The sequence below is a fragment of the Flavonifractor sp. An9 genome, assembly GCF_002161245.1.
Taxonomy (GTDB): Bacteria; Bacillota; Clostridia; order Oscillospirales; family Oscillospiraceae; genus Flavonifractor; species Flavonifractor avicola.
Genome location: NZ_NFHC01000019.1, coordinates 1 through 56201, shown reverse-complemented (window position 1 = coordinate 56201; position 56201 = coordinate 1). Strand labels below are relative to the sequence as shown.

Genomic DNA, 56201 nt, shown 5'->3' with positions numbered 1-56201 from the left:
GCAGTAGCATCCCCACCAGCCAGATCCGCTTCATACCAAACCCTCCCCCAACAAAAAAGGGCCTTTGTCACTGCGCAATTCCACAGCGGTCTTCCGCTGCATCTGCATCTCGACAAAGGTCCCATCCATATACCAGTCTCCTTTGCAAAACGAAAGGTCCCGGAAATTAAACTCATTGTATCATTTCATTTTTTGTTTGTCAATGTTACCCTCTCCTCCCGTTTTCGGGAAGTCCCACGTGCACCGCCCCATTCTTTCCTCAACAGATGGGTACGGTTTCATCCACATTCCCGGAGACCTCCAAAGGCAATTTGACCGCTTTCACAGAAAAAATAAAAAAATAAGACACATGACCTTTTCTTTTGTAGGAATGTAACGATATAATACAACCAAGGAGGTGCAGTCTTGTGGATATTTTTAAGGAGCTCCCTCCACAGAAACGAAGCTACATGGAGTTTCTGTTCCGGAACTGTACCGAAGAAGTCAAATACTACATGACCCTGATCGATATAGAGGCAGACCGGACCTTTATTAAGGCCGGCACAGAGTGTACTCATATCTTTGTGATCCTCTCCGGCAAGGTGACCGGCGTGGAGTGGCCCATGCACGAGCGGCCCTATTCCTTCAAGGATTTCGGGCCGGGGGACTTCTTTGGCGAAATCGAGTGTTTCGCCGGACTGCCTCAGTACCGCATCAGCATTGTGGCATCCACCAAATGCCGGGTGCTCTCCATTCCGGCAGACGCCTATATGGACTGGATGCGGATGGACGTGGACGCCCTCTTTCTGCGGACCCAGGAGAATATGCGCCGTCTCATCACCCAGACCGCCGAAGCCCGGAAGTATCTCTTTATGGAGGGCAAGGATCGGCTGATGGTCCATCTGATCCGCAAATTCGAGCAGCGTATCCCTACACCCCAGCAACTGGAGCTGAAGCAGACCAGGGCTCAGATCTCGGACGAGATTGGCTTTTCCGTCAAGACCCTGGACCGCAGCATTCAAAAGTTGGAAGAGCTTGGCCTGATCCGGGTCCAGCGAGGCAAAATCATCATCACCGAGGACGGTTACCGACGCATGAAATCTCACATCGAGCATCACGTCAACGGCTGAATCCAGGCCCAGACAATCAACTGACAGACAGGAGGAACGCGCCATGTATGTAGGAAAGAAAGCCACCCGTGTGGACGCCTATGACAAAGTTATCGGGCGCACCCGATATACGGACGATCTGTGCGACAAGGGCGCCTATGTGGCCCAGGTCCTGCACGCCACCATTGCAAACGGCCGGGTGAAGTCCATCGACACTTCCGCGGCGGAGGCCATCCCCGGCGTGGTCAAAGTCTTTACCTGCTTTGACCTGAAGGAGAAGCACTACTTCCCCACCGCCGGACACCCCTGGTCCACCGACGAGAGTCACCAGGATGTAGCCGACCGGCTGGTACTGACCGAACGGGTCCGCTTCTACGGCGACGACATCGCCGCGGTGGTGGCGGAGGACGAGGTAGCCGCCGCCCAGGCGCTCCGGGCCATTAAGGTGGAGTATGAGGAGTACCCCTTCGTGCTGGATGTGCTGGAGGCCATGAAAGATGGCGCTCCCCAGCTCCACGAGGCCTACCCCAACAACATCCTCAAGCACACCACCATCCGCAAGGGCAACTACGAGGAGGCCATCAAGGAGCCCGGCCTCATCAAGGTGGAGGGCTGGTACGAGACCCCCACCGTCCAGCACTGCCACATTGAAAACTTCATCTGCTACGCCGAGATGAACGGCGACCGGATCAAGATCGTCACCTCCACCCAGATCCCCCACATCGTCCGCCGGGTGGTGGGTCAGGCTCTGGGCATCGAGTGGGGCAAGATCCAGGTCATCAAGCCCTACATCGGCGGCGGCTTCGGCAACAAGCAGGATGTGCTCTACGAGCCCCTGTGCGCCTGGCTGTGTATGCAGCTGGGGGGCCACCTGGTGAAGCTGGACGTGCCCCGTGAGGACACCTTCGTCTCTACCCGGGTGCGCCACGCCATCCGCAGCCACATCATCTCCTGGGTGCGGCCCGACGGCACCTACGCCGCCCGCAAGCTGGAGGCCTTCTCCGATCAGGGTGCCTACGCCTCCCACGGACACAGCATCTGCGCCAAGGGCGCCGGTGCCTTCCCCCAGCTCTACCCCTGCGACAACGTGGAGGTGGACGCCTACACCGTCTTTACCAACAAATCGGTGGCCGGCGCCATGCGGGGCTACGGCATTCCCCAGGCCATGTGGGCCGCCGAGTGCCACACCGAGGAGGTCGCCGCCAAGCTGGGAGTGGACCCCATCGCCTTCCGGCGGAAGAACCTGATGCCGGTGGGCTACACCGATCCCTTCTCCAAAAACGAGCTGTATGCCGATACCTTCAATCAGTGTATGGACAAGGGCATGGAGGTCACCGATTACCTGCGGAAATATAAGGCCTACCAGAACCAGACCGGCGACATCCGCCGGGGCATCGGCATGGCAGTGTTCTGGTACAACACCGCTGTGTGGCCCATCTCTCTGGAGACCTCCTCCTGCCGGATGGTTCTCAACCAGGACGGCTCCCTCCAGGTCCAGGTGGGCGAAACTGAGATCGGCCAGGGTGCCGATACCGCCTTCTCACAGATGACCGCCGACGTGGTGGGCGTTCCCCTGGAAAAGGTCCATGTGGTCTCCTGCCAGGATACCGACGTCACCCCCTTCGGCACCGGCGCTTACGCCTCCCGCCAGACCTATACCGCCGGCTTTGCCATCCGGCAGACCGGCTCTCTTCTGAAAGAGCGTATCCTCAATTATGCCCATGAGCTGACCCGGATGCCTCCCTACAACCTGGACATCATCGACGGCAATATCGTTCGTATCACCGACGGCCGGGTACTGATGACTCTGGGCGACCTGGCCACCGAGGCCCTGTACAGCCTGACCCACAGCCAGCACCTCACCGCCGAGAGCACCGCCCAGATCAAATCCAACGCCTACTCCTTCGGCTGTACCTTCGCCGAGGTGGAGGTGGATATCCCCATGTGCAAGGTGAAGCTGCTGGATCTGGTCAACGTCCATGACGCCGGCACCATCATCAACCCCGCCCTAGCGGAGGCTCAGGTCCACGGTGGCATGAGCATGGGCATCGGCTTCGGCCTGTCGGAGAAGCTGCTTTTCGATCCCAAGAGCGGCAAGGCTTTGAACAACAACCTGCTGGACTACAAGCTGTCCACCTTTATGGACCATCCCCGGCTGCGGGCCTTCTTCGTGGAGAATCCCGAGCCCACCAGCGCCTTCGGCACCAAGGCCCTGGGCGAGCCGCCCACCTGCTCGGTGGCTCCCGCCATCCGCAACGCCGTCTATCAGGCCACCGGCGTCTTTGTGAACGAGGCGCCCGTCAATCCCCACATCCTCTTCCGCCGCTTCAAGGAAGAGGGACTGATTTGAAAGGAGGCTCCCGGCCATGTATGATATCAAAGCCCTTTACGAGGCAGAGAGCGTAGTTCATGCCGTCCAGCTGCTGCTGGAACATCCCGAGGCCCAGATCATTGCCGGCGGCAGCGACGTGCTGGTCCAGATCCGGGAGGGCAAACGGGCCGGCAAGGAGCTGGTCAGCATCTATGGTCTGGACGAACTGCGGGGGGTGTCCTTTGAGGAGGACGGCGCCATCCGCATCGGCTCCCTCACCAGCTTCTCCCACATCACCAAGGACCCCATCATCCAGGCCCACATCAATGTGCTGGGTCAGGCGGTGGACCAGGTGGGCGGCCCCCAGATCCGCAACATCGGCACCATCGGCGGCAACACCTGTAACGGCGTCACCTCCGCCGACTCGGCCTCCACCCTGTTCGCCTGGGACGCCATCATCGAGATCACCGGGCCGGAGGGCGTGCGGCGCATCCCCATCCAGGACTTCTACATCAAGGCCGGTCAGGTAGACCTGCGCCCCGGCGAACTCCAGACCGCCATTGTCATCCCCAAGGCCGCCTATGAGGGCTACGAGGGCCATTACATCAAGTACGCCATGCGCAACGCCATGGACATTGCCACTACCGGCTGCTCGGTGAATGTGAAGCTGTCGGCGGACAAGAGCACCATGGAGGACGTCCGTATCGCCTACGGCGTGGCGGGACCGGTTCCCATGCGGGCTGTCACCGCCGAGGCATATGCCAAAGGCAAGCCCACCACCAAGGCAGAGATCAAGGCCTTTGCCCAAACCGTGCTGGAGGACATCAATCCCCGTGACAGCTGGCGAGCCGCCAAGGACTTCCGCCAGCACATTGCCGTGGCACTGGCCGAGCGGGCCCTGACCGAATCCATTCGTCTGGCAGGAGGTGTGATCCATGAGTAATCAGTATAAGCTGGTCCGCTGCACCATCAACGGCAAGCAGGTGGAGAAGATGATCGACGTGCGGGCCTCCCTCACCGATATGCTGCGGGACGACTACCGGCTCACCAGCGTCAAAAAGGGCTGCGAGGTTGGTGAGTGCGGCGCCTGCAACGTGCTGGTCAATGGGGAGTGCTTCAACTCCTGCATCTATCTTGCGGTGTGGGCCGACGGCAAGGAGATCCTCACCCTGGAGGGGCTGGCCGGTCCCAACGGTGAGATCTCCGACATCCAGCAGGCCTTCATCGACGAGGCTGCCGTCCAGTGCGGCTTCTGCACCCCCGGCTTCATCATGAGCGCCGCCGAGATCCTGGAGTCCGGCAGGGAGTACTCCGACGATGAGATCCGCAAGCTCATGTCGGGCCACCTGTGCCGGTGCACCGGATATGAGAATATCTTCCGGGCGGTGAAAAAGACCATGCTTCGCCGCCTGGGCAAAAATGCCGAGGCCGACGCCGTGTAATCCTATTGTCCCAAAGCCAGGTATCCCCTGATTCCTATGTTGCGCCCCTTCGGTCCTGTTGATTTGCCATAATGTTTCTGAAACAGTTCGGCCTCAGACCGAAGGGGTTTTTTACACCCTTTTGTGCAAAAAAATATGTATTTGAAATAATTATTTTTTATTTTGCAAGTGAGGTGTCAAGGATGGAAAACAAGGAAGCACAAGTCAAAACTGTCAGTGAAGACAACATCTACCGACTGAACGGGCGGGTTCCCCTGTCCAAGGCCATCCCCTTTGGCCTGCAGCACGTTCTGGCCATGTTTGTAGCCAACCTGGCGCCGGTGCTCATCGTGTGCAGCGCCGCCGTCGTGCGGGGAACGGATTCCCATCTCACTCCCGCGGAGATCACCCAACTGCTCCAGTGCGCTATGTTCGCCGCCGGCATCGGCACCTGTTTACAGCTCTATCCCATCTGGAAGATCGGCTCCAAGCTGCCCATCGTCATGGGTGTCAGCTTCACCTTCCTGGGCAGCCTGCTCATGATCTGCACCAATCCCGCTCTGGGCTATGAAGGTATGGTGGGTGCCGTCATCTTAGGCGGTATCTTCGAGGGTCTGGTGGGTTTAAGCGCAAAGTATTGGAAGCGCTTCCTCACCCCCGTGGTGTCTGCCTGCGTGGTCATCGCCATCGGTCTGTCTCTGTTGTCGGTGGGTATGGACTCCTGGGGCGGCGGCAATGGCGTGGCCGACTTTGGCGCCTGGTACCATCTGGCTATCGGTACCTTTACCCTAGTGGTGTGTCTGGTGTCCCGCTACTGCCTGAAGGGCGTCTACAAGAACCTGAACATCCTGGTGGGTCTGATCGTGGGCTATCTGGCCTCCGCTATTCTGACTGTGACGGGAGTGGCCCCTATGGTGGACTTTTCCGGCATCCAGAAGACCATCGGCGAGGTCGGTTTCTTCAGCCTGCCCAAGCTGGTGTTCTTCACCAGCCACACCCCTGTTTTTGACATCGGCGCTTTCTTTACCATCGCCATTGTGTTCCTGGTCTCCGCCGCGGAGACCACCGGCGCCACCGCTGCTGTGGCCCAGGGGGCGCTGGGACGTGAGCTGAAGATTGAGGAGCTCCAGGGCTCCCTGGCGGTAGACGGCTTCTCCAGCTCCATCTCCGGCTGCTTCGGCTGCCTGCCCCTCACCTCTTTCAGCCAGAATGTGGGCCTGGTGACCATGACCGGCGTCATCAACCGCTTCACCATTCTTATGGGCGCTCTGATCCTGATTCTGGCCTCCCTCTTCCCCCCGCTGGGCGCCTTCTTCAACTCCCTGCCCCAGTCGGTGCTGGGCGGCTGCACCGTCATGATGTTCGGCTCCATCATGTATGAGGGCATCAAGATGCTTAAGGAGTGCGTGTTCAACGACCGCACCATGATCATCGTCTCCCTCTCCTTCTGCATCGGCATCGGCCTGACCCAGACCTCCGGCAACTTCTTTGCCGCCTTCCCCTCCGCCGTGGGCGACATCTTCAACGGCAACGCCGTGGCCGGCGTGTTCGTGGTCTCCCTGCTGCTCAGCCTGATCCTCCCCAAGGACAAGACGGAAGAGACCTCTGCAAAAAAATAATTGCCTCCATACAAACGCGGGGCCCGCACATTCGTGTGCGGGCCCCGTTTGACCTTCTTGTCTTTTTTTCAAAAAGCCGGTATGATAGCGACAGGAAAATACCGCAGAGAAGAGGGACAACTATGACAGACCGGTACATTGCCTTTGACGTGGAAACCCCCAACTACGCCAATAACCGCATGAGCGCCATTGGTATCACCGTTATAGACAATGGCACTGTGGTGCAGGAGTATTACTCACTGGTAGACCCGGAAGCTCATTTTGACGCCTTCAATGTTTCACTGACGGGGATCACACCGGAGATGGTAGCAGGAAAGCCGGCCTTTCCGGCGCTGTGGCAGGAGATCAGGCCCATCATGGAAAGCGGCCTGCTCATCGCCCATAACGCACCCTTTGATCTGTCGGTGCTGGCCAAATGTCTGAGGGACTACGGCATCGTCTGGCAGCCCACGGTTCCCTACGCCTGCACCTGTCAGATGAGCCGCCGCCTGCTCCCTCAGCTGCCCAACCACAGGCTGAATACCCTGTGTGACTACCTGGCCCTGGAGCTGGACCACCATCACGCCGGCAGCGACAGCCGGGCCTGCGGAGAGGTGCTGCTCCGCTGCCTGAACAACGGCGGTAAAATAGAACCTTTTATCCGTACTTACGACCTTCTCCGCGTCCGCACCCTCTCTTCAAGATCCACTTAAAATTGCAACACCCCCGGAGATAACCTCCGGGGGTGTTGTTGTGGTTCAGGAGTTAGGTGGGGGACCAGGTCAGGGTATTGCTGCAGCTGATCATGGTAACGATGATGCCCAGGATGATACCGGGCAGATAGGGGTTGTTGGTTGCCCGGTAGATCTTGCGGGAGATGATGGCCGCCACAGGCAGGACCACCAGCATGGGGAAGAGCCAGACCACCTGCATATTGGCGCCTCGGAACATCAGGTCCCCGCCGGCAAAGAAGGGCAGGTACTGCATCAGCAGCAGGACCACCGCGGGAAGGACCGCGGCCACCGCCACGATGGTGGTGTTGATCCAGCGATGCTTGCCGCCGATATCATTGTAGTTGAAGCAGTTGAGCGCCACGGAGTTGCCCACATAGTAGACCAGGAAGAATACCGCATAGGGGAACACCGCCACAGCAACCTTGTCAACCGCAAAGGTCTTGACGGCCAGTACCCAGATGCGGAAGTCCGCCTTGAAGAAGTAGTCGGTGAAGAACACGCAGCCGAAGGCTACGCAGATCACGATGGCAGCCAGCAGGATGGTCTTGCCCAGCTGGGGCAGGGAGATCCTGACACCGACTTCTTTCAGGTTCAGGCCGTTCTTCTTTCCAAAGGCGAAATAGCTGACCACCATGCTCAGGATGGCAAACAGGCCGCAGGCCGCCGCCCACAGGCACACGCCCCAGGGGGAACTCTGAGGCCAGCCGTCATAGAATACGGTAAAGGTCTTGGCATTGAGCATAATGGGGATGTACACAGCAGACCCAAAGATGGCACCCAGGAGCAGGCTGCCCCAGAACCATGCCTTGCCCTTGCCGGAGACCGCTCTGGGCGCTACCGGCTCTTCTCTGCCCAGGCTGGCAAAGAAGGGAGTCTTCACCATCAGCAGAGTGAAGCAGGTAATGAACATACCGAAACCGATGAGACCCACCAGATTGAAGGCCTCTTTGACCTGCCAGATCTGATCGTCGGCAGGAAGCGGATTGGGCGCGCCCAGAGTCTCCTCAAAGAAGCTGATAACGGCGCTAGTAGCCCGCTGGCTGAAGTGGGCCCAGGGATGGGTGATGGCAGGGTTGTAGATCACGCGGACAGCTTCCCGTCCATCGATGGTCTCATAGTACACCGTATCAGCCTGCCGCAGCTCCTGGCCCGTGGGATCGGTACCAAAATACAGGAAGGACTGAGCATTGTTGTACTGCACGTAGTCCTTGGGCAGGGTGGTATTTCCATTTTCATCGGTATCCTGCATAAAGAACTCATCGTACTGGGCCGCCATGATACCCGCGTCACGGCTGCCATAGATATTGGTCCAGGCGCCGTCGGCATCCACATAAGTAGCATCGGCACAGTTGAGCAGCACGGCGGAAATCAGCTGTTCCTCTGCCTGATTATCCAGCTCGATAGCAGCGTTGCAGGACATACCGCCCATGGAGTGGCCGGTGATGCCGATACGGCTCTTGTCCACATAGGGCAGGTCGGCCAGCACCTTTACCGATTGATACAGGCCGGAGGTCACCAATCCCACGTTGTTTACGTTATCCGACTCACCGTGAGAAGGCATATCCTGCGCCAACACCACATAGCCCCGACGGGCCAGCTCCACGAAGTTGGCGTCCTGCATTCCCTTATTGTTGTACATACCATGGCTGGTCACGATGCCGGGAGCGGGATTTTCCGCTGTGGCCCCGTCAGGAATGAAGAGCCAGCCATCCATGGCGAATCCACTGTCCGTTTCCCAGTGGAGTTCCTTGATGGTAATGCTGCCTCCGCCGGTCTGGATCACCATGGTAGCTACCGCGCTCACCAGCATCAAAATAATAGAAATACATAGGATAATCGCAGTTTTCCTTGTCTTACTTTTGGACATTGAGACAACCTCCTTTTCCTACTCAAAGCATACCTCTGACGAACCCTCTTTTCCCGCACCCCCTCAGCACAAAAAAACACGACCGTCCTTCCGACAGTCGCGCTTCTCAATCACTCATGCGCATTATGAAATTGAATTACTGTACTAAAGCTGTTTTCAACATACCAGATGCACGAGTGACTGTCAAGTGGTCCAGATATTTTTTGTCAGTTTTGTATAAACTGGGCATATCAATTTTGGTTCTCTCTGCAAAATTTGATTTTTCCCGCCTCCTCTCTTGCATTTCTGGTTTCAGCCTGTTATTATGAAACTGTCCTCTGTGCAGAAGAGTGATAGAGTGCGCAAGGCAGCCAGCGGTTGCTTTGCGCATTTTTATGTCCTCCCGCTGTATGGGAGCCGAAACGAGGCGATGACCATGAATTGCACAAGCTTACTGGAGCTGCTGGCCGATGGGCCGGTTATCGCCGCGGTAAAGGACGACGCCGGACTGGAGCCCGCGCTGGAAAGTGATGTGGCCGTTCTTTTTCTGCTCTATGGTGATATCCTGACCATCGGCGAAAAGGTAGCCCGCATCCATCAGGCAGATAAGAAGGCCTTTGTCCATCTGGATCTCATCGACGGACTATCCGCCCGGGAGATCTCCGCCGACTTTATTGCCCGGTATACCGCCGCCGACGGTGTGATCTCCACCAAGGCCGCCCTTACCAAGCGGGCCAGAGAACTGGGGCTGGTGGCCATCCAGCGGGTCTTTTTGCTGGACTCCATGGCCCTGAAGAACGTGGAGCGCCACTTCTCCCAGGAATCCGCTGACTTAGTGGAGGTACTGCCCGGCCTGATGCCCAAGATCATCCGGCAGCTGTGCCAGACCACCGGAAAGCCCATCATCGCCGGCGGTCTGATCTCCGATAAGGAGGATGTAACAGGCGCCCTGGGCGCCGGAGCGGTGGCGGTTTCCTCTACCAACCCCGCCGTCTGGGCCATGTAAAATCAGATACCGTTGTTTCCGGAGTATGAGAGTGAAACAAAGCGGCCCCGCCGGGGCGGCTTTGTTTTGCTCTTTTTTGCTATGAAAAAGCATAGCAAAATTGGCCATGTGCCGCTTTCAGCGGCACGGCCATAAAATCAAAGCGCATGGGCCGGGACGGTCCATATGCGCATAAACTTCATGCGCCACAAGCCTTTGCCCGTTTTCGTGGTGCGCTCTTGGCGTATGAAGTTTCATGCCAGGAGGTTTTATTATGTATGACGTTCTCATCATTGGCTGCGGCATTACCGGCGCGGCGGCCGCCTTCCAGTTCTCCCGCTATCGTCTGAACGTAGCTGTTCTGGAGCGGGAAAATGACGTAGCCGACGGCACCACCAAGGCAAACTCCGCCATTCTCCATGCCGGATATGACCCCGAGCCTGGCACGCTTATGGCCAAACTCAACGTACGGGGTGCCGCCCTGGCAAAAGAACTGTGTGCCAAGCTGGACGTACCCTACCGGCAGTGCGGCTCCTTCGTGCTGGCCTTCTCCCCGGAGGAGGAGGCCACCCTCCGTGCTCTCCAGCAGCGTGGCCAGGACAACGGCGTGCCCGGCTTGGAAGTGCTCACTGGCGACCAGGCCAGGGCCATGGACCCCAACCTTTCCTCCCAGGTAACCGCCGCGCTCTGGGCCCCTACCGCCGCCATCTGTTCCCCCTGGGAATACTGCCTGGCTCTGGCAGAGACCGCCGTACGCAACGGCGCCGACCTCCGGCTGGACACCACCGTCACCGGTCTGGAACGGCTGGAGGACGGCTGGCTGGTCCACACCAGTCAGGGTGATTTCCGCAGCCGATATGTGATCAACGCCGCTGGTGTGTCCGCCCAGACCATCCATGAGATGGTGGCTCCCGCCAGCTTTACCATCCACCCCTCCCGGGGTCAGTATTTCCTGCTGGACAAGAGCGAGGGGGACCGGGTGGGCCATGTGATCTTCCAGTGCCCCGGTCCCAGCGGCAAGGGCGTGCTGGTGGCCCCCACCGTCCACGGCAACCTGATCGTGGGTCCCAACGCCGACCCAGTCCCCGATGACGACGTGGGCACCACCGCCGACGGGCTGGCTTTTGTACGGAATACCGCTCTCAAGTCGGTGCCCTCGGTGAACTTCCGGGAGTCTATCCGTAACTTTGCCGGCGTGCGAGCCTCCACCGACCGGGGAGATTTTATCATCGAACTGGCTGCCCCCGGCTTTCTGGATCTGGCGGGCATCTGCTCCCCCGGTCTCACCGCCGCCCCCGCCATCGCGGAATACGCCGTCCAGCTGCTGAAGCGGGACGGGCTGGTGCTGGAAGAAAAGCAGACCTACTGCTGTCAGCGCCGCCGTGTCCGCTTTCACGACCTGTCCCCGGCGGAAAAGGCACGGCTGGTGGAGGAAAATCCCGCCTATGGCCGGGTGATCTGCCGGTGTGAGACCATTACCGAAGGGGAGATTCTGGACGCCCTCCGCAGCCCCATCCCACCCCGTTCGGTGGACGGGGTGAAGCGCCGGGTGGGCGCAGGCATGGGCCGGTGCCAGGGCGGCTTCTGCGGGCCCCGGGTGGTGGAGATCCTGGCCCGGGAGCAGCAGGTCAGTCCCGGCACCATTGTACAGGATAAAGCGGGCAGCTGGCTGCTGGCAAGCCAGACGAAGGGAGGCAATGACCATGTATGATCTGATCGTAATCGGCGGCGGCCCGGCTGGGCTGGCAGCCGCCTGTGCCGCCTGGGAGAAGGGCCTGAAGCATATCCTCATTGTGGAGCGAGACAAGGAACTGGGCGGCATCCTGAACCAGTGCATCCACAACGGCTTTGGCTTGCATTATTTTAAAGAGGAACTCACCGGACCGGAATACGCCGGACGGTTTATCAAGATGCTGGAGGACACCGGCGTGGAGGTGCGGCTGGACACCATGGTGCTCACCGTCACAGAGAACCGGCAGGTCCATATGGTGGGCAAGGATACCGGCTATCGCATTGAAGAGGCCAAGGCCATCATCCTGGCCATGGGCTGCCGGGAGCGTACCCGGGGAGCCATCGCCATCCCCGGTCAGCGGCCTGCCGGCGTCTTTACCGCCGGAGCGGCCCAGCGATACGTCAACATGGAGGGCTGGCTGCCGGGACGACGGGTGGTCATCTTGGGCAGCGGCGACATCGGCCTCATCATGGCCCGCCGCATGACTCTGGAGGGTGCCAAAGTGCTGGCCTGTGTGGAGGTTATGCCCTACTCCGGCGGCCTGAACCGGAACATCGTCCAGTGCCTCCATGACTACGACATCCCCCTCTACCTCTCCCACACCGTCACCGACATCCGCGGCCGGGACCGGGTGGAGCAGGTGGTGGTTTCCAAGGTGGATGAACGCCGCCAGCCCATTCCCGGCACCGAGATGGTATTCGACTGCGATACCCTGCTGCTGTCGGTGGGCCTGATCCCGGAAAATGAGCTGACCCGCCAGGCGGGCATCGCCATCGATCCCCGCACCAATGGGGCGGTGGTCTATGAGAATATGGAGACCTCCCTCCCCGGCGTGTTTGCCTGTGGCAACGTGGCCCACGTCCATGATCTGGTGGACTTTGTTACCGCCGAGAGCCAGCGAGCAGGCGCGGCTGCGGCAGACTACGTCCTGGGCTCAGCCCCCTCCGATCCCGCCGCGCTGGAGGTACACACCGGTGACGGCGTGACCTACACCGTACCCCAGCACATCCGGCCCAACCGGGTGGCAAAAAATTGTGACCTTTTCTTCCGGGTCAACCGAATCTGTGGGGACAGTCAGATCCTTGTCAAGTCGGGGGATACTCTCATTGCCCGATTCCCCCGGGAGCATCTGGCCCCCGGTGAGATGGAGCACATCGTTCTGCCTAAGGTCCTGCTGGAGCGGACCTCGGAAGCCATTACCGTATCCATTCAGGAGGTGGAGTCCAAATGAAAGAACTGATCTGCATTGTCTGCCCCAAGGGCTGCCACCTGAAGGTCGACGAGGAACAGGATTACCGGGTAACCGGAAATGGCTGTCCACGGGGCGAAGAATATGGTAAAATGGAGCTGACTCATCCCACACGGGTGGTCACCTCCACCGTCCGCTGCACCGGCGGGGCCCATCCCCGCTGCCCGGTCAAGACAGACGCGCCCATTCCTAAGGCGCTGATCATGCAGGCGGTCCGTTGTCTGGACGGGGTGGAGCTGACCGCACCGATTCATACCGGCGACATCGTGGTGCCCAACGTCTGCGGCACCGGCGTTTCCTTTGTAGCCACACGCGATCTGTGACCGCAGCGCTGCGGAATATCGGGAGGCATTGTTATGGAAAAGTATATCCTGTCCCTGGATCAGGGTACCACCAGTTCCCGGGCCATTCTCTTTGACGGGGAGCAGAACATCATCGGCATCAGCCAGAAGGAATTTACCCAGATCTATCCCCAGGAGGGCTGGGTGGAGCACGACGCCATGGAGATCTGGTCCTCCCAGTACGCGGTGATGATGGAGGTCATCGCCCAGTCCGGCGTAGACCCCGCCCACATCGCCGCCATCGGCATCACCAACCAGCGGGAGACCACCATTTTGTGGGACAAGGCCACCGGCCGCCCCATCTGCAACGCCATCGTGTGGCAGTGCCGCCGCACCGCCGGCATTGTGGATCAGCTGATGGCTGACGGGCTGGGGGACCACATCCGCAAAACCACCGGTCTGATCCCCGATGCCTACTTCTCCGCCACCAAGATCAAATGGATGCTGGATCATGTGGAGGGAGCCCGGGAGAAGGCCCGCCGGGGCGAGATTCTCTTCGGTACGGTGGACACCTGGCTGCTGTGGAAGCTCACCGGCGGGGCAGTCCACGTCACCGACGTGACCAACGCCTCCCGCACCATGCTCTACGATATCCATAAGCTGTGCTGGGACGACACCCTGCTCCACGCCCTGGATATTCCCAAGGCCATGCTGCCCGAAGTGCGCTCCTCCAGCGAGATCTACGGCTATACCGAAATCCAGGGCGTCAAGGTGCCCATCGCCGGTATTGCAGGCGACCAGCAGGCCGCTCTGTTCGGTCAGACCTGCTTTGAGCCCGGCGACGCCAAAAACACCTACGGCACCGGCTGTTTCCTGCTGATGAACACCGGCTCGGTCCCCTGTGAGAGCCGCAACGGCCTTATCACCACCATTGCCGTGGGCCGGGACGGCGGCGTCCAATACGCTCTGGAGGGCTCCGTCTTTGTGGGCGGAGCGGTGATCCAGTGGCTGCGGGACGAGATGCGTTTCTTCACCGAGAGCCGAGACGCGGAGTATTACGCCCAGAAGGTCGCCGACAACGGCGGGGTGTACCTGGTGCCCGCCTTCACCGGCCTGGGTGCCCCCTACTGGGATATGTACGCCCGGGGCACTCTGGTGGGCTTGACCCGCGGCACCCGCCGGGAGCACATCATCCGGGCCGCCCAGGAATCCATTGCCTACCAGGTAGCCGATCTGGTTCACGCCATGGAGTCAGACACCGGCGTACCTCTCACCCAGCTGAAGGCCGATGGCGGCGCCAGCCGAGACCAGTTCCTGATGCAGTTCCAAGCCGATATCATTGATCGTGAGGTGCGCCGTCCCGCCATCCGGGAGACCACCGCCCTGGGCGCGGCCTACCTGGCCGGTCTGGCTGCCCATGTGTGGCAGGACACCGACGAGATTCGCCACCTGTGGATGTGCGATACCGCCTTTGAACCCCGTATGACCGCCCCGGAGCGGGAGCGGCTGCTGGCCGGCTGGCACAAGGCAGTGGGCCGCAGCCGGGACTGGAGCCGCTGAAACCTTCTATTTTAAAAAGAAAAATGTCCGGCCATGCTGTTGATTTACAGCATGGCCGGACGTTTTTTGCACTTAAGCTTGAGACAACTGACGGCTCCTCAGCAATGCCTGCACCGGCGCTCCGATCAGGCGGCCAAACAGCCTTGCAATGGTCCCCACCAGCAGGGCAGAAATGAAGGTACCCTCCCGAACTCCGGTCAGGGTGTGGAACAGCAGCAGCCCCAGCACCGCCGCCGTGGCCGCCATAGTCACATCCACCACCACCTTGGTCTTTCCAAAGTTGGTGTTCCAGCGAGTGGAGATGGCCTTTACTGTACACTCGCCCGGCAGCATGACCACATTGGCCGCCACCTCAATGAACACACCAAAACCCAGCACCAGGCAGCCCAGCAGCAGCGAGCAGACTTTAGCGGGATAGGTCTGGGGGTCCACAAACCAGAACAGCGCCATGGACAGGTCGATAAATACAGAAAAGATAGGGATCACCGGCAGCTGAAGCAAAAACTGCTTGGGAAAACGCTTCCCCAGGATAATCAGCTGAATGGCAATCAACAGCAGGCTGAAAAACAGGGTAAACATCCCCAGTGACAGGGGAAACCGAATGCTCAGCACATAGGGGACGCTGGTAATGGGCGACGTGCCCAGGTTGGCTCTGGTGGTCAGGGCGATCCCCAGAGAATTGACGAACAGTCCGAATAAAAACAACACATATCTCCGGACCAGCTCTGCTTTGCTCACTGCAAACCCTCCATATCGGTCATATTCGCGCACACCTTGTAGAGGCAGTCCAGCAGTTGAGCCCGCTGTTCCTCGCTCAGTCCAGCCTGTACTACCTCCGACTGCCGCTCCATGGTCTGGCGCACCTCTCTCTGTTTGGCCCATCCCTGCTCTGTCAGATAGACGTGGAGGGACCGCCGGTTGCCATCCTCATTGCAGCGCCGGATCAGGCCCTTTTCCTCCATGCGGTTGAGCAGCCCGGTCAGCGTGGCCGGGTCGATCTGGCATCCGGCCGCAATCGCTTTCTGTACGCTGCCGTCGTGGCGGCCCAGGTAGTCCAGCACTTTGGGCTGGCCGGCCGTCAGGCCAGACCCGTTCAGTTCCGCCATCACGCTGCGCTGAAACAGCGATTGCGTCGCCATCAACAGATAGTGGAAGCTGCGGTCCATATGGCTCCTCCCTCAAACAGTTTTGTTTCAAACAATTTGTATACAAATATATTAGCGTGATTTCCTTTTGCTGTCAACCATGCACCTTGGACAAAAGGAGCGCTCACGTTGAGACATTTTTGTGTGCTCTGCCTGCAAAAAAACGCTTACGAAAGCCTTTTAAAAATGCTAAAATGAACCTATAATAGGCAGTCGCAGTGAAGGAAAGTAACGAGACGGGCGTTTCGTTGCTTTCCTTTTTTGTTGCTGTCCAAACTGTTTGGAGAGGAGACCCCAAATGCCTAAAACAAAACTGCAAAATGTGATCTTTACCATTATCATGGCCGTTATCATGGTATACGGTATGATCGTCTACAACGTAGCTCTCAATACCGGCGGCGTTACCAATCAGACCTTCCTGCTGGCCCTTCATGAGCTGCCCATCATGGCGCCCATCGCCTTCCTGCTGGAGTTCTTTGTGGTAGAAAAGTTGGCCACCAGACTGGCCTTTTCCTTCATGCGGCCCACCGACCGCCCCCAGTTCATTACCTACGCCATCTCCACCATGATCGTGTGCATCATGTGCCCCACCATGAGCCTGATTGCCACCCTGCTATTCAAAGAGCCCAGCTTCGGCACCTGGGTCCACACCTTCGGCTGCAATATGCCCATGGCACTGATTTGGCAGCTGCTCTACTGCGGTCCTCTGGTCCGGTTGATCTTCCGCACCCTGTTCCGCCGTCAGCTGGCCAAGGCCTGACCCTTTATCCACACTAAATGCCCTGTGGGCGCCGTTCTCACGGCGCCCACAGGGCATTTTTATCCGGTATTCAATTCTCCAGGTTGTCCCCCGCCTGATCCACCTTGGCTCCCAGGGACGCAATCATTTTGGTGAGCCAAGCCGGTATCGGAGTTCCCAGGGCACCGGCGTTCTCAATGATACTGCCCGCCTCGGTGAGGATATACCAGATCACCACCAGGGGGCAGAGCAGCACCGTGTAAGTAAAGGGCAACTCCATCCCCGGCACATTGTCCAGCAGGCGGCCGATGACCATGTCCAAAATGGCCGCCACAATGACTGCCACCACGCTGCCCAGCTTGTGCCAGATCCCGTCCCGGGCGGTCTTGCTGGACCACTCCCCCGCCCGCAGGGCGGCGGCGGAGCCGGTGGCGTAGTCGATGAGCATACAGCCCACCCATGCCACCACCACCCAGCCGAACCACCCCCACAGGGCGGTAAGGGCGGCGCATACGGCGGCCACCGCCGCCTTGAAGGAATTGATGTGCTCCATGTCAGGCTCCTTTCCCGGGCAGCAGCCCCAGCCGGTCCAGCACCACGGCGGCCTCCTGCCGGGTGAGCTGGTCCCTGGGCCGGGTGCCGTCGAAGATGCCGGCGGCAGCCGCCTTGCTCCATGCCTCCCTGGCCCAGCCGTCGGGCTGGTTGGGCTGTCCGCTCTCCCCCTCCGGCTCCTTGACCTCCAGCCCCAGATAGTCGCAGACCCCGGCGCAGGTGGCCTGGGCCAGCTTGTCCCGGTAGGCGGTGTCCTTCAGCAGGGCCAGGTCCTGGTCGTTGGTGTGGAACCCGTACTCCAGCAGGACCGCCGGAGCGGTGGTGGAGGCCAGCACCGTGTACAGCTCATGGGCCAGCCCGCTGCCCCACAGCACCACACCGGCGGCGTGGATGCGGTTGATGACAGCCGCTGCCAGCTTGTTCCGGGCCGCCGTCTCCGGGGGCGCGGAGGTGAAGGCCACAAACCCCCGGGCGGCGCTCCCGGCGGCATTGGAGTGGAGAGAGACGAACAGGTCCGCCCCCGCCCGGTTGCTCACCGAGGCCCGGGCGCTGAGGCTGGGATAGTCACTCTCCTGCTCACGGGTGCCTACCACGGTAATACCCTGTGCCTCCAGCAGAGGTCGCAGGCGGGTATACAAGTCCCAGGTAAATTCACATTCCTTGTAGCTCCCGTCCGGGGCGCCGTTGACACACCCCGGCCCGTGGCCCGGATCCAGGCATACAATGGATTTGCTCATAGATTTATCCTCCTTATCTGACGGAGTCTCCACCGTCTTTTTTATCCATGCACATATCAAATCACCTGTAGCAACAGCTCATAGGTCCAGCCAGCATTGCACCGTCAACGGGAATACACCGGTTATCAAACGGAATCATAGTATCACCTCCTACCCATAGGCGCACAGGGCCGGATGATGTACGTTCTCATACACCGATGCAAAGAATTTCTTTGTATACCACAAACTATCTGTCAAAAGATCCTCTTTTTTACATTTCATAGAAAAAAATCCTCGAGCCGTAACGGCTCGAGGATTTTACTAATCCATATATGACTAAAAAAAGAAGGACACGCTTAAGCGTGTCCTTCTTCTTGGAACATCGCAACACTATAGATGCCACGGCCTTCACCCATTCGCAAGCGTCCAGTATATTATTTTTTTTACTCCATGGGAGATGGTTCTCCGCTATGAGCCTCCAGAGCTTCGATGCGGTGATCCTGCGTCAAGATCTCCATCTGGCTGATGGCGATGGCGTTGAGTTTTGTCAGCCGCTCGGCCTGAGACATCCCCTCGTTTATGAACACCGCATTCAGGTTTTCCAGATTGGACAGGCAGACCAGCTGAGAGACATTGGCGTAGTCACGGATATTCCCTTTCAGATCGGGATGGCTGTCCCGCCACTGCTTTGCGGTCATACCAAACAGGGCCATGTTCAGAACATCAGCTTCACTGGCATACACCATGGAGACCTGCTTTGCGGAAAGCTCGGGCGGAATCAGATTTTCCTTGATGGCGTCCGTATGGATGCGGTAGTTGATCTTTGCCAGGTTTCGCTTGATGTCCCAGCCAAGTTGTTTCATCTCCTCGGTCTTGAGCCGCTCAAACTCCTTGACCAGATACAGCTTGAATTCAACAGAAATCCAGGAGGCAAACTCAAAGGCAATCTCTTTGTGTGCATAAGTGCCGCCGTATCGACCAGCTTTTGAAACGATGCCGATAGCGCCGGTTGCCTCTACCCACTTTTGGGGAGTCATCACAAAACTGTTCAGACCGGCCTGACTCCTAAACGCATCGAATTCGACACGGTTAAAAGACGGGTTGTATAGAGATTCCCAAACACCCAGGAACTCAATCGTGTTCCGGTTCCGCAGCCAGTTTTGGATAATGTAGCGAGGATTGTCGCTGTCCTTCAGCTTGGCGATGTCAGTCAAGCTGATAAAATCATCTCGCTCGGAATTCCATTGTACACTAATTTCCGCTCCCTTGACAACCAGCTTGTCCACTTGTCCGCACCTCCTTGCTGATTATTTTTTGTAGCAATCCCCGGCAACCTTCCTCCACATCCCGCCAGGTCGTGTCGAAATCGTCGGTGTACCACAGATCGGCTACCTCGCCGGGGCGGTCGGTAAAGTCCATCAGCAGGTGCATCTTGTCGGCAAAATCGCCGCCGCAGATCCGGTACATACTCCGCAGGTTGGCCCGATCCATGCCAATCAGAAGGTCGTACTTCTCGTAATCGCTGTTCAGATGTATTACCAGCAAAAGAATCTATTGGGTCAAAAATCTGGTTTCCTACAAAATTTCGTAAAATCGTAGTGACGTTGGAAAGCATAAACATAGACCTAGCAGAGCGAAGTTTCTCTCCTGTGGTGCGCGTTTTATAATCTTTTGCAATACTGTCAATTTGAGCAAGAGCAACATCGCGAAGATGATCGTAGCTGTCCTGCTCTAAAGCTGCGTTAAGTGCTTTGCTAGTTTTGTTTCGGAAAAAAGACCCAGTACGGCGAATAGCAGAGTTTTGCTTGATAAGGTCAATAAGAGCTTTGGTATCACCATCCTGTATGTCATCAAAAGCTGCTATCTGCTCCTGGACGTTGCTTAGTACTTCAGCTTTTTTCTGATCATTGAGTTTGCTGTTTTCCAAAGTTCGTACTGCGTCCACCATGACACCCTGTGGAGTCCTGCTATATTTTGCAAATGCTTGAATCATCTGACCAGCTTTTGTGCCTTTGGATTGAATGAGTTTTGCCCATTTATTTACTTTGCCATAATCTCCGCTTTCAATAGCTTCCGCCATATACCGGTCAAGGATCCCCATAGCGGTATCAAGATCTTCTCCGCCCCACTCTTCGCGGTTCGGAAGATCGTTGATCTCACCTTCCAGATCAGTGAAAAGACGATGCTGTGCGTTATCCATGCTCTCGCCGGGAACCGGAGCCAGCTCCATTTCCATGGCGGAGGTGATTTGTCGGATCAGCGTACTCTTTTGACTCATGACGGAGTTGATTGCGGCGAGGATTGCCTTCTGGAGCGGTTCCTCGTCCAGCGTTGGTGAGTTGTGGCAGTACTTGGTGCCGTAGTCCAACCGGCTGACACAGCGCCACACGATGCGCTTCCTGCCTTGCTTGGACCAGGTGCAGCGGCGGTACAGGGTGCCGCATTCGCCGCAGACAAGGCGCTCCGACAAGGCGTATTTGCTGGCATAGGATGTCATCCCCGTGGGGGCATTCTTTTTGGAAGGGCTTTTCCCGGCACTGCGCCGCGCCATCTCTGCCTGTACCGCATCGAAGGTTTTACGCTCCACGATGCCCTCATGATGATTCTGGACCAGATACATGGGGAGCTGCCCCGTGTTGCGGATAACCTTGCGGCTGATGCAGTCGCTGATGTAGGTCTTCTGGAGGAGGACATCTCCGCAATACTTCTCATTGGTCAGGATGCTTCGGATCGCCGTGATCGTCCATTTGGAGCCGCCGGTCACATTGGGGATCTGCTCCGCTTCCAGCCTGTCTTTGATCATCCGAAGGCTGGCTCCGCTCAAATACTGGTCATAGATCGAACGAACCACATCTGCTTGCTCCTGGATGATTTTCGGCTTGCCGTCCTCGCCTTTTTCATAGGCGTACAGCCGGTTATACTGTATGATTGTCTTTCCCTCGCGCATGGCCTGCCGCTTGCCCCAGCGGACATTGGCGCTGATGCTCTACCACAACACCTTTGAAATAGCTATTGAAAAGAATGCGATTTCAGAAAGAAAGGATAATGTCCGCACCGGTCTGTGCGGCAATTCTGGCCAAAATTTTGCGGGCCTCTCTTTCTGTGGTTTTCTTCTGCTCTATCAGCGTGCGGAGCAGTTGGGCAATGCCGCACAAATCGATATTTGTCATCTCGTTTCCTCGCTTTCGTGGATTTGTTTTTGATAACAGAAATATGGGACCCGATCAGGGAGTTTGAGGAGAAAAGGAAGAGGAGTGTAGAGGGGGAAAGATGAAGAACTCAGAGAAACGGAGGTTGAGGAGAAGAAGAGGATGTACTGTGATCAGATCCCATATTTCTGCTATCAAAAGAAAAACAGAGGGCCGCTCCCAAAGGTCAGGTGAGCGAGTGTAGGCTCCGAGTCTGGAGCGGCCCTTTGTTTCTTGATGCTGCTTAGTCGCCTGTATTCGACACTACTTCCCCAGGCAGGGCGGCAACTTGAACTGTGCTGGCGCACATCATGGGACTCTCACCCCTCCGAGGATCTCTCCGAGCTGCGTAAACAGAAGTATCATTGTAGGCTGATGGGGTCATGGCGGGGACAGCTTGCCAAGGCTGTCTTGGCCTGAGTGGGTATCGCTCTGCACCTTATTTGGCCGTCCTTTGATGCGGATCTGCTCCGCACAGGTGGTCTTCGCGCACTCGGTCTGACGCTCTCCCGATCAGCTAAGGTATTCAAGTTGCCGGATATGACCGCCTGGGGCGGTGTTTTTCAAGGTTCGCTGAGATGTTTTGATCTCACGAAGATTGTAACTCTGCGCGTATTCTTCCAACAGAAACAGAATGGAAAGTTTACCAACCCAAAATGGAAAGTTTTTAGAGGGATGCCTCCAATTCGGACAGCAGAGAGATGGCCATCCGCAGTCCGCGCTTCTGTTCCTCTGCAAAATCTCCTTTTCCCACCAGGAGATAATCCAGAGAAACATCAAAGAATGCTGCAAACTCTACGGCCAGCTCGACTGGGCCAGTCTGCTTTCCAGTTTCGATTTTTGCGATGTATGGAGTGCTGACATTCATCTTCTCTGCCAACTGCTCCTGTGTGAGCCCACGCTTTTTTCGCAAGCTCCTGATCCTTGAACCATAGTCCTCTCTATTAAAGTACATGGTGATTTACTCCGTCTTCTGAAATTTGGATGCGAACCAAATTTCGGAGCGGTGGGTCGCGGCAATGGAGCGACCGGACATACCGGACGCTGAGCAGAGGCCGCCATTTTTCGACAAACAAAAAATGCACCCACCGTGCGGCGAGTGCATACGAAGAGAAATATTTGCCGAGCTTTAGCGGTATATAGTGAGTAAGGACAAATGGTGTCGAATAAAAAAGAACCGCAACCCCTTGGAGGATTGCGGTATGTAACGTTGTTCTTTTTTCCCTGACCCCCGGCGGGTGTTCATTGCTCCCTATACGATTTCCTGCCATATTCTCCCCTTGCGGGGATAACAGACAAAAAGTGCGTTTCCCCTCACCGTTTCGATGGGGGTATTATAATAGGGAATTTTTAGGGGTTTCTTAGAAATCGCTTAGGTTTTAGGCAGTTATGCTGAAATTTGAAGATTATCCGCTTTTTGTATTATTATATATTCATATTGGCTAAAAAGCACAAGCCAAAACTATGCATTATATATGTGCAATTAGTCTGACAAGACTTTCTATATCTTATTTTTCTATTCTACCAAGGGTACACTAAACTTGTCAACATATTTCTTGTGGTTGGAGGGTTGGCAAGTGGAATATGGAACGATTCGCATTAAGCTGGACGAGCTGTTGAAGGCATCCGGTCTTAGCAAGAACATGTTGAGCCATCGAGCTGAGATGCAGCGGACGCAGATCAACAATTATTGTAAAAACCAAATTACTCGTTTAGATATAGATGTCCTCGCAAGGCTTTGTACGGCGTTGAATTGTGGGATTGGCGATCTATTAGAATTTATACCACCAGAAAAGATAGAAAAATGAGGCTCGCAGGAGGAATTTCCTTTCCCCCTACGAGTCTCATTATGTATTTATTCCTTCAAAAGAGTTCTGCACTCTACATTTTCGGAAGTGCCAGCCGGCCCATGCTCCGCAGGCTGACGCCCAGGGTGGAGAGATTGTGCAGCGTGGCAGAGGTGGCGGGCGGCAGAACACCGGCCACACCAAGGGCAATCAGGGTGCCGTTGAAGCCGATAACGAAGCGGTAGTTGGAGTGGATGCGCGCCATCAGCGCCATGGCGATCCGGCGCAGCTCTACCAGTTCCCAGAGACTATCGGCAGCGATGGTGATGTCCGCGATCTCCCGGGCGATGGCGGCGCCGTCGCTGATGGCGATGCCCGCGTCCGCCTCGGACAAGGCCGGCGAGTCGTTGATGCCGTCGCCTACCATCAACACGGTGTGTCCCTCCCGGCGGAGCCGTGCCACATACTCCGCCTTGTCCGCCGGAAGGACTCCGGCGCGGAAGTCATCCACTCCCACCTGGGCGGCAATGGCTGCGGCGGTGCGGTAACTGTCTCCGGTGAGCATAACGGTGCTGGTAATCCCCAAAGTGCGGAGGGCAGAGAGGACTTCCTCCGCCTCCTCCCGCAGCGGGTCGGCGATGCAGATCACGGCGGCCAGCTGTCCGCCTACGGCCAGGTACAGGTGAGAATACTCCGGCGGCAGGGCGTCAAAGCGATCCTGTTCGCCCTCCGGAATGACGCAGCCCTCATCCTCAAAGACGAAGTGGGCGCTGCCGATGAGGACCCGCTCCTCATCGACGGTGCTTGCGATGCCGTGAGCCACCAGATACTCCACCTAAAGAATGGTACTCCTCATGTTGCAAACTACGAAGCTTGGCTTCCTCCGCAATAGTTCTGGCACAAACAACGCCGCCTGCGCTTGGAGGCTGGGATGGACTCTCCGGTGAGGGGACGCCAAATTGACGGTGCCCTCACCTTTTAGTACCACTCAGTCCACGGGGATAATGCCGCTTCCCCGGACCACCATGGCATCTACCGGCTGGATTGGGGCATGGGGAGCAGCACCCATCCTGAGCTGTGCTCCACCAGACACAATCCATATTCAGGGACATACATCGGGTCAAATCAACAACAGGTTTTTTCCTTCACCACTCCTCCGGTGCTTTTTCTACAGCCTCGGTCGATAAAAACAAAAGAGGCTTCTATAAACTGCCTGCACGGACAAAGGGTATGATTCTGGGGTTTATTTCAGGTAATAGAGGAAGGAGTTTAGGCGGGACCAGGCGCTCTCGTCCCAATCACTGTCCATGGCAAGATGTAAGTGGGGGATTCCACCCATTTCACCAGTCATATCCAACAGTGTTGCTGTGTTTTCATACCGGGGAGCCAGCGTCAGCACACCAGCCGATGTTCGGCCAAGTTCCCGTGCCTTGGCCAAACGGTACCGACCGTTGGCTCCGGCAAATCTCGGCAGCAGCTGATCCGCTGCAGTACGCATCCCCTCCGGATCTTTGGAGAAGCTGCTTCTCGCCCCCAATAGGCGCCCCAGTTCTGTCATTTGATCCGTCCAGGAAGCGGCTATGACACTTCCGGAATCTCGCCAGAGAAACCAGAGGTACTCGCTCAGGGGGGCACGATACAGAGGCCGGCCCTGCCTTTCCAGCGTTCCCAGCACCCCGTCGTTTAGAGCAAACAGCGTAAGGGGTTCTCCCACCGCGGCAAGAGGCTGGCTTTTGACAGGGATGCTTCCGATTTGCGCCGCCAACGTGCTCAGGCTGTCCCAATTTGGAATGTCGTCTGGACTTAGTGCGCTGCGCTGCTCAGGCGGGGCGCACAGTATGAGATCTCCTGCCAACACGGCTCGGAACAACAGGTCTGGATCTGGGATGTTCTCCGGCAAAGTTTCCAGTTCCGGGGAAACCAGTGTTACCCGCTCCAGTCCCCGGTTGGCAAGCACTGCCTCCACCGCCCACGGGTACTGGCCGTCGGCCTCCGCGCCTTGGGTGGAGGGAATCAGCATCTGAAAGGAATCGGATTCCTTCTCCGCTGCGTTCAGAATACCACCCAGTAATGCGGGGAAGGGAAGGTACTCTTTGGAACTGGTCTCCCCCCGGCCCAAAACCAGGGAAGTGCCGCCCAGAGGCATGGGATGGGTTTCCACATTCCATACCATTTCAGCATATTTCCTAAGATATGTGGTAAACGGCGGCAGATCCAAAACATATAAAGGGCCGTGGTTTGATTCTGGGATATCAACGACTTTGGTAGAGCAGTGTTCCACAGCTGTGAGCTTAAAGTGATCCGGCAGTGGCTGAGAGGAACGGCTTTCCAGACTCTGGAGAAATGCCTCGATGCGAGTAATAACGCCTACTGGTGAGAAGTGCTCATCCACTTCGATGTGCAGATAGGGTTTTTCGCCCATCTCCTTCCGGAACAGATAGGAGAGCATCGTATCCGGTCCGCAGCCGTGATTGGTGAGATAGACGGCGTACAGATTGGGGTGATGGGCCACGAGTTTCGCCCCGGAGAGGATGTGTTGTCCGAAGGGCCAGTACAGATTGGGGTAGTCCGCTGACAGATCCAGGTCGTGAGCAGGCAAATGGGAGAGAGTAATTACCTTGTGCCCCCGTTCCAGCAGCAGACGAGGGATTCCCATATTCAGCACCGGATCGGAAAGACCGTAGTTCCGGGTGATCAGTACAAGTACTCTGTCCTCAGGATTCAGAGAGGAAAGCAGTTCACGACCCTGCCGCTCTACTGCTGCTGTATGCCGGCGTACCGCTTGGGCTCCGGCCATCAGGGCAGGCAGACACCGCAGTTTGGGGATGCCAAGCTGTTTTCCAAGGCCCAGCATAGCTGATGCCATCGCTTCCTGCCCAAAGTCCAGATCGAACACAGGGTTGAGCAACTCAATGCCCCGCTCCTCCAGACGAAGGGCACGGGCGGCCAACTGAGGTGCGGTCTGCATATAGACACAGCCGTAGTTGTGCTCAACCTTGGAGGTCTCATGCCTCATGGTATGGATGGAGGGGAGAAAGATATAGTCAACACCGCGCTCTGCCAACCAGGCCATATGACCATGGATCAGCTTTACCGGGTAACAGGTCTCCGCCTGGGCTGTCTGTTGGGAGAGGCGTATGATCTCCTCGTTGGTAGACGGCGAGAGCAGTACATTGAATCCCAACTGCCGGAAGAAGGCATTTGCCATAGGAAAGAACTTGTGGATCATCAGGGCAAAAGGTACACCCACCGTTTTCCTTCCGGGGACAGGTGTTGGATCATAACCTTCCAACAGCAACCGTGGGCCACGCTGGTAAAAGGCGATGTTGCGTTGAATCTCCGCGGACAGGGCGACCTCCGCTTCCGGCTGCCTGTCGAACCCATGGAAGCGGGTAGGGCCTTTCTTGGATTCCAGTGCCAGCAGGGCGGCGCCGTGTGCTCCACTGATGGAGAAGCAGGGAGAGACTGTGAGCCGATCTCCAAATTCCTGGCGGAAAGCGGCCACGATGCCGGGGTTATAGGCCACACCGCCCTGGAGCACAATATGGTGTCCTACTGGCTTGCTCCCAACTACTTTGTGGAGATAATTTCGGACAATGGACTGGCACAAACCGGCTGCGACCTCTGCCTGGGTGGCTCCCTGTGCCTGGGCAGATTGGATAGCGGTCTCGATAAACACGGTGCATCGCTCTCCCAATTCCACAGGGGCCTTTGCAGTAAGTGCCAGGCGGCCGAAGTCCTTCAAAGGGATGTTCATGCGTGCGGCCTGCTCCTCCACAAAGGAGCCGGTTCCGGCAGCACAGATTTTGTTCATTTGAAAGTCTGCAACCTGCCCATTCTGAAGGGAGATGTATTTAGAATCTTGACCGCCGATCTCAAAGACGGTATCTGCTTTGGGCATACATTGGATGGCAGCTCTTGCCTGGGCTGTAATCTCATCTCGCACGGCATCCGCACCGATGAGCCGGCCGATCCGCTCTCGTCCGGAGCCAGTGACGCCAACTGCCAGAAGGGGAATCCGCCCAAAACGGGAGCGGATATTCTCCAGGCCCTTTCGCACCGCAGCCTCCGGGTCTCCGGCGGTGCGAAGATACTGGAAGTCCACCAGTTCTCCGAATTGATCCGTGAGAACCAGGTCTGTGCTGGTAGAACCTACATCAATGCCCAAAGCGCAGCCCTGTGGTGGGATATGGCCGGAAACAGGCGGATCAGATACAAAAACCTTGGGATCAGGCCCCAGTGGCTGACGACGGTGCAGCCGGTCTTCCGTGTTTGAATCCTGCCCACACAGAGAGGCCAGTAGTTCTCCCATGGAACAGGTGCCTGCCTCCTGAGCAGCCAGCGCAGCCCCGGCGGCGCCGGCGTAGAGGAAATTCTTCGGTAAAATCAATTCTTCTTCCGTGAGACCAAAAACATCCCGAATAGCCCGAAGAACCCCCGCATTGTAGCCAACTCCGCCGCATAAAGCCACAGGCTTCTCCACAGAAAGTCCCCGCACAATGACTGCTTTATAGTTGCGGACCATTGCGTAGCAGAGCCCCAGCAGAATGTCAGGAGTAGGCACTCCCTCCTGCTGTCGGTGAATGATATCCGTTTTGGCAAAGACAGCACATCGGCCAGAGAGGCGGGGAATGGAGCGAGCCTTTGCTACCAGTTCGGAATAGTCTTCGATCCGCAGGCCCAGCCGGGACATTTGGTCTTCAAAAAAGGAACCAGTGCCCCCGGCACAGTGTTCATTCACTGCAAATCTGGGGGGAGTGCCACAATCCAGAGCGGTGAGGAAACGGGCGCTCTGACTTCCAATTTCAATGACAGATTTCGCTTCCGGCGCCAGCAGATGGATGCCGCGATGGATGGCGGGAATATCGCCCAGAGTTAAAAGTCCGGGACAGACATCTAAAAGTCGATTTCCTATGCTTCCGGTAAGCATTACTGGATAGCCGCAAGCATTGCTATCCGCCTGCAGTAGTTCGCCGAGAAGTGCCCGAACTGTTTGAACTGCGGCACCATGATGCGCGGAGGATTTGAACCACAAAAGCTCCCTCTCCTGTGAGAGCATAGCCAGTTTGACAGTAGCAGTTCCGCAATCTAAACCGATCCCATTCATAGACAGCCTCCTTACATTGACATTTCATTGTCTAAGCAGTATAATAATGGTTAGTTATCGCTAACTATAAAGAAGCTTTTTGTTTTTGTCGGTTGCCACAGCAACACGGAGGGATCTCATGGGTTCGATTTTTGCGGCGATGCGCCGTTGCCAGCTGTTCGACGGTATTCCGGAAGAAAAGTATCAGAATGTTCTTAACTGCCTGCATGGAGAAGTGCGGGCAATTCCAAAGGACACAATTCTGCTGCGGATCGGTGATTGCCAAAAGCGCCCCGGTGTTGTTATGTCTGGCACCTTAAGGATCTCACTTTACAGCGAGGACGGAAATCTACTAACCATTGATCGCCTGAGTAGGGGGCGCGTGTTTGGGGAGACATTGGTCTGCTCCATGTCCCAAGACAGCCCCATTCAAATTGATGCCCTTAACGATACAGAGGTGCTCTATCTGGACTTTGACCCTTTGTTGCTGCAGCAAGAGAACGGGTGTCCATACCGGATGCGGGTAACCGCCAATTTGTTGCAGGAAATGGGAAGAGGAGCTTTATTCCTCAACCAGAAAATGCGTATTTTGGCACAGAACCGGCTTCGCAATCGGATTAAGGTCTATCTTCAAGGTTTGCCAGTTGCCTTCAATGGTGAGATACGCTTGGAGATGGGACGTGGAGAGATGGCGGACTATCTGTGTGTAGATCGCAGCGCCCTTTCCCGAGAACTGGGCCGAATGCAGAAAGAGGGTATTCTTACTTATCAGGGACAGGTTATTCAAATTTTGGACAGTAAGTTTTTAACCGCATAGACAGAAAAATCAGGGCTATCCGTTGCCATAGCAACGGACGGTCCTGTTGTTTTATGTAATAATCCTGCTTGTGGTTAGCTATGTCTAACCATAAGCAGGATTATATTGATTCAGATTGGAGGATCTCAAATGAAACGCACTCTTGCTTCCATCCTGGCTTCTGCTATGATGCTCTTTGCCCTGGCCGGTTGTGCCGGGGGCAATGCGCCTGCGGACAGCACCAACCAAAACGACACAGCAGAGGAATCCAGCCAGGCCGCCGAACCGATTACCATCTCTGTAGGCGTGCCCACTGCCCCGCCTGCTCTGCCGGTTCTTCACATGATGGAGGAGCAGCTGCTGGGGGAGAATGTGACAATTGACCTGAATGTGTGGAATGCCCCGGAAGAACTTCTGGCTATGGTCCAGGGCGGAGAACATGACCTGTACGCATTTCCCCTGACCGTGATATCCACCCTCTATAATAAGGGACTTGATGTACGTCTGATGAACGTGAACACCTGGGGCGTTACGTACTTTATGACCACCGATCCGAATTTCACAACCTGGAGCGACCTGGAGGGCAAGACGGTATATATTCCGCTTCAGTCCTCTCCTCCAGATGCGCTCACCCAGTATTTTATGAGTGAGGCCGGCCTGACGGTGGGTGAAAATGTCCAGGTGGTCTACGCCAGTACTGCAGAAGTAGCCGCCCTTTTGGCCTCCGGGGAAGCGGAATACGCCACCTTGATCGAGCCCCAGGTTACTTCCGCCATGGTACAGAATGAGAATGTGCGCCGGGCACTCAGCTTTGAAACCGAGTGGCAGCGATCCACCGGCACCGATACCATGATCCCCAACGCGGGCTTCGGCACCACGCAGACATTCCTGGACGAGAACCCTGAGCTGGCCGCCCAGTTCCAGGCCGCCTATGAGGAGAGCGTGCAGTGGGTGTTGGATCACCCGGCTGAGGCTGCTGCGCTGGCTGAGGAGTATCTGGGCATGAAAGCCGCAATTGTGGAGGCAGCGATTCCCAATATGGGCTTGACTTTTAAGAGTGCCCAGGACGCCAAAGAGGAACTGGATACCTTTTATAACCTTCTTTACAACTTTGAGCCCTCTATGATCGGTGGAAAGCTGCCCGATGAGGGGCTGTTCTATGCAGGGTAAGGCGGGACTGTGGTTCCGCCGTGCCTCGGGAGTGTGCCTGCTGCTGGGAGCCTGGCAGCTGGCATCTCTCTTTTTCCCGCCGCTGGTGGTGCCCCCCATTGCCCAAGTTCTTTCTACATTGTTTCGGTTGATGACGCAGTCGGATTTCGGAGCCACCATAGGAACAACGATCCTGAGGCTGATTGCCGGCCTGGCCATCGGTGTGGGCGTTGGCGCTGTTCTGGGGCTGTTGTTTGGCCTGTGTCCCAAGATAGAGGATGTGGGAACCCCACTGATCCATGTGCTCCAGGCCATTCCGCCCGTATGCTGGGTGGTTCTGGCACTGGTGTGGTTTGGATTTAACGGAAAGCCTTGCGTCTTCATCGTGGCCACAGCCACAGTTCCAACTGTGGTGATCAACCTCAGTCACGGCGTCCGCAGCGTAGATCCACAGCTGTTGGAGATGGCGCGCCTTTACCAATTTTCCCGCTGGAAGATGCTGCGCCATGTAACCCTTCCTTCTATCCGCCCTTATTTCCGCTCAGCGCTGGAAATCGTGATCGGAGGCGGATGGAAGCTGGCAGTTATGGGAGAGGTTCTTACTACAAACAGCGGAATCGGAGGAGCCATCACCACGGCCCGGCTCAACATCGAGCCCGATGCCATCATTGCCTGGTCGCTGCTGCTGGTATTGGGATGCTATCTCACACAAAGATTGCTGAGGATGGCTTTTTGTGGGAAAGAAGGTGTGACATGCTGAAACTGAGCGGAATCACCAAGTCCTATGACGGATTACCTGTCCTGTCTGACTTGTCTTTGACCCTTTCTCCGGGGGAGATCGTGGCTCTGATCGGTCCCTCCGGCTGCGGAAAGACCACGCTTCTTAACCTGATTTCAGGCCTGGCAACACCTGACACGGGTACCATCAAGGCAACCGATACTCGGCTGAGCTATATGTTTCAAAGTCCCCGCCTTCTGCCGTGGCGAACGGTGGAAGAAAACATCCGTCTGGTTCGTGAGGATGCTGAGCCGGAGGCTGTGCGTACCCTCATTTCGGATGTAGGGCTGAAAGGCTTTGAGGGATACTATCCTACGCAGCTCTCCGGGGGCATGGCCCGTCGATGTGCGCTGGCACGGGCCTTCCATTTCGGCGGAGAGTTCTTCCTGATGGATGAGCCCTTTCAGGGACTGGACTACGGCATTCGCATGGAGATGGTGAATATGCTTCTGGAGATCTGGAAGATCAAAAAGCCGGGCGTTCTGTTTGTCACCCACGAAATTGATGAGGCGTTGACCGTGGCCACCCGAATTGCTGTCCTGACACCCAGGCCAACCACCATTCAAACATGGATCACCCTGCCTGGCCGGGAAGGCCGGGATGCCTCGGCGCCGGAACTGACGGAGATCCGGCGGGAAATTATTGGTCGCATCACAGCCTGATCGTTGTTGCTGTGGCAATGGAATGATCCCGTTTCCTGGGGTATCATAAGGATAAAACGACCCATGGAGGTATGAGCAATGGACTTTTTACGCAACCTGCCCACACAGCAGCCCCAGCAGCTCACCCAGCTGATTCAGATTCAACCTGGCCGCGTGGTCAGTATGGCTATGAGCCGGCAGGAACACTGCCAAATGACTCTTTTGGCCTTCGGCGACGGAGAGAGTATCAGTGAGGAATGCTATTTTGGCGATACCCTCTACTACATTCTGGAGGGGGCGCTTTATGTCTCTGTGGGGGAGGACAGCCGCTGTCTTCAAACGGGCGATTGCCTGGCAGTTCCCGCCCATACCCCCCACGCAGTAGTTGCTCCGGATGGCTGCAAGCTGCTGCAGATCACGCTTTCATAATGATTTAGGAGGAATAACTCATGGAAACTCTGATTAAGAATGTCCCTCATGCGCAGCCCTTTGCCTTGAAGGGGCAAGTGGAATATGAAGGGGGTAAGGTTGTCAGCCTGACCCTGGCCCAACAGCCCGGTGCGGGGATCACCCTGTTTGCCTTTGATGCGGGTGAGGCCATTAGCACCCACGCTGCTCCCGGAGACGCTATGGCGACTATTTTGGAAGGAACGGCACAAATTACCATTGACGGCGTTCCCCACACCCTAAACGCAGGAGAAGCCATTATCATGCCTGCCGGCATCCCTCACGCAGTACAGGCGGTGACAGCGTTCAAGATGTACCTGGTGGTCGTGAAGACCCCGTCCTGCTGACAGAAAAAGAACGGACTCCATAGAAGCATTTTGACATCTGTGAAGCCCGTTTTTTATTCCAGTTCTGTCAGCAATTCGGCACACCCAGCATATCCAGCTCTGTGGGATCATGCGTGACAAGCAGCACGGTTTTTTCCATGCACAGGCGTTGGGTATATAGAGGCATGTATCAGGCAAATAATTACCTATTTAGAAAGAAGTAAAATAAGGAGAGGCGATCTCTGTAGATTGCCTCTCCTTATTCGTCATGGTGTATTCTTTTTGCTAAGTGGTAATGCACTCATACTCCGTAAGCTGACGCCCAGGGTGGAAAGATTGTGCAGCGTGGCAGAGGTGGCGGGCGGCAGAACACCGGCCACACCAAGGGCAATCAGGGCGCCGTTGAAGCCGATAACGAAGCGGTAGTTGGAGTGGATGCGCGCCATCAGCGCCATGGCGATCCGGCGCAGTTCCACCAGCTCCCAGAGGCTGTCGGCGGCAATGGTGATGTCCGCAATCTCCCGGGCGATGGCGGCGCCGTCGCTGATGGCAATGCCCGCATCCGCCTCGGACAAGGCCGGTGAGTCGTTGATGCCGTCGCCCACCATCAGGACAGTATGCCCCTCCCGGCGGAGCCGTGCCACATACTCCGCCTTGTCCGCCGGAAGGACTCCGGCGCGGAAGTCATCCACTCCCACCTGGGCGGCAATGGCTGCGGCGGTGCGGTAACTGTCGCCGGTGAGCATAACGGTACTGGTGATCCCCAGGGCGCGGAGGGCGGATATGACTTCCTTCGCCTCCTCACGCAGCGGGTCGGAGATGCAGATCACAGCGGCAAGCTGTCCCCCCACCGCCAGATACAGGTGGGAATACTCCGGCGGCAGGGCGTCAAAGCGCTCCTGTTCGCCTTCCGGAATGACGCAGCCCTCATCCTCAAAGACGAAGTGGGCGCTGCCGATGAGGACCCGCTCCCCATCGACGGTGCTGGCGATGCCGTGGGCCACCAGATACTCCACCTTGGAGTGGTACTCCTCATGACGCAGGCCCCGGCGTTTGGCCTCCTCCACCACGGCGTTGGCCATGGAGTGGGGGAAGTGTTCCTCCAGACAGGCAGCCAGCCGCAGCATTTCGGCTTCCTCTTTGCCGCCGAAGGACACCACCTGAGCCACCCGGGGGCAGGCGTGGGTCAGGGTGCCGGTCTTGTCAAAGACGATGGTATCGGCGGCGGCCACGGCCTCCAGAAATTTGCCGCCCTTGACGGTGATGTGGGCGCGTCCCGCCTCCCGCATGGCGGAGAGGACGGCCAGAGGCATGGCCAGCTTCAGCGCACAGGAGAAGTCCACCATCAGTACCGACAGAGCCCGTGTCACATTCCGAGTAAGGGCAAAACTCAGCAGGCTCCCGGCAAAGGTATAGGGCACCAGCTTGTCCGCCAGATTGGCGGCCTTGCTCTCAGCCTCCGACTTCATCTGCTCCGACTGCTCGATCATGTGGACGATCTGGTCATAGCGGCTCTGGCCGGAGGCTTGCTTCACTTCCAGCACACATTCGCCCTCCTCTACCACAGTGCCGGCATAGACCGCGCCGCCGGGGCGCTTGGGTACCGGGATGGACTCTCCGGTGAGGGACGCCTGATTGACGGTGACCTCCCCCTCCAGAACCAGACCATCCACGGGGATGATACCGCCGGCACGAACCACCACGGCGTCCCCCGGCTGGATCTGGGACACGGGGACCAGTACCTCGCCCTGGGCCGTGCGCAGCCAGACCCGATCCACATTTAAGGACATACACCGGGCCAGATCCGCCACGGATTTCTTTCGGGTCCACTCCTCCAGCAGCTCACCCACCTCCAGCAGGAACATGACGGTACCGGCGGTATCAAAGTCGCCCCGGAACGCCGAGATGGAAATGGACAGGGCGTCCAGCAGCTCCACCTTGACGCGGCGGCGCAGCAGGCAACGCAGTCCCCTTCGTACAAAGGGGATCATGTGCCAGAGTATGCGGGCAATCCGCAATGGAGGCGGTAGAAACAGGGTGCAGGCGGCCTTGCACACCACCTTTGCCACCAGCTTCTCCTCAAATTCCCGGTTCAGCGCCCGGCTGCTGTGGGCGGGAAGCGCGGTGGTCTGCTCCGCCTCCTGCCAAGAAAAATGCCGAATTTCGTTCAGCACGGTTTGGCGAGTCCCGTCGTAGTACAGGATGACGCAGCAGGTGCGCTCGTGGACGGTGACCTGCCGGCACCAGGACTTTCCCTGAATCCATGCCTCCAGCAGATCCGCCTGAGCGAGTGTCATCTGTTTTTGCCGCAGCCGGAACCGGATGCGCCCCCCGCTTTCGTGCAATATGGTTGCGTTCATAGGTTCCTCCTTCACGAAAAGAGGGAGCCGCTGGCGGCTCCCTCTGGGTCAATCAGGCTTCTTCGCTCTCCAGATTGGCAGCGGCGGCTTCCTCCGCTTCCTTCGCAGCCCGGTCCTCATTCAGCTCCTTGGCGGAGGCCAGAATGTCCGCGGCGTTTTCCTGCACCGTGGTCACAGTCCCCATGACCGAATTCTTCATCCGCAGGCCGGCGGCCGTGACATGGACATAGGCTTTCTTGGCGTCCTTGCTGGACAGCAGCTTGATGCCAAAAGAACCAAACAACGCACCACCCGCAAAGCAGGCAAGTTTCGTATAAACGCTCATTGTGATCCTTCCTTTCCCTTATTTCCGTTTGTAGCCGGTGACCATGACCATAATCATGCAGATCACAGCGCCCCACGCCCAAAAACGATGCTGTTTCATCGCTGTCACTCCTTTGAATGCTTTGGAATGTCTGATTATTGTAGCAGAAAAGGTGGGTGTTTGTCGCTGTCAAAACGGACACGGAGTTGCGGTTTCCGACATTTTTCTGTACTGGCCGGGAGTCATGCCATACTCCCGCTTGAATGCTGCGTTGAACTGGCTCATACCCTCATACCCTACAGCCTGTGCGATTTGCTGAATGGGCATCCGGGTGGTGCAGATCAGCTCCTGTGCCCGTCGGAGGCGCTGTTGAACCAAAAAGCTGTGAATCGGCATGCCATAGGCGCGGCGGAACCCTTCTTTCAAGAAGGTCGGGGAAAGGGAAAACTGTTTGCAGAGGAACGCAATGGTAAGCTTATCAGACAGATGCGTCTGGATGTATGCCTTGACTTCCAACAGACTGTGGGATACTGGGCAGCCTGAGCCGGAGAAAGATTCGTCCGATTCAGATACCTCGGTGCAGAGTAGATACAGCAGTTCCACCGACTTGAAAACACAGTAGCGTTCCTGCTCCTGCTCAGACAGATAGCGAACCGTTTCAAAAAATGACTGCGTCCAAGGTGTGCCGCACAGAGCCATGCAGCCGTTCCTCGCCGTCATCTTCTCCTTGACGATCCTGGTGTCCAACCTCATCCCCAGGGTGGAGCAGACCGTCACAAGGCTTTCTTTTGCGGCTTTGGCGTCTACGGCAATCAAAACGCCGCCCAGGTTTCCGCTACACTGACACGAGCGGAGAGCGGAGCTGTCGGAGAGGAGGAAGATCCCCGGCGCCTCCACCATGCAGGAAGTACCCTGTAACGCTCGGACAGTAAGGCGGCCAGTCATGCAGAACAGCGCCTCAAACTGGAGCGGTGCGCCGCACACCGGAATGGGCCGCAAGGGTTCCTGCTCCGGCTCCGGCAGGGAAAATCGGCAGATCTCCACCCCCGGCATACCGTGGCTCCAACGGCCTGTGCCGGAGTCCTGGCTCAATAAATATTCTTTCAGCATGATTTCTCACGACCTGTTTCTCTGGGTTCGGAATTGGTTTTACCTATGCTGACCGGGGAACCAGAGAGAAGGCAGGAGACAAGCGCCTCCTGCCTTCTGCGGTGCTTTTGTCAGGCCAGCGATGCGCCCAGCTCGCGGCAGGCCGCCAGAGCGTCATCGTCCGGAGCTTCGTTGCAGATTACGCTTTCGCAGGCCAGATTGGCGCCGTCGTCGTTGCAGCGGGACTCCCAGCTGCGCATCCATTCGCCGTCGCCCCAGCCGTAGGAGCCAAACAGGGCGATGTTCTTCCCGCTCAGCCTGCCCTCACAGGCGGTGAACATGGGCTCGAACTCGCTCTCCTCCAACTGCTCCGACCCCATGGAGGGGCAGCCAAAGGCGATGGCGGAATATTCGCCGACCTGCTCCGGCGAGAACTCCGCGGCGGTGATCACAGACACCTCGGCACCCTTGCCCTTGGCGCCTTCGGCCACCGCCATAGCCATGGCCTCGGTGTTTCCCGTGCCGCTCCAATACACAACTGCAACTTTACTCATAAGACTTTAGCGACCTTTCTTTCTGGATTTGTTATGGTAGAAACATCAACCAGCTACGGTGAGCTGCTCGATGGATTTCCCTTGCTGCCACTGCCGGGAGTAGATTTTGCTGCACATCTCGTATTTCTCAAAGATATTTCTGGCGACCTGCTCGTCGCCGTAGACCTTCCAACAGCCCACGCACTTGTGATTGCATGCCCGATTGCAGATGAAGCCCAGCACATCCTCCGGCGGATAGCTCAAAAACAGGCCGATCTCATGGGGAAATTCCCCCTCGCTCCGGAGCCGGTGGATCAGGTGAACCACACAGCCATTGGGATTTTCCGGCATATAGCCGTATTTGAGAAGCAAGGCTCTGGCGCGGTGATCGGTCAGATCGCTCTCCAGCGCATGGGGCCGGTAGGCGTAAATCAAAGCGCGGCCTTTGCAAACCCGGAGCGGCAGGATGCGAATGCCCTTGGGCACCAGTTTCTTGTTCAGCCGGCACAAGTCTCGCGTCAGATCCTTCCGGCTGGGGCAGGCGCAGGAAAAGAGGTTTCCCGTCTTGATCCCGGCCAGGGTGGGAGAACAATGGCGAATCAGCAGATCCTCTGACATAGGCGTTTTCCTCACAAAATCATGTCCACACGAAGACTGTACGGAGAAATGGAAAAACTGAAAGCAAATATTGTTAGCGACAGCTAACCGATGTGCCAAAAATATAGCTGACGCCTTTTGGTTAGCGGCAGCTAACTAAAGAAATTATATATAGAATGAATCCGCTTGTCAAGAGGACGGATGGATTTTGTTGACAGAAAAAATGGCGCTTGTCGGACGCCTGTGTTATAATAAGCAAAACGCCCGTTTTTTGGAGGTTCCTATGGCGATTCACGAGTCTGGCCAGATGTATCTGGAAACCATCTATATTCTTTCACAGAACAGCACCTTCGTTCGAGCTATCGATGTGGGAGCGCAGTTGGGCTTTACCAAGCCCAGCGTCAGCAGAGCCATGTCCATTCTGAAAAAGGACGGATATGTGAATGTGGATGCTGACGGTGCGATCACCCTGACGGAGACCGGGCTTGCCATTGCTAAGACGATGTACACCCGCCACACGGTGTTGAGCCAGATGCTGATGGAATTAGGCGTGGACGAAGAGACTGCGACCGAAGATGCCTGCCGGATCGAGCATGTGATCAGCGAAAAATCCTTTGCGGCGGTGCAGGCGCACTTGGAGCAGGTAACGAAAATGCGGGAAGATGCGCACGGGCAATGAGCCTATGCAAATTTGGCGGACTTTGCTATCGAGCGGCAACGCGATAAGTGAATACCTGCCATTTGGCACGGAATATCAAATGCGGTGGAGCCTGGATATGGCCTCCACCGCATTTTATGTGATCTGCGCTTTTAAATCAGGAGCGACCTGCTGTGTAAGTTCACCGCCAAGCGCATCTGCTCCATAGCTCCAAACGCTTACGGCAGCTCATCCTTATGTGTCTGCTGGCTTTTCAAAACCTTTCGGGCGGCTTTTTTGATATTATGGCACACGCCAAGAATAGCGATGCAAAACAGCAGAGCCGCTAATCCATATCCAAACGACTGCATTGCCGTGTTCATATTCACGCCTCTTTTCTGACCGCTGCCGCCAATGAACTCAACCGAATAGTCCTCTTTTTTTATACGGCTCTTTCTGGATCGCTCCGACCTCATACCCCGTGCCGCGAATGGCGTTCATGAGCACCTCCGTGTCCAGCTCTGTTTCAGAGAGGATCACGGTCTGGTTTTTGCTCCGGGAAGAACTCACCTTTTTGACCGGGCAGGCTTTGCGCACAGCGTCATTGACATGGGCCTCGCACATCCCGCACATCATTCCATTGACTTCCACTGTGTACTTCCACATGTTCTCTCACTCCTTCTTGACTTTTGGATCATCGAGCTGCGCGGACCGGAAGGTGGTCTGCCGTGCCGCGCTCCGTTCATCGGGGATCTTCCTGGCCATCAGACAGCACAGCGGCGCCAACGAACTTCCGAGAAGTGGATGGCGAACGATGGAATAGCCGCGCTCGGACAGGTATGCCATCAGCTCCCCGGCAGTCCAGACATGATACACCCGAAAGCCTGAAAGCCCCATGAACCAGAGCCGGAGTCTGGCGCTTCGGCTTTTGCCCCAGACAAAGGTGGGGGCGAACAGCCATCCCCCCGGCTTCAGAACCCGCCAGGCTTCCGCCAGAGCTTTTTCCGGGTGAGGCATGACATGGAGGGCGTTGGAGATCACGACTGCATCGAAGCTCTCCGGGCCGTAGGGCAGCTTGGTAGCGTCCTGGACGGAGAAATGGAGCCGGGACGAATGCACCTGCTTCTTGGCCTGATGGATCATTTCAGCTGAAAAGTCGGTTGCCTCCCAGCTCCGGACACATGGAGACAGCGGCACGGACAGCTGGCCTGTTCCGCAGGCCAACTCCAGCACATCCATGTCCCGTTTCAGAAAAGGACGCATTGTTTTGCAGATCTGCTGATAGGTCGCCTGAGAGCGGCGCATGAAGCCGGCGTAATGCCGTGAAAACCGCTCCCAAAACTGCTTGTTGTCATCCATACAGTATGGTCACCTCAATAACGGTTAGTGTTTGCTAACCACATCATACTCTTTGTCGCATGAAATTGCAAGATGCCACTATATTGGATTTGTATGCCCCCCGGGATCAATCAAGGGAAGAAGCTGGAACGAAGAATGACCGGGACACGCATCCCGGTCATTCTTTTCTTTCGCGCCTCTGCCTTTACCGGCACCAACTGGTGGGATTGGAGCGGGCGGTGATGAAGCGGCGATAAATGCCCTCCTCCTCCATAAGTGTGTCGTGGGCGCCGGCCTGAACGATGCGCCCCTGGTCGATAACCAGGATCTCATCGGCGTGACGAATGGTATTGAGCCGGTGGGCAATGACCAGCAGGGTCTTGCCCCGGCACAGTTGGGTGATGGCCTCCTGGATGTAGCTCTCATTGTCGGCGTCCACGCTGGCAGTGGCCTCATCCAGAATGACGATGGGAGCATCCTTCAGAATGCAGCGAGCAATGGAGATCCGCTGCCGCTCTCCGCCGGATAGGCTGGCTCCACCTTCGCCGATGACCGTGTCAAAGCCGTCGGGCAGTTCCATGATGAAGTCATAGCATCGGGCTTTTCTGGCCGCCTCATAGACCTCCTCCCGTGTGGCGTCTGTCCGTCCCATGGCGATGTTGTTATAGACGGTATCCTGGAATAAGTAGACCCGCTGGAACACCATAGAGATCTGATCCATCAGATCAGAAAGAGGAATATCGCGGATGTCCCTGCCCCGCACTAAGATTTGGCCCTGTTTGACATCCCAAAACCGGGAGAGCAGGTTGGCTACCGTACTTTTACCGCCGCCAGAGGGCCCCACCAGGGCCAGCATCCGGTTTTTCTCCAGTGTGAAAGAGACATCATGCAGTACCTCTTTCTCCCCGTAGGCGAAGGTGACATTTCGGAACTCCACCTCTGGGGCACTGCCGGCTTTGGGTAAGGACTCCCGGCCCCGGTCAGGCAGTTCCGGCTGAGCCAACACTGCCTCGATCCGGTCCATGCAGGCGTTCATCACCGTCAGGCGGGTGGCTTGACTATAGAGCGCTTTAATGGGGCCAAAGAGGTCAAAGACGAAGAGCAGGACACCCAGCAGGAAGGTGATTGAGAGCTGCCCCCGGCCATAGAGCCAGAGAGACAGGGGGATCATCAGCACCGAGCCCAGACCGCACACCAGATAAAGGGCCCGCATCCAGGGAGCATTGCTCTCCTCAAACGCAATGCTGACCTTGCGGCTCCGGGCGAAATTGTCGGTGAGCTGCGCGGAACGCTCTCCCAGCAGGTTGAAGGTCTTTGCGATGCCGATGCCCTCCACATAATCCAGTACCGCCCGCGTGAGAGCCTCGCTCTGCTCCTGTCGGATGTCGGAGTGAGCCAGGGTGCTTCCCAGGGAAGCGCGGCCCAGCTGCCAGATGATCCCTACCACCACCAAGGCGGCCAGTCCCAGCCAGGGATTCAGGAAGGCCAGCCACAGCACCAGAATGGCCTGGGCAAAGGTATAGCTCATCATGTTGGCAATGTCGTGCATACAGTTCTCCTCAATAAACACCATGTCGGTGGACAGAACGGAGCTGATTTTGCCGATGTTGCCCTCTGTGAAATAGCCCATGGGCAGGCGGCGCAGATGCCGTCCCAGCTCCATGCGCAGATCGGCGAATACCATATAGCCCGCCGCGGCCTGGAGCCGGTCAGCGATGTTCTGGCACAGGCACTCCAGCAGAACGCAGCCCACCGTGCCCACCGCCAGCCACAAGCACAACCGCGCTGTTATGGTTCCCTGGAGAAAGGCACTCAGGGCCAGGAAAGACAAGCCGATGGGGGCCTTGGACAGCATGGCCTTCAGGAACGCAAAGACAAAAGCCAGCTTGATCCGCCCCTGGTAGGAGCCGGATACGGACAGGATTCGTTTCATCAGCGCGATCATGCTTCGTCGCCTCCTTTCTCCGCGGAGACACGCCAGACAGCGGCTCCCTCGGCAGCCCGCCACAGTTTTTCATAGGCGGGGCAAGTCTTTCGCAATGTATCGTGGCGGCCGATCCCTGCCACATTGCCCTGGTCCAGCACCACGATCTGATCGGCACCTGCAATGGACTGAAGCCGGTGGGCGATGACGATGACCGTCTTGCCCCGGATCACCTCGGCAATGGCGGCGTTCATTTTCTCCTCATTCTCCGGGTCCAAAAAAGCGGTGGCCTCATCCAGCACCACGATGGGAGCGTTCTTCAAAATCGCCCGGGCCAGGGCGATCCGCTGCCGCTCCCCGCCGGAAAGCCCTTTGCCGCCATCGCCGGCCATGGTATAGATTCCTTTTTCCAGCCGTTTCAGAAACTCTCCGCATTGAGCCCGTTCCGCCGCCGCCAGCACCTCCTCGTCGGTGGCGCCGGGTCTTCCCAGCCGGATGTTCTCCAACAGGCTGGTGTTGAACAGGAACTGCTCCTGCGCGACGAAGGAGATCTGCTCATTCAGAGAGGCGAGGGACATCTCTCGCAGGTCTTGCCCCCCCAGCGTGATGCGTCCGTCCGTCACATCGTAAAAGTGGACCAGCAGCTTGGCAAGGGTCGACTTCCCGCTGCCGGATTCTCCCACCAAAGCAGTGAGGCTCCCCTGTGGGACAGAGAAGGAGATGCCGTGGAGGACTTCGTCCTTTTCATAAGAAAACCGCACATTCTCAAAGCGGATCTGCAAATCGTTTCCGTTGAAATCCGTTTTTCCTTCTTTCAGGGGCGGAATATTGAACAGAGATTCCATTTGGTCAATCTTGTAGCTCAGCTGGGGCAGCACCGACATAAAGTTCATGGCTCGGATCAGAGGCGGTCCCACGGAAAAAGACATACACAATACCAGCGCGTAATCCGGCAAGGTGGAGGCGCCGGTGAGTACCAGATAGCCGCCGGCTGGCAGCAGCACCAGCGCCACGCAGGGCAAAATGCTGGTGTAGAGGGCCATCCACAGCCAGCAGGCCCGGAACCAATCCAGAGTAAAATCACGGTAGTTTTTTACATCGGTCTCAAAGCGGTGATATGACTCTCCGTCCCGGTTGAAGACTTTCACGACTTCCATGCCGTTGATGTACTCCACGATGGTGTTGTTCATTTTCTGCCCGGCGGCGTAGTAGTCTCCCATCTTGCTCATGCCGGAGCGGTACATCATGCCCATGGCCAGCACGCCCAGCGGAAGGGAGCAGAGGGAAAGCAGACCCAGCTTCCAGTCCGTGAGGAACATGGCCGCAAATACCACCACCGGCACCGCCAGATTGGACAACCCTTCCGGCAGGGCGTGGGCCAGCAGAAGTTCCATGCTCTCAATGTCGTCAATGAACATCTTCTTCCAGACTCCAACGCCCTTCTCCTGGATCGCGCCCAGGGGCTGCTTTTCCAGCTTGCTCTGGAGATGGAGCCGGAGGTTTTCCAAAGTATGATAGGCGGAACGGTGGGACAGTACCAGCCCCTCCACATAGAGAAGGCCGTAGAGGACCATGCACAGAGCCATGGCCCCGGCGTTGAACAGGGTTTCCTCCAATGTGAGACTGCCCCCAGTCAGCAGGGGTCTCAGCAGGCGGTAGAGGAAGAAATAGGGCAGCACGCTCATGGCCACGCCGGCCACCAGTACCAGAATGGAGGCATAAGTCGTCTTCCGGTGGCGTCCAGTGTAGCGCAGGACTTTTTGAAACACAGTATCACTCCTTTTTAGTTAGTTATTGCTAACTTATTAGCGAGAAAAAAGCCTCCGCAGAGGCGTTTTTCATCCCTTGGGGAATCCCAGGGCAGCGTACCAGTCAAAGAGACGGCAGACCAAAGTGCAGTGGCGCTGGATCTCCGGCCAGGCGAAGGCGTGGATAAAGGGCTCGTAAATGGTGGTCCAGAAGGCGGACAGGACTACATGGAGCTCCTCCTGCGTCATATCCACAGTACACAAGCCCCGGCGTCTGGCCTCGGCGTAGTAGGTCCAGGTGCCTTCCGTCATTTTCTCCACCCAGTCGTGCTGGAAGTTGGCGTAAGCGGTGCCCTCCGCTCCGGTGAGCAGCAGCACAAAGCCATCCCGCCGCTCATTGAGAAAGCGGAACCACCACAGCATGTATTCCTCATCCATATACCACGCCCGGATCAGGTCTTCGTCGGAGAGGGCAGATGCCGGCACCGCCGTCCGCTCCTCATAAACAGCATCCAAATCCGCCACCGTATCCGCCACCACAGCGCGAAACAGTTCCTCTTTTCCGGCGTAACGCTTATAAAGAGCCCCGGTTGTCACACCCGCTCGCTGGCAGATGGATTTCAGGGAAGCCCTCTCAAAGCCAAGCGCCAGGAACTCCTCTCTGGCACTGTCCATGATCCGAGGGTCGATGGAAGTATCCGGTCTTGCCATAACACCCCTCCCGACAAATGATAATTTGATTACCGATAATCTAATTATCAATATAGCATCCCTTTCTGCCCCTGTCAAGGGGAAATCCTCTCTTGACAAACTCGCTCTTTGGTTGTATATTCAAAACATCGTTATAAAACACTGTTTTGGATTGTGAGGCGATACCATGGCAAAGCAGATCGAAGGGGTCTATGAAAATGTACTCCGCTGCGCCCGTCAGGAATTTTTGGAAAAAGGCTTTGCTCTGGCCTCCCTGCGGGACATCGCCAAAGCGGCGGGAACCAGCACCGGCTCCATCTATACCCGCTTTACTGACAAGGCGGGATTGTTCCGGGCCCTGGTGGAGCCTGCCGCGGGAGAGCTGAAGCGCCGTTTTTTGGAGATTCAGGAGTCTTTTCACCAGTTTGACGGCCCAACCCAGCAGGAGGAGATGGGGCGTTACACCGCCCATGCCCAGGAGGGACTGTTTGACTACATCTATGAGCACCTGCCGGAGTTTGAACTGCTACTCCGCCGGGCCGCCGGGACGGAATATGCCCACTATATTGACGAGTTGGTGGAGATCGAAGTCAGTTACACCTACAAATACATGGAGGTCATCGGCTGTGAGAGCGTCCGCTCCGGTCAGGTCACCGAGGACTTGATCCATATCGTTACCACCGCCTACTTCAACGGAATGTTTGAGCCGGTGCGGCACCGCATGGATAAGGCCCGGGCGCTCCACTATGTCCGCCAGCTCAACCGCTATCACATGGCAGGATTTGAAACGATTTTTCATCCTGAAAACTTCCGGTAGTGCAAAAGGCCGCTTTTCCGGCGGCCTTTTCATAGAACCAAAGGTTAGCAATAACTAACTAAAGGAGGCTTATTTATGCAGCAAACACAAAGCCCACTGCTGCGGTTGTGGCAGCTGGGCAAGGATCATCACGGTGGCCTGATTGCCGCCATCTTCTGCGCGGTGGCGGGTGTCCTGCTGGGGGGTCTGCTGCCGTATCTCTCGGCAGGGCGTATCCTGGTAGCGCTTCTCACCGGGCAGCGGGACTGGAACTTCTATCTTCTGTGGTGCATGGTGGCCCTTGGTGGCTATCTGGCCAAAACTCTGCTTTACAATCTGGCGCTCTCCCTCTCCCACAAGGCCACCTTCCAGATCCTGCGGGACATCCGGAAGATGGTTCTGTCCAAAATGCCCCGCTTACCCTTGGGAGACATTCTGGACACCTCCAGCGGACGGCTCAAACAGATCGTGGTAGATCAGGTGGAGAGTATGGAGACGACACTGGCCCACCTGCTGCCGGAGATGACCTCCAATCTGCTGGCGCCGGTATGCGTTCTCGTGTATCTGTTTACGCTGGACTGGCGCATGGCATTGCTGAGCCTGGTGTCCATTCCTGTGGGCATGGCTTTTATGATGGCCATCATGGGCAGCTATGGCAAGGACTATCAGGGTGCGGTGGAGACGACCCAGGCCATGAACGAGACCATTGTGGAGTACATCGGCGGCATTGAGGTCATCAAGGCCTTCAATCAGGGAAAGAACTCCTATGAGAAGTTCTCCTCCCGGGTGCGGGCCAATGCTGCCTACTACTACAACTGGATGAAGAAATGCCAGTTTGGAATGGCGCTGGCCTATGCCATCGCTCCCACCACGCTTATTACGGTGCTGCCTGTGGGCTGGATCTTCTACACGGACGGCAGCTTGTCCGCAGAGGTATTTCTCACCACCATCATCCTGTCCATGAGCATTGTGGGACCTCTCATTGCCGCCATGGGCTTTGTGGATAATCTTGCCAAGGTGGGTACCATCGTAGGTTCGGTGGACGAGATCCTCCTGAAGCCGGAGCAGGATCACGGAACACAGCCGGCACAGCTGGGAAGACCGGATATCGCCTTGGATCATGTCTCCTTTGGGTATGCCCAGGACAAGGAGATCCTCCACAACATCTCCCTCACCATTCCGGCCGGCAGCCTCACCGCTTTGGTTGGTCCCTCCGGTTCGGGCAAGTCCACCATTGCCAAGCTCATCGCCGGTTTCTGGGATGTGACCGAGGGCCGCATTACCCTGGGCGGCGTGGAGGAAAGCCGTATCCCGCTGGAACAACTCTATGACCAGGTGGCCTTTGTTTCTCAGGACAATTACCTCTTTGACGATACCATCCGGGAAAATATCCGTATGGGCCGGGTAAATGCCACGGATCAAGAAGTGGAACAAGTCGCCAAAGCCGCCGGATGCGACGGTTTCATCCGCCAGTTGGATCATGGCTATGACACCCGGGTGGGCGGCGGAGGCGCCCATCTCTCCGGAGGAGAGCGGCAGCGTATCGCTATCGCCCGGGCCATGCTGAAAAACGCCCCTGTGGTGATTCTGGACGAGGCCACCGCCTACATTGATCCGGAGAATGAAGCGGTGGTCCAGCGGGCAGTGGCAAAACTGGTGGAGGGTAAGACGGTCATCGTCATTGCCCACCGCCTGTCCACCATCACCGGCGCAGATCAGATCGTGGTGGTGAAGGATGGAAGCATCGAGGCACAGGGCAGACATGAAGAACTGTTGCGCCATTGCCCGTTGTACGCCGATCTGTGGCAGGCTCACATGGGTGTAAAGGAGGGAGAAACGGTATGATCGAGACATTCAGAGGTATCTGGCGGTTTGCCGGTGAGGAACAGCGCAACATCCGGCGCTCGGTGATCGCTTGCTTTTTCAACGCGGTGTTCCATATGTTTGAGATCGCCGCCATTTACTACACCATCCTGGCTCTGCTGGATGGAAAAACCGGCCATGCCACGGCGTGGCAGGCGCTGGGGCTGTTGGCAGTCAGTATTCTGGGCAGCGCCGTGACCAAGTATTTCTCCCAACTCCAGCAGACCCACGCCGGGTACTTCATGGCGGCCAATAAGCGCGTGGCCATCGGGCAGCGGATGAAATCCGTCCCCATGGGCTACTTCAACGACAACAGCCTGGGAGAGCTCACCGGGGTCTGCACCACTGTACTGGACAATGTGGAGACTGTGGCCCCCATGGTGTTGGTGACCATGCTGGGCGGGATGCTCAACGCTCTGGTCTTTACGGTGATGATCCTGATTTTTGACTGGCGGATCGGTCTCATTGTGGTGGCGGCCACAGCAGTTTATTTGTTCATCACCTCCGCCATGGAGCAAAAATCCGCCGCCCTCGCCCCGCACCGTCAGAAGTCCGAGGCCAAGTTGGTGGAGGCGGTGCTGGAATATGTGCAGGGCATGAGCGTGGTGAAGTCCTTCAACCTCACCGGACGGGGCGACCGTACCCTGCAGGAAGCCCTGGAATACAATTGCCGCAGCAACCTGAACATCGAAAAGATGTTCACCCCTTATATTATGGCGCAGGGGATCGCGCTCCAGCTGGGAAGCGTGGCCATGATGCTCTCAGCGGTATGGTTCTATCTCTCCGGGACCATGATCCTGGCCAACGCCCTGATGGTGGTCATCATGTCCTTCCTGGTCTTTGCTCAGATCTCCTCGGCGGGTAGCGGTATGTCCCTGCTGCGTATCGTCAGCAGCTGCATGGCCCATGCTGATGAGACGGATGCCATGCCCCAGCTGGCAGAGACCGGTCGGGTTGGCACGCCCAGGGATCACGGCATTACCTTCGACCATGTTTCGTTCTCTTATGACCAGCGGCCCATCCTGCGGGATGTATCCTTCACCATCCCGTACAGAACCACCACCGCCATCGTGGGCCCCAGCGGCTCCGGGAAAACCACACTGTGTAATCTCATCGCCCGGTTCTGGGATGTGGAGAGTGGCGCCGTCCTGGTGGGCGGTCAGAATGTGAAGGACTATACCCTGGAGGGCCTGATGGATCAAATCTCCATGGTATTTCAGAAGGTCTATCTCTTTGCTGACACGGTGGAAAACAACATCAAGTTTGGATGCCCCAATGCCACCCACGAGGAGGTGGTGGCCGCGGCGAAGAAGGCCTGCTGCCACGACTTCATTCTCACCCTGCCCCAAGGCTATGACACCGTCATCGGTGAGGGCGGTTCCAGTCTTTCCGGCGGCGAGAAGCAGCGCATCTCCATTGCCCGGGCTATCCTGAAGGATGCTCCCATCGTGATTCTGGATGAAGCTACCGCCAATGTAGACCCGGAGAATGAGGACCGGCTGCAAAAGGCCATCGAAGCCCTGACCCGGGATAAGACCATTCTGATGATCGCTCACCGGCTGAAGACGGTCCGCAACGCCGACCAGATCCTGGTGCTGGACGGCGGACAGATCGTTCAGCGGGGCACCCACAGCCAGCTCATGGCCCAGGAGGGCTTGTATCAAGCGTTCGTATCCGGCCGTAAAGAGTCCGGCCAGTGGAAGCTCTGAGAGAAGGAACGCCTAAACCGTTATAAATGAGGAGTGCTGTCACCGGATATATCCCCGGTGGCAGCACTCGCTTTCTTTTTACAATGCTAATCAGTCGTCCTCCAACAGTTTGGAGGGCTGAATCTTCAATACTTGGGCGATTTTGAACAGGGTCTCCAAGGATACACCCCGAATTGTTCCTGTTCCTTCTACCTGGCCGACAAAATTAACACTTTTTCCGATCCGTTCAGCAAGAACCTCCTGCGTCAATCCCGCCTTTTTTCTGTAATAGGCGATTTTTAAACCCAGAGTGATATATCGTTCCGGAAACTCTGTCTGCATCACTTCACCTCCCGACATTATGCTACCAACAGAATAGGTAAAATATAATTGAAACCAATTAGAGGATTATTTACTTCAAGTAAATGTTTATATATGATAAGAGGTGAAACATTTACTTGAGGGAGCTGTTGGTCAGAAAATGCCAACGAGAACGACATGGATCTATTTACCGTCAGTTTTTTTGGACATCGGACCGTTCCGGAATTTTGGAAAGCGGAAGAGCGTGTGGAGTCGCTGATCCACACATTGCTTTTGGAAAAGGAATATGTGGAGTTTCTGGTTGGCCGTAACGGAGACTTTGATCAGATTGTTTCTTCTGCCGTCAAGCGCCAACAGCGCCGTGTGCGGGATGACAATAGCGCCCTGATTTTGGTACTTCCGTATCCGACGGCAGAGCTGCGGGACAATTTGGAGAACTTTGAAGCATATTATGATGAAATTGAACTGTGCAGCGCCGCCGCTGGCAGCCATCCGAAGGGTGCCATTCAGATTCGCAACCGGCAGATGGTGGATCGAAGCGACCTTGTGGTATTCTGTGTGGATCATTCCAGCGGCGGAGCATATCAAACTCTGCGTTACGCCCAGAGAAAGAAAAAAGAAATCCTGAATCTCGCACACTTTGAAGGTTGCGGGTGAGAGTTTGCGTAACACTCTACACAGCTGATAGGAAAATTAACTGTCCCTAACAGAAAATGACTTGACTGGTTAGCGATAGCTAACTATAATCAAGCATAGAGTATCATACCTTTTGAAAGGCGACTATGGAAAAATGTAAAATTGATAAGGGCTCTGTACCGGAGATTCTTATACAGTGTTCGGTTGCACCTGTTAGCCACTGGCAAAGCTGACCGACAGATCGATGTGCCTCCGAATCATCCGGATCGACTTTGCAGAAAACCACTGCGGCAAGATTGGAGGAGAATATGCCGATTGAACTATGGCAAGGGCTACTGATTCCCTTTGCCGGGACGACGCTGGGGGCGGCCTGCGTCTTTTTTATGCGGAACAATTTGGGTGAGATGGTACAGCGTGCGCTCACCGGCTTTGCGGCGGGGGTCATGGTGGCGGCTTCCATCTGGAGCCTGCTGCTGCCCGCGATGGAGCAGGCAGCGGACATGGGGCGGTGGTCCTTTGTCCCCGCCGTTGTGGGTTTCTGGCTGGGAATCTTTTTCTTGCTGGGGCTGGATCGGCTGATCCCGCATCTGCACCTCGGCAGCGCGGAGGCCGAGGGCATCAAAAGCAGTCTTGGAAAAACAACCATGCTGACCTTGGCTGTGGCGCTGCACAATATTCCGGAAGGAATGGCGGTCGGGGCGGTCTATGCCGGGTGGCTCTACGGAGACAGCGGTATCACGCTGGCGGGGGCGCTGGCTCTTTCTCTGGGAATTGCCATTCAGAACTTCCCGGAGGGCGCGATCATTTCCATGCCCCTGAAAGCGGAGGGGGTCTCCAAATCCCGCTCCTTCCTGTATGGGACGCTGTCCGGCGCAGTGGAGCCCATAGGTGCGATTCTGACCATCCTTCTGGCGGGGATTTTGGTTCCGGTACTGCCTTACGCCCTGAGCTTTGCCGCCGGAGCGATGGTCTATGTGGTAGTGGAAGAATTGATCCCGGAGATGTCAGTGGGAAAGCACTCCAATATAGGGACTATTCTGTTTGCAGTCGGTTTTACCCTCATGATGACGCTGGATGTGGCGCTGGGTGCTTGAGTGAGTGAAGGTGAAAAAATGGGACAAGAAGAGCGGATTCAAAACGCCTACCGGGGATTGGGAGGCAAACGGACATTTTATGATGGCATGATCACCTGTTCCACCCTGTCAGGCCGGGCAGTATGCCGCCTGGTATGGGGAATGGGCCGGGCGGAAACCCAAGACTACCTTTGCGCCGCCCTTGCCGGGATACCGGAGGGGTTTTCCGGGAGGCTGCTGGAAGTCCCCGTGGGTACCGGTATCCTGACCATGCCCCTCTACCGGGAAATGCCAGAGGCGGAGATCACCTGCCTGGACTACTCGCCGGAGATGCTGGAGCGGGCAAAATCCCGGGGCGAGGGACTTGCCCATGTGCGCTTTCAGCAGGGGGATGTTGGGGCGCTGCCTTTTGGGGATGGCAGTTTCGACATCGTGCTCTCGCTCAACGGGTTTCATGCGTTTCCGGATAAGGAGGCCGCCTGGCGTGAGATCTTTCGTGTACTGCGGCCAGGCGGGATCTTCTGCGGCTGCTTCTATGTGAGGGGGCAAAACCGCCGCACGGACTGGCTGGTCCGCAGGCTGTATGTGCCAAAGGGCTGGTTCACCCCGCCCTTTGAGACGGCGGAGAGCCTGCGGCATCGTCTGGAGGAAACATTCGGGCCGGCAAAGGTTCGCACCGTTCAGGGCATAGCCTCTTTTGTCTGCCGGAAGGCGAAGGAGAAACACCCGTAAACGAATTGTACACAAATATTGAACAACAGGAGGAAAATCAAATGCAGCAAAAGCGTAATCAACAAGCAGAAATTCGTCTCGGTAGCCATGGCGAAGACTACGGAAGCTGGATGTCCAATCCCGTGTTCTATATTATTGGCGGTATCACGGCTCTGGCCGTAGTTTTGGCCGTACTCTCCTTTTCGGTGTTCCACATCACGGTTCTCGGTATTCTGTTCTCTGTTGTTGCGGCGGCGCTGGTGGCCCTGCTGGTCTGGATCACATGGATCAGGCGTCAGTATGCCTTTGGCGGTGGCGGGATCATGGAACAGGTTCACCGGGTCGTTCTCTCTCACCTGGACTATGACGGCCAGGGCAGTCTCTTGGAGGTCGGATGCGGTTCCGGGGCCCTGTCGATCCGTGCGGCCCTGACCTGGCCGGAGACAAAGGTCACTGGCATGGACTACTGGGGAGCTGTTTACAATTACAGCAAGGCCCTCTGTGAGAAAAACGCCGCAAGTGAAGGTGTGGCCTCCCGGTGTGTATTCCAGCATGGCGACGCCAATCATCTGGATTTCCCCGATGAGAGTTTTGATGCGGTCATCAGCAACTATGTCTACCACAATGTCATGGGAGCCGATATGCACAAGCTGCTGCTGGAGAGCCTGCGGGTGCTGAAAAAAGGAGGCGTCTTTGCTCTGAACGATGATATGAAGCCCAAGCTGTACGGCGATATGGATGCCTTTGCGCAAAAGCTGCGGGAGATGGGCTATCAGGATGTCCGGCTCATTGATACCGCAGAAGAAGCCTTCGGCTCCCACCGCCGGGCTGCCATGATGATGCTGGGATCTTCCCAGCTGCTTGTCGGCAGAAAGTAATTCGTCAAAACGGGAGGGCTGACCATGTCCAAGTTGGGCGTTGTGGAGGACACATTGTTTGTCCCCATGCTGGGCAGGCTCTATGCCAGTGAGCACTGCCCGCAGATCTTATACGATGGGAAGGCGCTGGAGCTGAAGGAGAAGCTGCCGCCCGAGCTGCTGTCGCAGGGCCGCCTGAGTCAGTATACCCTGCTGGCTTCCGCCGCTCGGTCTGCCAATCTGGACCGGATCATCCGGGCCTTTCTGGAGCGCAGGCCGGACGGTGTGATCGTCCAGCTCGGCTGTGGCCTGGAGACGGTCTATTACCGCTGCGACAATGGAAGGTCGCACTGGTATGCCGTGGATCTGCCCCATGTGGTGGAGTACCGGCGAGAGCTGCTGCCGGAGCCGGAGCGGGAGACTTACCTCGCCGGGGATGCCTTTGCCGAGGACTGGATCAAGCAGATCCGCGCTGATGTGCCGGATGCTCCTATTCTGGTCACCGCTGGCGGCCTGTTCCACTATTTTGAGGAAAGCAAGGTTGTGGGACTCCTGCGGATGCTCACGGGGTTTGGAGAGATTGAAATCGTCTTTGACTCCGTGAGTAAAAGCGGTATGGCCATGATGCGGAAAAAGTACATGAAGCAAGTGGGCCACGGAGATGCGCAGATGTTTTTCTATGTGGATTCCGCATCGGTGCTGGCCGGAAAAATCGGCAGTGGGGTCAGGGTGCTGGCTGAGGAGCCTTATTACCGCCATATCCCCCGAACCGGATTGAAGCTGTCCACCAAGATCAGCATGGCAGTTTCGGACCGATTCTGTATGGTGAAGATGGTACATCTCTGTCACAGCGCTAAATTCCATGACTAAACGGGATAAAGTCGTCCAATCGGAGCAGAAAGAACGGCGATGTGTCGCTATACTCAGTAAGGAGGGGCGCGCTGAGCGCCTTTTCTCAGAAATAACGGTTAGCATAATCTAACTATGTTGAAGGAGAGCGGTACATCATGAACACGCAGAAAAAAGGGATGACGGGAAAGGACATCATTACGGTGGGAATTTTCTCCGCCATCTACTTTGTCATCAACTTTGCTTTTATGCTTCTCAGCGGTCTGCATCCCCTGCTTTGGATCTTGATGCCTGGCCTGATCGCCGTATTTGCGGGTATCCCATTCCTGATGATGTGTACTAAGGTGCCAAAGACCGGCGCAGTGGTCCTGATGGGCTTTATTACGGCCTTGATCTACTTTGTTACTGGCCAATTTACGGTGGTGATTCTCATTGCTTTTGCGGTGAGCTGCATCCTGGCGGAGCTTTGCCGGATCTGTAGCCATTACCGGTCTTTCCGTGGTAATGCTCTGGCTTACGTGTTTTTCTCGCTGGGGATGATCGGCTCCCCGCTGCCTGTCTGGATCATGCGGGACAGTTTTCTGGCGCAGATCAGCCAGCAGGGAATGCCGGAAGCCTATGTCTCTACCTTGGCAGCATTGACCTCCCCGGGTATGATCGTGGTTCTGGTGGGGGCTCCTATTGTAGGAGCGATACTGGGTATCCTGCTGGCCAAGGGAATGTTCCGCAAGCACTTTGAGAAGGCGGGGATTCTGTAACATGGAGGAGGCACGGCGCTGTTTGGTGTTCGACCCCAGGGTGGGTCTTGCTCTGCTGGTTTTCGCCAATCTGGCAGCCTTTAGTGAGCAACCTTTTTGGATGGAAATGATATGGATCGGTTTTCTCCTGCTCCTGATGCTGCTCCATCGCTGCTTTGCCATGGTGGGGAAAAGCATCTTGATCTTCGGAGGAATCCTGTGCCTGCAATACTGGATTCTGCCGGCCGCGCCGGGATGGGCTGCTACCAGCTTTTCCATTTTCGCTAACTATGCCCGCCGGATGATGCCCTGCCTGATGATCGGCTTTCTGATGCTTCGCCGGACGCCTATGCCCTATCTGGTGGCTGGAATGAGGAAGATCCACTTCCCTCAGCGGCTGATTGTGGCCGTCTCGGTGACGCTGCGGTACTTTCCCGCCATTCGGGAAGAGACAGGCTATATCCGGGATGCGATGCGGTTGCGGGGCATCCGGGGATTGGCAAAACTGGAGGGGATCATGGTTCCCCTGATGGTCTCCGCTACCGGCACTGCGGAGGAGCTGTCCGCAGCGGCAGTGACACGAGGGATCGAGGACCCGGCGCCTAAGACCAGTTTGGTGGAGCTGCGGGCCTCGCCGGTGGACGGCGCCGCGTTCCTTGTGGGCGTGGGGTTGACTGCTGCCCTCCTGGCGGTCAAATTGGGGGTGTTTCCATGGTAAAGCTGCAGGATGTATCCTTTTCCTATACAAAAGATGTGGGCACCCTCAACCATGTTGATCTGACCATCAAACCGGGCGAGTGTATCCTGCTCTGTGGCGCTTCCGGCTGCGGAAAAACCACCATCACCAAGCTGGTCAACGGCTTGATCCCGGCATTTACAGAGGACTGCACGCTGACCGGACAGGTTCTGCTCAACGGCGCACCGGTGCGGGAACAGCCTCTTTACCAACTGGCCCGGCAGGTGGGGTCTGTTTTCCAGAACCCCAAAAGTCAGTTTTTCAATCTGGATTCCGACAGCGAGCTGGCTTTTGGCCTGGAAAACCAGGGTGTGGCCCGGGGCGAGATCCTCCGTCGGCTGGATGATACCACCGACCGCCTGCATCTGAAGCGGTTGAGGGGGCGGAACATCTTTGCCATGTCGGGCGGGGAAAAGCAGCTGCTGGCCTTTGCCTCGGTCTATGCCATGAGGCCGGAACTCTATATTCTGGATGAACCTACGGCTAATTTGGATCGGGATACCATTAACCGGCTCCATGATCAAATCGCATACCTGAAACGTCAGGGGCACACCATTCTCATTGCGGAGCATCGGCTATACTTTCTGGCGGACCTCATAGATCGGGCCGTTTATCTGCGGGATGGGATTGTGGAGCGAAGTTGGAGCGGAGCAGAGTTCCGGCGGCTGGCTGAGACAGAACGGATCGCTCTGGGTCTTCGCACGCTCACGCCTACTCAGGTGACTCTGCCGCCCTCCCGCGCCGCGGGGGAACAGGATGGACTGTCTGTGGAGGGACTGAGCTGCCGGTACAAGCGGGAGCCGCCGGTATTTCAAAACCTTTCCTTCTCCGCCCGCCCGGGAGAGGTGCTGGCCGTCACGGGTGACAATGGCGTGGGAAAAAGCACCCTTTCCCGCTGCTTGTGCGGCCTGATGCGGGAGAGTGCCGGAACGATCCGCCTCAACGGCCGCATCCTTGGTGCGAAGCAGCGGCAGCGGATTGCCTACTGCGTCATGCAGGATGTGAACCATCAGCTCTTTTCCGACAGCGTATGGGGAGAGTGTCGGCTGGCTATGGAAGGACTCTCTGACCAGCGCATCCAGGAGGTGTTGGAGCGGCTCCATTTGCTTGCGTTCCGGGAAAAGCACCCTATGTCTCTCTCCGGCGGCCAGAAACAGCGTTTGGCGGTGGCTACCGCCATGCTGTCCCAAAAGCCGCTGCTGGTATTCGACGAGCCCACCAGTGGTCTGGACTATGCAAGAATGCAGGAAGTGGCTCGCTGCGCACGGGAACTGGCGGACGAGGGGCGGGTGGTTCTGGTGGTGACACATGACCGCGAATTTCTCCAGTGCGCCTGTGATCGAGTCCTGGAACTTTGAGAAAGGAGCTGAGCCGCAGTGGCATTTTTACAGGACAGCCAACCGGATCTGTGCCTCTTGGCCAAGAGTGGTGGGTGCAGCGTTTATCAGCTGCGAAATGAGAGCGGCGAGGGAACCATGACCGTCTATGAGGTGTTCCCCGGCGCTACCATCCTGTATAACGATTTCCACATGGCCTATTGCGACTCCTCTTTTGAAACCCGACAGGATCTCCTCTGCATCGACTATTGCCGGGAGGGCCGGATGGAATACGCTGTGGGCAACGATGCGTTCTCCTATGTGGAGGCAGGTGACCTGAAAGTGGATCGCCGCCTGAAGCACAAAGGATACTTTTCTCTCCCGTTGTCCCACTATCATGGCATCTCCATGTGCTTTGACCTGTCCATGATCCCCATGGAGCTGGCTCGTCTGGCGGGAGACTATCCTTTGGATCTGGCTGCCATCCAGCAGAAATTCTGCCCGGATGCCCGGCCACGGGTCATTCACGGAGCACCCTCGGTGGATCACATTTTTCAGGAGTTGTGTACCGTACCGGAGCGGATCAAAATGCCCTACTTTCGGGTAAAGATTCTGGAGTTGTTGCTGTATCTCGACGCCCTGGAATTGGGAAGCGGAACGGAAAAACCATATTTTTACCGTTCCCAGGTGGAAACGGTAAAGGCCATCCGCTCCTATCTGGTGGAGCATCTGGATCAGCATATCACGTTGGAGGCTCTGTCCAGACAGTACCAGATCCCTTTGACCACCATGAAGGCCTGCTTCAAAAGTGTATATGGCAGTCCGGTGAACACCTATATGCGGGCACTGCGGATGGATCGGGCGGCTCTGCTGCTTCGGAAAGAACCGGAGGCCAGCGTTACAGAGATCGCCGGAGCGGTGGGCTATGACAGCTCCAGCAAATTTGCCGCGGCTTTTCGGGCGGTGAAGGGACAAACTCCGCTGGAATACCGGCGAGGCGGCGGGAATCCCGTTCTCTCTTTTCCTGACGAAACGGAGTGACGCTGGCTGTGCGGAGCGGCAAGCACGGGTAAGAACCGATACAATAGGGCATGGTGAGAGATGTCTCACCATGCCCTATTTTTTGAAAGACCTGCTAATAAAAGTCAAGTAGAAATTTCAGATTTTTAGGGAGGCGAAAAAATGCAATACAAAATCAAGCCGCTGAGCATCTCAAAATTAAAACGGCGGCCAGCCAGATGGT

At 56.8% G+C, this 56201-nt stretch carries 55 protein-coding genes and 3 pseudogenes (1 of these 58 running past the window's edge); 33 read left to right on the top strand and 25 right to left on the bottom strand.

The features are described from left to right. Positions 1-34, bottom strand: the beginning of a protein-coding gene (locus tag B5G40_RS12145) for a molybdopterin-dependent oxidoreductase (protein ID WP_087399767.1). It extends 2987 nt beyond the left edge of the window; 34 of the gene's 3021 nt are visible here — the first part of the coding sequence; it begins with the start codon at positions 32-34; its stop codon lies beyond the left edge, outside the window. A 373-nt stretch (positions 35-407) separates the two neighbouring features. Here B5G40_RS12145 and B5G40_RS12140 point away from each other — a divergent pair, with 373 nt between their 5' ends. The 6 genes from B5G40_RS12140 (at position 408) to B5G40_RS12115 (ending at position 7131) form a co-directional block, all read left to right on the top strand. Continuing rightward, positions 408-1109, top strand: coding sequence for a Crp/Fnr family transcriptional regulator (locus B5G40_RS12140; RefSeq protein ID WP_087187527.1), 702 nt, complete (start codon positions 408-410; stop codon positions 1107-1109). 43 nt (positions 1110-1152) lie between these two features. Continuing rightward, complete coding sequence (xdhA, locus tag B5G40_RS12135; RefSeq protein ID WP_087399766.1) at positions 1153-3438, top strand: xanthine dehydrogenase subunit XdhA; 2286 nt, start codon at positions 1153-1155, stop codon at positions 3436-3438. Positions 3439-3454: 16 nt separating this feature from the next. Beyond that, complete coding sequence (gene xdhB, locus B5G40_RS12130; protein ID WP_087187529.1) at positions 3455-4342, top strand: xanthine dehydrogenase subunit XdhB; 888 nt, start codon at positions 3455-3457, stop codon at positions 4340-4342. Continuing rightward, on the top strand, positions 4335-4841 hold the full coding sequence (xdhC, locus tag B5G40_RS12125) for a xanthine dehydrogenase subunit XdhC (protein ID WP_087187530.1): 507 nt from the start codon (positions 4335-4337) through the stop codon (positions 4839-4841). Before xdhB ends, xdhC begins: the two co-directional genes overlap by 8 nt. A gap of 182 nt (positions 4842-5023) precedes the next feature. Beyond that, complete coding sequence (locus B5G40_RS12120; RefSeq protein ID WP_087329888.1) at positions 5024-6439, top strand: uracil-xanthine permease family protein; 1416 nt, start codon at positions 5024-5026, stop codon at positions 6437-6439. A 122-nt stretch (positions 6440-6561) separates the two neighbouring features. After that, positions 6562-7131, top strand: a complete 570-nt coding sequence (locus B5G40_RS12115) for a 3'-5' exonuclease (RefSeq protein ID WP_087399765.1) — start codon at positions 6562-6564, stop codon at positions 7129-7131. 52 nt (positions 7132-7183) lie between these two features. Here B5G40_RS12115 and B5G40_RS12110 read toward each other — a convergent pair whose 3' ends face one another. Both B5G40_RS12110 and B5G40_RS12105 read right to left on the bottom strand, forming a co-directional pair. Beyond that, positions 7184-9019, bottom strand: a complete 1836-nt coding sequence (locus B5G40_RS12110; RefSeq protein WP_143383410.1) for an alpha/beta hydrolase family protein — start codon at positions 9017-9019, stop codon at positions 7184-7186. A gap of 136 nt (positions 9020-9155) precedes the next feature. Continuing rightward, entirely contained in the window at positions 9156-9389 is a 234-nt protein-coding gene (locus B5G40_RS12105; RefSeq protein ID WP_087399763.1) for a hypothetical protein, read from the bottom strand. A 45-nt stretch (positions 9390-9434) separates the two neighbouring features. Between B5G40_RS12105 and B5G40_RS12100 the strand changes: the two genes are divergently transcribed. The 5 genes from B5G40_RS12100 (at position 9435) to glpK (ending at position 14805) form a co-directional block, all read left to right on the top strand. Next, positions 9435-10004, top strand: coding sequence for a glycerol-3-phosphate responsive antiterminator (locus B5G40_RS12100; protein ID WP_087271051.1), 570 nt, complete (start codon positions 9435-9437; stop codon positions 10002-10004). A gap of 253 nt (positions 10005-10257) precedes the next feature. Next, on the top strand, positions 10258-11694 hold the full coding sequence (locus tag B5G40_RS12095; RefSeq protein ID WP_087399762.1) for an NAD(P)/FAD-dependent oxidoreductase: 1437 nt from the start codon (positions 10258-10260) through the stop codon (positions 11692-11694). Further along, the gene (locus B5G40_RS12090) at positions 11687-12946 is read left to right on the top strand and encodes an NAD(P)/FAD-dependent oxidoreductase (RefSeq protein ID WP_087399761.1); all 1260 of its coding nucleotides are present in this window, start codon (positions 11687-11689) and stop codon (positions 12944-12946) included. Before B5G40_RS12095 ends, B5G40_RS12090 begins: the two co-directional genes overlap by 8 nt. Next, positions 12943-13287 (top strand): DUF1667 domain-containing protein, encoded by a 345-nt coding sequence (locus B5G40_RS12085; RefSeq protein WP_087271059.1) that lies wholly within the window; start codon positions 12943-12945, stop codon positions 13285-13287. The genes B5G40_RS12090 and B5G40_RS12085 overlap by 4 nt, the downstream gene beginning before the upstream one ends. Before the next feature lie 33 nt (positions 13288-13320). Then, positions 13321-14805: a glycerol kinase GlpK gene (gene glpK, locus B5G40_RS12080; protein ID WP_191433510.1), complete on the top strand. Its 1485-nt coding sequence runs from the start codon at positions 13321-13323 to the stop codon at positions 14803-14805. A gap of 72 nt (positions 14806-14877) precedes the next feature. Here glpK and B5G40_RS12075 read toward each other — a convergent pair whose 3' ends face one another. After that, the gene (locus tag B5G40_RS12075) at positions 14878-15543 is read right to left on the bottom strand and encodes a YczE/YyaS/YitT family protein (protein WP_242959419.1); all 666 of its coding nucleotides are present in this window, start codon (positions 15541-15543) and stop codon (positions 14878-14880) included. After that, on the bottom strand, positions 15540-15971 hold the full coding sequence (locus B5G40_RS12070) for a MarR family winged helix-turn-helix transcriptional regulator (protein ID WP_087187540.1): 432 nt from the start codon (positions 15969-15971) through the stop codon (positions 15540-15542). Before B5G40_RS12070 ends, B5G40_RS12075 begins: the two co-directional genes overlap by 4 nt. A 277-nt stretch (positions 15972-16248) precedes the next feature. On the opposite strand from B5G40_RS12070, the gene B5G40_RS12065 reads away from it, so the two are divergent. Then, positions 16249-16710 carry a DUF2798 domain-containing protein gene (locus tag B5G40_RS12065; RefSeq protein ID WP_087399760.1) on the top strand — a complete coding sequence of 154 codons (462 nt, stop codon included), beginning with the start codon at positions 16249-16251 and terminating at the stop codon, positions 16708-16710. A 70-nt stretch (positions 16711-16780) separates the two neighbouring features. On the opposite strand, the gene B5G40_RS12060 is transcribed toward B5G40_RS12065, so the two are convergent. From B5G40_RS12060 to B5G40_RS17375, 5 genes and pseudogenes are all read right to left on the bottom strand, one after another. Further along, positions 16781-17242, bottom strand: a complete 462-nt coding sequence (locus tag B5G40_RS12060; RefSeq protein WP_087399759.1) for a phage holin family protein — start codon at positions 17240-17242, stop codon at positions 16781-16783. A gap of 1 nt (position 17243) precedes the next feature. Continuing rightward, positions 17244-17978, bottom strand: coding sequence for an N-acetylmuramoyl-L-alanine amidase family protein (locus B5G40_RS12055; RefSeq protein ID WP_087399758.1), 735 nt, complete (start codon positions 17976-17978; stop codon positions 17244-17246). 422 nt (positions 17979-18400) lie between these two features. After that, positions 18401-19243, bottom strand: a complete 843-nt coding sequence (locus B5G40_RS12050) for a KilA-N domain-containing protein (protein WP_087399757.1) — start codon at positions 19241-19243, stop codon at positions 18401-18403. Next, positions 19209-19484: pseudogene (locus tag B5G40_RS12045) on the bottom strand (hypothetical protein); the annotation flags it as partial. The pseudogene B5G40_RS12045 and the gene B5G40_RS12050, both read right to left, overlap by 35 nt. A 769-nt stretch (positions 19485-20253) precedes the next feature. Further along, a pseudogene (locus tag B5G40_RS17375) lies at positions 20254-20904 on the bottom strand (recombinase family protein); the annotation flags it as partial. Between B5G40_RS17375 and B5G40_RS16705 the strand changes: the two are divergent. Next, positions 20882-21160, top strand: coding sequence for a hypothetical protein (locus B5G40_RS16705; RefSeq protein WP_143383409.1), 279 nt, complete (start codon positions 20882-20884; stop codon positions 21158-21160). The pseudogene B5G40_RS17375 and the gene B5G40_RS16705 sit on opposite strands and share 23 nt — an antisense overlap. A 652-nt stretch (positions 21161-21812) precedes the next feature. On the opposite strand, the gene B5G40_RS12035 is transcribed toward B5G40_RS16705, so the two are convergent. Beyond that, positions 21813-22100 (bottom strand): helix-turn-helix domain-containing protein, encoded by a 288-nt coding sequence (locus tag B5G40_RS12035; RefSeq protein WP_087331501.1) that lies wholly within the window; start codon positions 22098-22100, stop codon positions 21813-21815. Positions 22101-22722: 622 nt separating this feature from the next. Here B5G40_RS12035 and B5G40_RS12030 point away from each other — a divergent pair. After that, positions 22723-22953, top strand: a complete 231-nt coding sequence (locus B5G40_RS12030) for a helix-turn-helix domain-containing protein (protein WP_087331504.1) — start codon at positions 22723-22725, stop codon at positions 22951-22953. A gap of 73 nt (positions 22954-23026) precedes the next feature. Here the strand turns inward: B5G40_RS12030 and B5G40_RS12025 are convergent. Then, positions 23027-23822 (bottom strand): annotated as a pseudogene (locus B5G40_RS12025) (HAD-IC family P-type ATPase); the annotation flags it as partial. A 353-nt stretch (positions 23823-24175) separates the two neighbouring features. After that, on the bottom strand, positions 24176-27991 hold the full coding sequence (locus B5G40_RS12020; protein ID WP_087399777.1) for an acyl-CoA dehydratase activase: 3816 nt from the start codon (positions 27989-27991) through the stop codon (positions 24176-24178). 166 nt (positions 27992-28157) lie between these two features. Here B5G40_RS12020 and B5G40_RS12015 point away from each other — a divergent pair, with 166 nt between their 5' ends. The 6 genes from B5G40_RS12015 to B5G40_RS11990 all read left to right on the top strand — a co-directional run bounded on the left by B5G40_RS12015 (position 28158) and on the right by B5G40_RS11990 (position 32176). After that, positions 28158-28835 (top strand): Crp/Fnr family transcriptional regulator, encoded by a 678-nt coding sequence (locus tag B5G40_RS12015; RefSeq protein ID WP_087399756.1) that lies wholly within the window; start codon positions 28158-28160, stop codon positions 28833-28835. A gap of 129 nt (positions 28836-28964) precedes the next feature. After that, positions 28965-29984: an ABC transporter substrate-binding protein gene (locus B5G40_RS12010; protein ID WP_087270366.1), complete on the top strand. Its 1020-nt coding sequence runs from the start codon at positions 28965-28967 to the stop codon at positions 29982-29984. A 31-nt stretch (positions 29985-30015) separates the two neighbouring features. Continuing rightward, on the top strand, positions 30016-30723 hold the full coding sequence (locus B5G40_RS12005) for an ABC transporter permease (RefSeq protein ID WP_242959417.1): 708 nt from the start codon (positions 30016-30018) through the stop codon (positions 30721-30723). After that, a complete protein-coding gene (locus B5G40_RS12000) occupies positions 30717-31403 on the top strand; it encodes an ABC transporter ATP-binding protein (protein WP_087270360.1) in 687 nt (228 codons plus the stop codon). Before B5G40_RS12005 ends, B5G40_RS12000 begins: the two co-directional genes overlap by 7 nt. Before the next feature lie 78 nt (positions 31404-31481). Further along, on the top strand, positions 31482-31811 hold the full coding sequence (locus B5G40_RS11995) for a cupin domain-containing protein (RefSeq protein ID WP_087270358.1): 330 nt from the start codon (positions 31482-31484) through the stop codon (positions 31809-31811). Between the two features lie 20 nt (positions 31812-31831). Continuing rightward, on the top strand, positions 31832-32176 hold the full coding sequence (locus B5G40_RS11990; RefSeq protein WP_006571821.1) for a cupin domain-containing protein: 345 nt from the start codon (positions 31832-31834) through the stop codon (positions 32174-32176). Positions 32177-32421: 245 nt separating this feature from the next. Here B5G40_RS11990 and B5G40_RS11985 read toward each other — a convergent pair whose 3' ends face one another. The 5 genes from B5G40_RS11985 to B5G40_RS11965 form a co-directional block, all read right to left on the bottom strand. Further along, on the bottom strand, positions 32422-34515 hold the full coding sequence (locus B5G40_RS11985; protein ID WP_087399755.1) for a heavy metal translocating P-type ATPase: 2094 nt from the start codon (positions 34513-34515) through the stop codon (positions 32422-32424). Positions 34516-34567: 52 nt separating this feature from the next. Next, positions 34568-34840 (bottom strand): DUF6110 family protein, encoded by a 273-nt coding sequence (locus B5G40_RS11980; protein WP_087399754.1) that lies wholly within the window; start codon positions 34838-34840, stop codon positions 34568-34570. 168 nt (positions 34841-35008) lie between these two features. Then, positions 35009-35929: a helix-turn-helix domain-containing protein gene (locus tag B5G40_RS11975; protein WP_087399753.1), complete on the bottom strand. Its 921-nt coding sequence runs from the start codon at positions 35927-35929 to the stop codon at positions 35009-35011. Between the two features lie 110 nt (positions 35930-36039). Next, complete coding sequence (locus B5G40_RS11970) at positions 36040-36462, bottom strand: flavodoxin (RefSeq protein ID WP_006575242.1); 423 nt, start codon at positions 36460-36462, stop codon at positions 36040-36042. 45 nt (positions 36463-36507) lie between these two features. Next, the gene (locus B5G40_RS11965) at positions 36508-37059 is read right to left on the bottom strand and encodes a DUF3793 family protein (protein ID WP_087399752.1); all 552 of its coding nucleotides are present in this window, start codon (positions 37057-37059) and stop codon (positions 36508-36510) included. Positions 37060-37321: 262 nt separating this feature from the next. Between B5G40_RS11965 and B5G40_RS11960 the strand changes: the two genes are divergently transcribed. Beyond that, a complete protein-coding gene (locus B5G40_RS11960; protein ID WP_164475022.1) occupies positions 37322-37717 on the top strand; it encodes a metal-dependent transcriptional regulator in 396 nt (131 codons plus the stop codon). 197 nt (positions 37718-37914) lie between these two features. On the opposite strand, the gene B5G40_RS17370 is transcribed toward B5G40_RS11960, so the two are convergent. From B5G40_RS17370 to B5G40_RS11930, 6 genes are all read right to left on the bottom strand, one after another. Then, on the bottom strand, positions 37915-38058 hold the full coding sequence (locus B5G40_RS17370) for a hypothetical protein (protein WP_242956833.1): 144 nt from the start codon (positions 38056-38058) through the stop codon (positions 37915-37917). 37 nt (positions 38059-38095) lie between these two features. Beyond that, positions 38096-38341, bottom strand: a complete 246-nt coding sequence (locus B5G40_RS11950; RefSeq protein ID WP_087238112.1) for a heavy-metal-associated domain-containing protein — start codon at positions 38339-38341, stop codon at positions 38096-38098. Between the two features lie 6 nt (positions 38342-38347). Then, the gene (locus B5G40_RS11945) at positions 38348-39034 is read right to left on the bottom strand and encodes a class I SAM-dependent methyltransferase (protein ID WP_087330335.1); all 687 of its coding nucleotides are present in this window, start codon (positions 39032-39034) and stop codon (positions 38348-38350) included. A 184-nt stretch (positions 39035-39218) separates the two neighbouring features. After that, entirely contained in the window at positions 39219-40958 is a 1740-nt protein-coding gene (locus B5G40_RS11940) for an ABC transporter ATP-binding protein (protein ID WP_087399751.1), read from the bottom strand. Beyond that, positions 40955-42706, bottom strand: a complete 1752-nt coding sequence (locus tag B5G40_RS11935; protein ID WP_087399750.1) for an ABC transporter ATP-binding protein — start codon at positions 42704-42706, stop codon at positions 40955-40957. Before B5G40_RS11935 ends, B5G40_RS11940 begins: the two co-directional genes overlap by 4 nt. A gap of 69 nt (positions 42707-42775) precedes the next feature. Beyond that, on the bottom strand, positions 42776-43396 hold the full coding sequence (locus B5G40_RS11930) for a TetR/AcrR family transcriptional regulator (protein WP_006572682.1): 621 nt from the start codon (positions 43394-43396) through the stop codon (positions 42776-42778). A 166-nt stretch (positions 43397-43562) separates the two neighbouring features. On the opposite strand from B5G40_RS11930, the gene B5G40_RS11925 reads away from it, so the two are divergent. From B5G40_RS11925 to B5G40_RS11915, 3 genes are all read left to right on the top strand, one after another. Then, positions 43563-44192: a TetR/AcrR family transcriptional regulator gene (locus tag B5G40_RS11925; RefSeq protein WP_006572684.1), complete on the top strand. Its 630-nt coding sequence runs from the start codon at positions 43563-43565 to the stop codon at positions 44190-44192. A 75-nt stretch (positions 44193-44267) separates the two neighbouring features. Further along, positions 44268-46016, top strand: coding sequence for an ABC transporter ATP-binding protein (locus B5G40_RS11920; protein ID WP_087399749.1), 1749 nt, complete (start codon positions 44268-44270; stop codon positions 46014-46016). After that, positions 46013-47743, top strand: coding sequence for an ABC transporter ATP-binding protein (locus tag B5G40_RS11915; RefSeq protein WP_087399748.1), 1731 nt, complete (start codon positions 46013-46015; stop codon positions 47741-47743). Before B5G40_RS11920 ends, B5G40_RS11915 begins: the two co-directional genes overlap by 4 nt. Positions 47744-47833: 90 nt before the next feature. Here B5G40_RS11915 and B5G40_RS11910 read toward each other — a convergent pair whose 3' ends face one another. Then, the gene (locus B5G40_RS11910; RefSeq protein WP_040411886.1) at positions 47834-48064 is read right to left on the bottom strand and encodes a helix-turn-helix domain-containing protein; all 231 of its coding nucleotides are present in this window, start codon (positions 48062-48064) and stop codon (positions 47834-47836) included. Positions 48065-48220: 156 nt separating this feature from the next. Between B5G40_RS11910 and B5G40_RS11905 the strand changes: the two genes are divergently transcribed. The 9 genes from B5G40_RS11905 to B5G40_RS11865 all read left to right on the top strand — a co-directional run bounded on the left by B5G40_RS11905 (position 48221) and on the right by B5G40_RS11865 (position 55999). After that, on the top strand, positions 48221-48700 hold the full coding sequence (locus B5G40_RS11905) for a hypothetical protein (RefSeq protein ID WP_087330326.1): 480 nt from the start codon (positions 48221-48223) through the stop codon (positions 48698-48700). Between the two features lie 287 nt (positions 48701-48987). Continuing rightward, positions 48988-49773, top strand: coding sequence for a ZIP family metal transporter (locus B5G40_RS11900; protein WP_087399747.1), 786 nt, complete (start codon positions 48988-48990; stop codon positions 49771-49773). 18 nt (positions 49774-49791) lie between these two features. After that, positions 49792-50484 carry a class I SAM-dependent methyltransferase gene (locus B5G40_RS11895; protein WP_087399746.1) on the top strand — a complete coding sequence of 231 codons (693 nt, stop codon included), beginning with the start codon at positions 49792-49794 and terminating at the stop codon, positions 50482-50484. 41 nt (positions 50485-50525) lie between these two features. After that, positions 50526-51341 (top strand): class I SAM-dependent methyltransferase, encoded by an 816-nt coding sequence (locus B5G40_RS11890; RefSeq protein WP_087399745.1) that lies wholly within the window; start codon positions 50526-50528, stop codon positions 51339-51341. Between the two features lie 24 nt (positions 51342-51365). Continuing rightward, the gene (locus tag B5G40_RS11885; protein WP_087399744.1) at positions 51366-52190 is read left to right on the top strand and encodes a class I SAM-dependent methyltransferase; all 825 of its coding nucleotides are present in this window, start codon (positions 51366-51368) and stop codon (positions 52188-52190) included. A 137-nt stretch (positions 52191-52327) separates the two neighbouring features. Next, entirely contained in the window at positions 52328-52927 is a 600-nt protein-coding gene (locus B5G40_RS11880; RefSeq protein ID WP_006572695.1) for an MptD family putative ECF transporter S component, read from the top strand. Between the two features lies 1 nt (position 52928). Further along, the gene (locus B5G40_RS11875) at positions 52929-53624 is read left to right on the top strand and encodes an energy-coupling factor transporter transmembrane component T (RefSeq protein WP_087399743.1); all 696 of its coding nucleotides are present in this window, start codon (positions 52929-52931) and stop codon (positions 53622-53624) included. Continuing rightward, on the top strand, positions 53618-55000 hold the full coding sequence (locus B5G40_RS11870; RefSeq protein ID WP_087270305.1) for an ABC transporter ATP-binding protein: 1383 nt from the start codon (positions 53618-53620) through the stop codon (positions 54998-55000). The genes B5G40_RS11875 and B5G40_RS11870 overlap by 7 nt, the downstream gene beginning before the upstream one ends. Before the next feature lie 18 nt (positions 55001-55018). After that, positions 55019-55999 carry a helix-turn-helix domain-containing protein gene (locus B5G40_RS11865; protein ID WP_006572698.1) on the top strand — a complete coding sequence of 327 codons (981 nt, stop codon included), beginning with the start codon at positions 55019-55021 and terminating at the stop codon, positions 55997-55999. Positions 56000-56201 lie beyond the last annotated feature (202 nt).

What these genes read in the sequence shown, in the direction of transcription:
- B5G40_RS11985 (WP_087399755.1), bottom strand. Translation starts at nt 34,515, where the DNA reads ATGAACGCAACCATATTGCACGAAAGCGGGGGGCGCATCCGGTTCCGG.
- xdhB (WP_087187529.1), top strand. Translation starts at nt 3,455, where the DNA reads ATGTATGATATCAAAGCCCTTTACGAGGCAGAGAGCGTAGTTCATGCC.
- B5G40_RS12065 (WP_087399760.1), top strand. Translation starts at nt 16,249, where the DNA reads ATGCCTAAAACAAAACTGCAAAATGTGATCTTTACCATTATCATGGCC.
- B5G40_RS11925 (WP_006572684.1), top strand. Translation starts at nt 43,563, where the DNA reads ATGGCAAAGCAGATCGAAGGGGTCTATGAAAATGTACTCCGCTGCGCC.
- B5G40_RS11980 (WP_087399754.1), bottom strand. Translation starts at nt 34,840, where the DNA reads ATGAGCGTTTATACGAAACTTGCCTGCTTTGCGGGTGGTGCGTTGTTT.
- B5G40_RS12015 (WP_087399756.1), top strand. Translation starts at nt 28,158, where the DNA reads ATGGGTTCGATTTTTGCGGCGATGCGCCGTTGCCAGCTGTTCGACGGT.
- B5G40_RS11950 (WP_087238112.1), bottom strand. Translation starts at nt 38,341, where the DNA reads ATGTGGAAGTACACAGTGGAAGTCAATGGAATGATGTGCGGGATGTGC.
- B5G40_RS11945 (WP_087330335.1), bottom strand. Translation starts at nt 39,034, where the DNA reads ATGGATGACAACAAGCAGTTTTGGGAGCGGTTTTCACGGCATTACGCC.
- B5G40_RS12100 (WP_087271051.1), top strand. Translation starts at nt 9,435, where the DNA reads ATGAATTGCACAAGCTTACTGGAGCTGCTGGCCGATGGGCCGGTTATC.
- B5G40_RS11975 (WP_087399753.1), bottom strand. Translation starts at nt 35,929, where the DNA reads ATGCTGAAAGAATATTTATTGAGCCAGGACTCCGGCACAGGCCGTTGG.
- B5G40_RS11920 (WP_087399749.1), top strand. Translation starts at nt 44,268, where the DNA reads ATGCAGCAAACACAAAGCCCACTGCTGCGGTTGTGGCAGCTGGGCAAG.
- B5G40_RS12020 (WP_087399777.1), bottom strand. Translation starts at nt 27,991, where the DNA reads ATGCTCTCACAGGAGAGGGAGCTTTTGTGGTTCAAATCCTCCGCGCAT.
- B5G40_RS12120 (WP_087329888.1), top strand. Translation starts at nt 5,024, where the DNA reads ATGGAAAACAAGGAAGCACAAGTCAAAACTGTCAGTGAAGACAACATC.
- B5G40_RS11990 (WP_006571821.1), top strand. Translation starts at nt 31,832, where the DNA reads ATGGAAACTCTGATTAAGAATGTCCCTCATGCGCAGCCCTTTGCCTTG.
- B5G40_RS11890 (WP_087399745.1), top strand. Translation starts at nt 50,526, where the DNA reads ATGCAGCAAAAGCGTAATCAACAAGCAGAAATTCGTCTCGGTAGCCAT.
- B5G40_RS11895 (WP_087399746.1), top strand. Translation starts at nt 49,792, where the DNA reads ATGGGACAAGAAGAGCGGATTCAAAACGCCTACCGGGGATTGGGAGGC.
- B5G40_RS12095 (WP_087399762.1), top strand. Translation starts at nt 10,258, where the DNA reads ATGTATGACGTTCTCATCATTGGCTGCGGCATTACCGGCGCGGCGGCC.
- B5G40_RS11905 (WP_087330326.1), top strand. Translation starts at nt 48,221, where the DNA reads ATGGATCTATTTACCGTCAGTTTTTTTGGACATCGGACCGTTCCGGAA.
- B5G40_RS11940 (WP_087399751.1), bottom strand. Translation starts at nt 40,958, where the DNA reads ATGATCGCGCTGATGAAACGAATCCTGTCCGTATCCGGCTCCTACCAG.
- B5G40_RS11960 (WP_164475022.1), top strand. Translation starts at nt 37,322, where the DNA reads ATGGCGATTCACGAGTCTGGCCAGATGTATCTGGAAACCATCTATATT.
- xdhC (WP_087187530.1), top strand. Translation starts at nt 4,335, where the DNA reads ATGAGTAATCAGTATAAGCTGGTCCGCTGCACCATCAACGGCAAGCAG.
- B5G40_RS11885 (WP_087399744.1), top strand. Translation starts at nt 51,366, where the DNA reads ATGTCCAAGTTGGGCGTTGTGGAGGACACATTGTTTGTCCCCATGCTG.
- B5G40_RS12090 (WP_087399761.1), top strand. Translation starts at nt 11,687, where the DNA reads ATGTATGATCTGATCGTAATCGGCGGCGGCCCGGCTGGGCTGGCAGCC.
- B5G40_RS16705 (WP_143383409.1), top strand. Translation starts at nt 20,882, where the DNA reads ATGATTGTCTTTCCCTCGCGCATGGCCTGCCGCTTGCCCCAGCGGACA.
- B5G40_RS12060 (WP_087399759.1), bottom strand. Translation starts at nt 17,242, where the DNA reads ATGGAGCACATCAATTCCTTCAAGGCGGCGGTGGCCGCCGTATGCGCC.
- B5G40_RS12000 (WP_087270360.1), top strand. Translation starts at nt 30,717, where the DNA reads ATGCTGAAACTGAGCGGAATCACCAAGTCCTATGACGGATTACCTGTC.
- B5G40_RS12085 (WP_087271059.1), top strand. Translation starts at nt 12,943, where the DNA reads ATGAAAGAACTGATCTGCATTGTCTGCCCCAAGGGCTGCCACCTGAAG.
- B5G40_RS12105 (WP_087399763.1), bottom strand. Translation starts at nt 9,389, where the DNA reads ATGCGCAAAGCAACCGCTGGCTGCCTTGCGCACTCTATCACTCTTCTG.
- B5G40_RS11995 (WP_087270358.1), top strand. Translation starts at nt 31,482, where the DNA reads ATGGACTTTTTACGCAACCTGCCCACACAGCAGCCCCAGCAGCTCACC.
- B5G40_RS11965 (WP_087399752.1), bottom strand. Translation starts at nt 37,059, where the DNA reads ATGTCAGAGGATCTGCTGATTCGCCATTGTTCTCCCACCCTGGCCGGG.
- B5G40_RS11915 (WP_087399748.1), top strand. Translation starts at nt 46,013, where the DNA reads ATGATCGAGACATTCAGAGGTATCTGGCGGTTTGCCGGTGAGGAACAG.
- B5G40_RS12010 (WP_087270366.1), top strand. Translation starts at nt 28,965, where the DNA reads ATGAAACGCACTCTTGCTTCCATCCTGGCTTCTGCTATGATGCTCTTT.
- B5G40_RS11970 (WP_006575242.1), bottom strand. Translation starts at nt 36,462, where the DNA reads ATGAGTAAAGTTGCAGTTGTGTATTGGAGCGGCACGGGAAACACCGAG.
- B5G40_RS12110 (WP_143383410.1), bottom strand. Translation starts at nt 9,019, where the DNA reads ATGTCCAAAAGTAAGACAAGGAAAACTGCGATTATCCTATGTATTTCT.
- B5G40_RS12035 (WP_087331501.1), bottom strand. Translation starts at nt 22,100, where the DNA reads ATGTACTTTAATAGAGAGGACTATGGTTCAAGGATCAGGAGCTTGCGA.
- B5G40_RS17370 (WP_242956833.1), bottom strand. Translation starts at nt 38,058, where the DNA reads ATGAACACGGCAATGCAGTCGTTTGGATATGGATTAGCGGCTCTGCTG.
- glpK (WP_191433510.1), top strand. Translation starts at nt 13,321, where the DNA reads ATGGAAAAGTATATCCTGTCCCTGGATCAGGGTACCACCAGTTCCCGG.
- B5G40_RS11875 (WP_087399743.1), top strand. Translation starts at nt 52,929, where the DNA reads ATGGAGGAGGCACGGCGCTGTTTGGTGTTCGACCCCAGGGTGGGTCTT.
- B5G40_RS12055 (WP_087399758.1), bottom strand. Translation starts at nt 17,978, where the DNA reads ATGAGCAAATCCATTGTATGCCTGGATCCGGGCCACGGGCCGGGGTGT.
- B5G40_RS11870 (WP_087270305.1), top strand. Translation starts at nt 53,618, where the DNA reads ATGGTAAAGCTGCAGGATGTATCCTTTTCCTATACAAAAGATGTGGGC.
- xdhA (WP_087399766.1), top strand. Translation starts at nt 1,153, where the DNA reads ATGTATGTAGGAAAGAAAGCCACCCGTGTGGACGCCTATGACAAAGTT.
- B5G40_RS11930 (WP_006572682.1), bottom strand. Translation starts at nt 43,396, where the DNA reads ATGGCAAGACCGGATACTTCCATCGACCCTCGGATCATGGACAGTGCC.
- B5G40_RS11880 (WP_006572695.1), top strand. Translation starts at nt 52,328, where the DNA reads ATGAACACGCAGAAAAAAGGGATGACGGGAAAGGACATCATTACGGTG.
- B5G40_RS11900 (WP_087399747.1), top strand. Translation starts at nt 48,988, where the DNA reads ATGCCGATTGAACTATGGCAAGGGCTACTGATTCCCTTTGCCGGGACG.
- B5G40_RS11910 (WP_040411886.1), bottom strand. Translation starts at nt 48,064, where the DNA reads ATGCAGACAGAGTTTCCGGAACGATATATCACTCTGGGTTTAAAAATC.
- B5G40_RS12115 (WP_087399765.1), top strand. Translation starts at nt 6,562, where the DNA reads ATGACAGACCGGTACATTGCCTTTGACGTGGAAACCCCCAACTACGCC.
- B5G40_RS12070 (WP_087187540.1), bottom strand. Translation starts at nt 15,971, where the DNA reads ATGGACCGCAGCTTCCACTATCTGTTGATGGCGACGCAATCGCTGTTT.